51 protein-coding genes (2 of these 51 running past the window's edge) are annotated in these 56,886 nt (G+C 63.9%); 25 read left to right on the top strand and 26 right to left on the bottom strand.

Translation table 11 applies throughout. The features are described 5' to 3' along the window. The 13 genes from Q362_RS0107555 to Q362_RS0107495 form a co-directional block, all read right to left on the bottom strand. Positions 1-721: the 5' portion of an NADH:flavin oxidoreductase/NADH oxidase gene (locus Q362_RS0107555; protein ID WP_028318188.1), read on the bottom strand. 341 nt of this gene lie to the left of the window's left edge; 721 of the gene's 1,062 nt are visible here — the first part of the coding sequence; the start codon lies at positions 719-721; the stop codon falls past the left edge of the window. A 298-nt stretch (positions 722-1,019) separates the two neighbouring features. Next, positions 1,020-3,110, bottom strand: a complete 2,091-nt coding sequence (locus Q362_RS0107550) for an MtrB/PioB family outer membrane beta-barrel protein (RefSeq protein WP_028318187.1) — start codon at positions 3,108-3,110, stop codon at positions 1,020-1,022. A gap of 11 nt (positions 3,111-3,121) precedes the next feature. Continuing rightward, entirely contained in the window at positions 3,122-4,045 is a 924-nt protein-coding gene (locus tag Q362_RS19680; protein ID WP_051553874.1) for a DmsE family decaheme c-type cytochrome, read from the bottom strand. A 53-nt stretch (positions 4,046-4,098) separates the two neighbouring features. Next, entirely contained in the window at positions 4,099-4,929 is an 831-nt protein-coding gene (locus Q362_RS19675; protein ID WP_084312426.1) for a formylglycine-generating enzyme family protein, read from the bottom strand. Positions 4,930-5,617: 688 nt separating this feature from the next. Then, positions 5,618-6,385 (bottom strand): endonuclease/exonuclease/phosphatase family protein, encoded by a 768-nt coding sequence (locus Q362_RS19670; protein ID WP_211248459.1) that lies wholly within the window; start codon positions 6,383-6,385, stop codon positions 5,618-5,620. 28 nt (positions 6,386-6,413) lie between these two features. Next, on the bottom strand, positions 6,414-7,592 hold the full coding sequence (locus Q362_RS0107530) for a glycoside hydrolase family 5 protein (RefSeq protein ID WP_028318186.1): 1,179 nt from the start codon (positions 7,590-7,592) through the stop codon (positions 6,414-6,416). Positions 7,593-7,630: 38 nt separating this feature from the next. After that, positions 7,631-9,319 carry an ABC transporter ATP-binding protein/permease gene (locus tag Q362_RS0107525; RefSeq protein ID WP_028318185.1) on the bottom strand — a complete coding sequence of 563 codons (1,689 nt, stop codon included), beginning with the start codon at positions 9,317-9,319 and terminating at the stop codon, positions 7,631-7,633. 66 nt (positions 9,320-9,385) lie between these two features. Then, positions 9,386-10,699 carry a glycoside hydrolase family 1 protein gene (locus Q362_RS0107520; protein WP_028318184.1) on the bottom strand — a complete coding sequence of 438 codons (1,314 nt, stop codon included), beginning with the start codon at positions 10,697-10,699 and terminating at the stop codon, positions 9,386-9,388. Positions 10,700-10,965: 266 nt separating this feature from the next. After that, the gene (locus Q362_RS0107515; protein ID WP_028318183.1) at positions 10,966-11,640 is read right to left on the bottom strand and encodes a class I SAM-dependent methyltransferase; all 675 of its coding nucleotides are present in this window, start codon (positions 11,638-11,640) and stop codon (positions 10,966-10,968) included. Between the two features lie 36 nt (positions 11,641-11,676). After that, complete coding sequence (locus Q362_RS0107510; RefSeq protein ID WP_157469952.1) at positions 11,677-12,453, bottom strand: site-specific integrase; 777 nt, start codon at positions 12,451-12,453, stop codon at positions 11,677-11,679. 97 nt (positions 12,454-12,550) lie between these two features. Continuing rightward, positions 12,551-13,285, bottom strand: a complete 735-nt coding sequence (locus Q362_RS0107505) for a TIGR03943 family putative permease subunit (RefSeq protein WP_028318181.1) — start codon at positions 13,283-13,285, stop codon at positions 12,551-12,553. A gap of 7 nt (positions 13,286-13,292) precedes the next feature. Further along, positions 13,293-14,372 carry a permease gene (locus Q362_RS19665; protein ID WP_051553870.1) on the bottom strand — a complete coding sequence of 360 codons (1,080 nt, stop codon included), beginning with the start codon at positions 14,370-14,372 and terminating at the stop codon, positions 13,293-13,295. Beyond that, entirely contained in the window at positions 14,369-14,806 is a 438-nt protein-coding gene (locus Q362_RS0107495; protein WP_035215970.1) for a Fur family transcriptional regulator, read from the bottom strand. Before Q362_RS0107495 ends, Q362_RS19665 begins: the two co-directional genes overlap by 4 nt. A gap of 339 nt (positions 14,807-15,145) precedes the next feature. On the opposite strand from Q362_RS0107495, the gene Q362_RS0107490 reads away from it, so the two are divergent. From Q362_RS0107490 to Q362_RS0107480, 3 genes are read left to right on the top strand one after another with little or no spacing between them, the layout of a single operon-like run. Continuing rightward, positions 15,146-15,886 (top strand): metal ABC transporter ATP-binding protein, encoded by a 741-nt coding sequence (locus Q362_RS0107490; protein ID WP_028318179.1) that lies wholly within the window; start codon positions 15,146-15,148, stop codon positions 15,884-15,886. Next, complete coding sequence (locus tag Q362_RS0107485) at positions 15,883-16,758, top strand: metal ABC transporter permease (protein WP_028318178.1); 876 nt, start codon at positions 15,883-15,885, stop codon at positions 16,756-16,758. The genes Q362_RS0107490 and Q362_RS0107485 overlap by 4 nt, the downstream gene beginning before the upstream one ends. 26 nt (positions 16,759-16,784) lie before the next feature. Beyond that, a complete protein-coding gene (locus Q362_RS0107480) occupies positions 16,785-17,720 on the top strand; it encodes a metal ABC transporter substrate-binding protein (protein ID WP_035215967.1) in 936 nt (311 codons plus the stop codon). Between the two features lie 220 nt (positions 17,721-17,940). Here the strand turns inward: Q362_RS0107480 and Q362_RS0107475 are convergent, their stop codons facing one another. Then, on the bottom strand, positions 17,941-18,465 hold the full coding sequence (locus Q362_RS0107475) for an outer membrane beta-barrel protein (RefSeq protein WP_028318176.1): 525 nt from the start codon (positions 18,463-18,465) through the stop codon (positions 17,941-17,943). A gap of 389 nt (positions 18,466-18,854) precedes the next feature. Between Q362_RS0107475 and Q362_RS0107470 the strand changes: the two genes are divergently transcribed. Beyond that, entirely contained in the window at positions 18,855-20,708 is a 1,854-nt protein-coding gene (locus Q362_RS0107470; RefSeq protein ID WP_035215964.1) for a peptidase U32 family protein, read from the top strand. Positions 20,709-20,720: 12 nt separating this feature from the next. Here the strand turns inward: Q362_RS0107470 and Q362_RS19660 are convergent, their stop codons facing one another. Further along, positions 20,721-21,368, bottom strand: coding sequence for an XTP/dITP diphosphatase (locus Q362_RS19660; protein ID WP_035216016.1), 648 nt, complete (start codon positions 21,366-21,368; stop codon positions 20,721-20,723). Positions 21,369-21,550: 182 nt separating this feature from the next. Here Q362_RS19660 and Q362_RS0107460 point away from each other — a divergent pair, with 182 nt between their 5' ends. The 3 genes from Q362_RS0107460 (at position 21,551) to Q362_RS0107450 (ending at position 23,617) form a co-directional block, all read left to right on the top strand. Further along, positions 21,551-22,030, top strand: a complete 480-nt coding sequence (locus Q362_RS0107460; protein ID WP_028318174.1) for a hypothetical protein — start codon at positions 21,551-21,553, stop codon at positions 22,028-22,030. Positions 22,031-22,169: 139 nt separating this feature from the next. Continuing rightward, positions 22,170-22,625: a universal stress protein gene (locus tag Q362_RS0107455; protein WP_035215961.1), complete on the top strand. Its 456-nt coding sequence runs from the start codon at positions 22,170-22,172 to the stop codon at positions 22,623-22,625. Beyond that, entirely contained in the window at positions 22,625-23,617 is a 993-nt protein-coding gene (locus tag Q362_RS0107450) for a protein kinase family protein (protein ID WP_051553869.1), read from the top strand. The genes Q362_RS0107455 and Q362_RS0107450 overlap by 1 nt, the downstream gene beginning before the upstream one ends. Positions 23,618-23,668: 51 nt before the next feature. Here the strand turns inward: Q362_RS0107450 and Q362_RS24040 are convergent, their stop codons facing one another. From Q362_RS24040 to Q362_RS0107430, 4 genes are all read right to left on the bottom strand, one after another. Then, a complete protein-coding gene (locus Q362_RS24040; RefSeq protein ID WP_169737380.1) occupies positions 23,669-23,818 on the bottom strand; it encodes a hypothetical protein in 150 nt (49 codons plus the stop codon). A gap of 94 nt (positions 23,819-23,912) precedes the next feature. After that, on the bottom strand, positions 23,913-24,116 hold the full coding sequence (locus Q362_RS0107440) for a cold-shock protein (RefSeq protein ID WP_028318171.1): 204 nt from the start codon (positions 24,114-24,116) through the stop codon (positions 23,913-23,915). Between the two features lie 116 nt (positions 24,117-24,232). After that, entirely contained in the window at positions 24,233-25,513 is a 1,281-nt protein-coding gene (locus tag Q362_RS19655) for a DEAD/DEAH box helicase (RefSeq protein WP_084312420.1), read from the bottom strand. Between the two features lie 257 nt (positions 25,514-25,770). Continuing rightward, positions 25,771-26,037 carry an RNA recognition motif domain-containing protein gene (locus Q362_RS0107430; RefSeq protein WP_028318170.1) on the bottom strand — a complete coding sequence of 89 codons (267 nt, stop codon included), beginning with the start codon at positions 26,035-26,037 and terminating at the stop codon, positions 25,771-25,773. A 338-nt stretch (positions 26,038-26,375) separates the two neighbouring features. Here Q362_RS0107430 and pheA point away from each other — a divergent pair, with 338 nt between their 5' ends. Together pheA and Q362_RS0107420 are read left to right on the top strand one after the other, a co-directional pair. Beyond that, the gene (gene pheA / locus Q362_RS0107425) at positions 26,376-27,485 is read left to right on the top strand and encodes a prephenate dehydratase (RefSeq protein ID WP_028318169.1); all 1,110 of its coding nucleotides are present in this window, start codon (positions 26,376-26,378) and stop codon (positions 27,483-27,485) included. Between the two features lie 37 nt (positions 27,486-27,522). Then, the gene (locus tag Q362_RS0107420) at positions 27,523-29,367 is read left to right on the top strand and encodes an ABC-F family ATP-binding cassette domain-containing protein (protein WP_028318168.1); all 1,845 of its coding nucleotides are present in this window, start codon (positions 27,523-27,525) and stop codon (positions 29,365-29,367) included. A 24-nt stretch (positions 29,368-29,391) separates the two neighbouring features. Here the strand turns inward: Q362_RS0107420 and moaA are convergent, their stop codons facing one another. Continuing rightward, positions 29,392-30,438 carry a GTP 3',8-cyclase MoaA gene (moaA, locus tag Q362_RS0107415; RefSeq protein WP_028318167.1) on the bottom strand — a complete coding sequence of 349 codons (1,047 nt, stop codon included), beginning with the start codon at positions 30,436-30,438 and terminating at the stop codon, positions 29,392-29,394. A gap of 107 nt (positions 30,439-30,545) precedes the next feature. Between moaA and tsaD the strand changes: the two genes are divergently transcribed. From tsaD to Q362_RS22145, 7 genes are all read left to right on the top strand, one after another. Continuing rightward, positions 30,546-31,550, top strand: coding sequence for a tRNA (adenosine(37)-N6)-threonylcarbamoyltransferase complex transferase subunit TsaD (gene tsaD, locus Q362_RS0107410; protein ID WP_028318166.1), 1,005 nt, complete (start codon positions 30,546-30,548; stop codon positions 31,548-31,550). Positions 31,551-31,556: 6 nt separating this feature from the next. Continuing rightward, positions 31,557-32,444: a 16S rRNA (adenine(1518)-N(6)/adenine(1519)-N(6))-dimethyltransferase RsmA gene (rsmA, locus tag Q362_RS19650; RefSeq protein ID WP_035215956.1), complete on the top strand. Its 888-nt coding sequence runs from the start codon at positions 31,557-31,559 to the stop codon at positions 32,442-32,444. Beyond that, on the top strand, positions 32,441-32,692 hold the full coding sequence (locus Q362_RS0107400) for a hypothetical protein (RefSeq protein WP_028318165.1): 252 nt from the start codon (positions 32,441-32,443) through the stop codon (positions 32,690-32,692). Before rsmA ends, Q362_RS0107400 begins: the two co-directional genes overlap by 4 nt. A 26-nt stretch (positions 32,693-32,718) precedes the next feature. Continuing rightward, entirely contained in the window at positions 32,719-33,405 is a 687-nt protein-coding gene (locus Q362_RS0107395; protein WP_028318164.1) for a CPBP family glutamic-type intramembrane protease, read from the top strand. Positions 33,406-33,470: 65 nt separating this feature from the next. Further along, positions 33,471-34,637 (top strand): iron-containing alcohol dehydrogenase, encoded by a 1,167-nt coding sequence (locus Q362_RS0107390; RefSeq protein ID WP_028318163.1) that lies wholly within the window; start codon positions 33,471-33,473, stop codon positions 34,635-34,637. A gap of 160 nt (positions 34,638-34,797) precedes the next feature. Further along, positions 34,798-36,738 carry a 1,4-alpha-glucan branching protein GlgB gene (gene glgB, locus Q362_RS0107385; protein ID WP_028318162.1) on the top strand — a complete coding sequence of 647 codons (1,941 nt, stop codon included), beginning with the start codon at positions 34,798-34,800 and terminating at the stop codon, positions 36,736-36,738. Positions 36,739-36,779: 41 nt separating this feature from the next. Continuing rightward, complete coding sequence (locus Q362_RS22145) at positions 36,780-39,602, top strand: OmpA family protein (protein ID WP_051553867.1); 2,823 nt, start codon at positions 36,780-36,782, stop codon at positions 39,600-39,602. 103 nt (positions 39,603-39,705) lie between these two features. Here the strand turns inward: Q362_RS22145 and Q362_RS0107375 are convergent, their stop codons facing one another. Both Q362_RS0107375 and Q362_RS0107370 read right to left on the bottom strand, forming a co-directional pair. Next, the gene (locus Q362_RS0107375; RefSeq protein WP_028318161.1) at positions 39,706-41,310 is read right to left on the bottom strand and encodes a DUF445 family protein; all 1,605 of its coding nucleotides are present in this window, start codon (positions 41,308-41,310) and stop codon (positions 39,706-39,708) included. A gap of 24 nt (positions 41,311-41,334) precedes the next feature. Further along, positions 41,335-41,994 carry an HAD family hydrolase gene (locus tag Q362_RS0107370; RefSeq protein ID WP_028318160.1) on the bottom strand — a complete coding sequence of 220 codons (660 nt, stop codon included), beginning with the start codon at positions 41,992-41,994 and terminating at the stop codon, positions 41,335-41,337. A gap of 322 nt (positions 41,995-42,316) precedes the next feature. On the opposite strand from Q362_RS0107370, the gene ftsE reads away from it, so the two are divergent. The 4 genes from ftsE to Q362_RS0107350 all read left to right on the top strand — a co-directional run bounded on the left by ftsE (position 42,317) and on the right by Q362_RS0107350 (position 46,676). Continuing rightward, complete coding sequence (gene ftsE / locus Q362_RS19640; RefSeq protein WP_084312418.1) at positions 42,317-43,075, top strand: cell division ATP-binding protein FtsE; 759 nt, start codon at positions 42,317-42,319, stop codon at positions 43,073-43,075. Beyond that, on the top strand, positions 43,072-43,959 hold the full coding sequence (locus Q362_RS0107360) for a cell division protein FtsX (protein WP_028318159.1): 888 nt from the start codon (positions 43,072-43,074) through the stop codon (positions 43,957-43,959). The genes ftsE and Q362_RS0107360 overlap by 4 nt, the downstream gene beginning before the upstream one ends. Next, the gene (locus Q362_RS0107355) at positions 43,959-45,149 is read left to right on the top strand and encodes a murein hydrolase activator EnvC family protein (protein WP_028318158.1); all 1,191 of its coding nucleotides are present in this window, start codon (positions 43,959-43,961) and stop codon (positions 45,147-45,149) included. Before Q362_RS0107360 ends, Q362_RS0107355 begins: the two co-directional genes overlap by 1 nt. A gap of 195 nt (positions 45,150-45,344) precedes the next feature. Then, positions 45,345-46,676 (top strand): S41 family peptidase, encoded by a 1,332-nt coding sequence (locus Q362_RS0107350; protein ID WP_028318157.1) that lies wholly within the window; start codon positions 45,345-45,347, stop codon positions 46,674-46,676. A gap of 42 nt (positions 46,677-46,718) precedes the next feature. Here the strand turns inward: Q362_RS0107350 and era are convergent, their stop codons facing one another. After that, complete coding sequence (gene era / locus Q362_RS0107345; RefSeq protein WP_028318156.1) at positions 46,719-47,618, bottom strand: GTPase Era; 900 nt, start codon at positions 47,616-47,618, stop codon at positions 46,719-46,721. 120 nt (positions 47,619-47,738) lie between these two features. Here era and Q362_RS0107340 point away from each other — a divergent pair, with 120 nt between their 5' ends. The 5 genes from Q362_RS0107340 (at position 47,739) to hemB (ending at position 55,304) form a co-directional block, all read left to right on the top strand. After that, positions 47,739-49,742: a ribonuclease catalytic domain-containing protein gene (locus Q362_RS0107340; RefSeq protein ID WP_028318155.1), complete on the top strand. Its 2,004-nt coding sequence runs from the start codon at positions 47,739-47,741 to the stop codon at positions 49,740-49,742. Between the two features lie 194 nt (positions 49,743-49,936). Continuing rightward, complete coding sequence (locus tag Q362_RS24035; RefSeq protein ID WP_028318154.1) at positions 49,937-50,512, top strand: DUF4390 domain-containing protein; 576 nt, start codon at positions 49,937-49,939, stop codon at positions 50,510-50,512. A gap of 19 nt (positions 50,513-50,531) precedes the next feature. Beyond that, positions 50,532-52,754: a sensor histidine kinase gene (locus tag Q362_RS0107330; protein ID WP_028318153.1), complete on the top strand. Its 2,223-nt coding sequence runs from the start codon at positions 50,532-50,534 to the stop codon at positions 52,752-52,754. Between the two features lie 87 nt (positions 52,755-52,841). Further along, positions 52,842-54,206: a sigma-54-dependent transcriptional regulator gene (locus tag Q362_RS0107325; protein WP_028318152.1), complete on the top strand. Its 1,365-nt coding sequence runs from the start codon at positions 52,842-52,844 to the stop codon at positions 54,204-54,206. A gap of 117 nt (positions 54,207-54,323) precedes the next feature. Beyond that, positions 54,324-55,304 (top strand): porphobilinogen synthase, encoded by a 981-nt coding sequence (gene hemB, locus Q362_RS0107320; protein WP_028318151.1) that lies wholly within the window; start codon positions 54,324-54,326, stop codon positions 55,302-55,304. A gap of 81 nt (positions 55,305-55,385) precedes the next feature. Here hemB and Q362_RS19635 read toward each other — a convergent pair whose 3' ends face one another. The 3 genes in view from Q362_RS19635 to Q362_RS0107305 are tightly spaced (at most 9 nt apart) and all read right to left on the bottom strand, a layout consistent with a single transcriptional unit that may run on beyond the window. After that, on the bottom strand, positions 55,386-56,159 hold the full coding sequence (locus Q362_RS19635; protein WP_035215952.1) for an alpha/beta fold hydrolase: 774 nt from the start codon (positions 56,157-56,159) through the stop codon (positions 55,386-55,388). Further along, on the bottom strand, positions 56,137-56,559 hold the full coding sequence (locus tag Q362_RS19630; protein WP_051553860.1) for a VanZ family protein: 423 nt from the start codon (positions 56,557-56,559) through the stop codon (positions 56,137-56,139). The genes Q362_RS19635 and Q362_RS19630 overlap by 23 nt, the downstream gene beginning before the upstream one ends. Positions 56,560-56,568: 9 nt before the next feature. Then, positions 56,569-56,886, bottom strand: the 3' portion of a protein-coding gene (locus Q362_RS0107305; RefSeq protein WP_028318150.1) for an SEC-C metal-binding domain-containing protein. It continues 204 nt past the right edge of the window; only the last 318 of its 522 coding nucleotides appear in the window; its start codon lies beyond the right edge, outside the window — the gene reads right to left on this strand; the stop codon is at positions 56,569-56,571.

The following is a 56,886-nucleotide window of genomic DNA, read 5'->3' as shown; positions in this document are numbered from 1 at the left end:
CCCAGCCGTTCCCGACCCAGTCCGTCGCGGAAATCCTGACAAACAGGGGCAGGTCGTCCGGCCATTCCGCCCGGACCGCTCTGGCGATGCGCAGGGGAAAACGGAGCCTGTTCTCCAGGTTGCCGCCATATTCGTCTTCCCGCCGATTGGCAAGCGGCGAGAGAAACTCGTGGAGCAGGTAGCCGTGGGCCATGTGAATCTCCACCACCTTGAAGCCGGCAGCCAGGGCCCGGCGGGCGGCGGTCCGGAACTGCACCTCAAGGGCGTCGAGGTCGTCCGCGGTCAAAGCCTTGGGCACCGGGTCTCCCACGTCAAAGGGCACGGCGCTGGGGGCCAGGGTCTGCCAGCCGCCGGAACCGGCCGGGATCGGCTTGCCCCCCTGCCAGGGCACGGCGCACGACGCCTTTCGCCCCGCATGGGCCAGCTGTATGCCCGCCACGGCCCCCTGTTCGGCAAGAAAACGGGTGACGGGCAGGAAGGCGTCGACGTGGGCGTCGCCCCAGATGCCGGTATCCTGGGGACTGATGCGCCCTTCCGGGCTGACGGCCGTCGCCTCGACCATGACCAGGCCGGCGCCGCCGACCGCCCGGCTGCCCAGATGGACCAGGTGCCAGATGCCGACCAAGCCGTCCTGGCAGGAGTACTGGCACATCGGCGAAACGAAGATGCGGTTGCGCATGGCAACCGACCGCAGGGTGATGGGGGAAAACAGGATGCTCATGATGCCTCCAATGTGATGAACGAAAGTATCGGCACTCGTTCCGCCTCGGATCGGCGGAACCGTTGTTTTTTGGTTCAGCGCCACGGCGGAACGTTTCGGACCGCACGTCCATCGACAAAACTAATGCAGGGTCCGTGAAAAAAGAATGGCCGATCCTGCCATTTTCTTGCCTGATCCTGCCGTGCCGGCAACCGTGAATCAAGCGGGACGACAGAAACGAAAAGGGCGAAAGGCGGCTCGTCCCGGCCACCCCTCGCCCTCGTTCGGCGCTGTCGCTTTTTGAGAAAAGCGCAGCTGGCTAGAATTTGTAGGAGAGGATCACATAGCCGAGATTGGCAGTGTAGTTCTGGTCGTAATAGACACCGCTGTAATAGTCGCTGTTGTCGAGAATGTACTGATAATTGGCATAGGCGATATCGCTGAACTTGAATTTCTCATACAGATAGCCCACGGTCACCGACCAGTTGGCGTCAAAGGCGTAGATGGCCCTGGCCTCCAGCGTCTGCTTGGTGTAATCGTCCGAATCCTCGATGTTGACCAGGTCGGTCCCGGTGAGGCTGTTGTTGTATTCCACCGAGCCGTCCGATTTCTGATACTGCCAGGAAATCTTGAACGTCAGCTTGTCGACGATGTCGGGCAGGGTGAGCGCCAGTCCGTAGGTCCAGTAATCGTCGTCGACGTATTGGGCGTAGACCGGCGCGAGGTCATCCTCCAGGTTGGTGATCCTGTTGGCGTCGGTCTCGGTGTGCTCAAAGCCGACGAAGCCGCTGAGCGTGGCCTTCTTGAAAAATCGCCAGGCCACGTCGAAATAGATGTTTTTTCTTTCGTCGTCGGTACGCGATTCGCGGCTGTTGTCGTAATCGTTCATCTGGTAGGTGCAATCCACCCCGAAGTCGAGCCGGTCGAACGGGGAGAATTCAAACCCCAATTTCACCTCGTCCATGGTCTTGTTGGCGGCATCGAACCGGATCACGCCCACATTCTGGTACGGATCGTACACGAGGCCGCTGAAGTCCGAATCCCGCTTCAGGTGCTTGTATTTGATCGAGGCGCTCAGCCAGCCCAACCAGTTGTTCTTCAGCTTGGCGAAGAAGGTGTCGTTGGTCGTGGACTCCGGCTTGTCGTAGCGGTAGTAGGTTTCCGGCGCTTCGACAAAGGCGGGCAGCGGCGTGGAGCGGTCGATGTTCTCGTACTCGTAGCCGACGTTGGCCTTGGTCCGGTACGGCAGCCGGTAGCCCAGTTCGGCCCCAGCGGTGTTCTTGTCGTAACTCAGCAGTTCCCTGGCATTGTCGCCTTCGCCCGTGCTGTAGAAAATGCGGCTCGAATTGTTTTCCCGTTCCAGGTAGCGGTAGTAGAGCCTGGTATCCAGTTTCTCCACCGGCTCGGAAACCAGGACGGCCGAAAAATTGGTATAGTCGATGTCGCCGTCGAAATTCGTCCGGTTCAACCTGTCGAACTCAGCCATGGTGGCGCTGTTGACGTTGATCTCGTTGGCCGAGACGCTGTTGGACAGATTGGCGTAACTGGCGCTCATCGCCAGGGCCGATTTGAGCGGCAGCCCCCGCCAACTGAAATCGGCCGCCAGTTTGCTGAAATTGTTGTCCGGGTCCGTGACCGCATTCTGGGTCACGTTGGCCATGCTGTTGCCGGTCGGGCTGGGGTCGTCCCACAGCAGATATTTGTAGTCGTTGTCGAATGAGCTGATATATCCGGAGATCGAGGCGGAGAAGGTTTTGCCGAGATAACCGGCCTTCAGGTTCAGGTTGTCCGTGGTGTACGATATCGGCTGAGGCGCCTCGATATTCTCGCGGACGCTGTACGGCCGCATGCCGTCCTGTTCGCGCCGTTCCACCCCGAAGGTGATGTAGTACGGCGTGGCAAGAGAGACTTCCACCTCGCCGCCGTATTTCTTGTGCTGCACGGAGTAATCGAACACCGACCAGGTGTCCGTGCTCGTTTCGAAGGAATTGGGAGGATTGGCGGTGGGATCCGCCGGGACCACCAGGTGGTTGGTGCCGAGGCCCCGGTAGAAGGAGCGGGCGTTGAACGAGTAATTATGGGGCATCTCGTCGAAATACAGGTTGTACTTGAACTTGCCGTATCTGCCGCCGTGCACGTCGAGGCTCTGGTCGTCGAGTCCGGGATTGGCGGCATCCAACTGGAAGAAATAGGACCCTTTCAGCGCATCGAATTGCAGGCTTCCGATAAAGCCGTCGTCAAGATCCCGATATTCCTGGAACTTGGCGCTGTTGTTGCTGTCGACGTCAACGCCCTGCACACCGGCCTCAATCACTCCCCGGTACACAAAGGCTTCCTCCTCGGCTCCAGCGGAGACCGGGAGGGCGGCAAACGGCAGTAAAGACAAAGCGGTGCAGACCTTTTTTATCATGGCTCGCCTCCTTATCTACTGAAAGAGCGTCTGAAGTTCACCGAACCGTGCATGGTGTGATGACACTCAACACAGGCTCGCGCCACAAAACGGTTGCTCACGTTGGCGCCACCGAATCCCGACGTGGCGTCATAGGCCGCGCCGTGGTGGGAGGCGTCGTCGTGGCAATCCTGGCAGATCACGTGAATCCTGTCGGCAAAGAGGTTTTCATGACGGCTGCCGTGCGGGGTATGGCAGATGAGGCAGTTCTCTTCCGCCGGGGGATGGACCCAGACAAACGGGCCGCGTTTGTCGGCGTGGCAGGTATAGCACAGCAGATTGGGAGTCTCCGCCTTGATCATCGCCTTGGACAGGGTGCCGTGGACGTCGTGACAATCGCTGCATTTGACTTTTCCTTCCAGGATCGGGTGGCGGGACTGCTTGCTGACCTGCGCCTTGGTGTCGCGGTGGCACTGGAAACAGACCGCGAGCTGATCGACCTTGGTGCGCTGCTGCACATGGATGGTATGACACGAGGTGCACTGAACATCGTTCTTCTTGTGCTGGCCCATATCCCAAAAGGTCATCCTGGCCGTGGTGGCGTGACATTTGAGACAGACCGCGCTCATTTCCTCGGCCGTATGGCCGGAGTTCTTGTCGAAGGTGAAGATGTCGACGCCGCGGCCGCCGCCCTTCTCGACATGCGCTGCGCCCGGTCCATGGCAGGTTTCGCAGGCATCCTGCGACTGCGGTCCCTTGATGTACTTTTGGAAGTGGACCGATTTGGCGTAGGTTTCGTATTGGGTTTCGTGACAGTCCTTGCAGGTGATCGCCCCGATGAAACCTTTTTTGTCGTCCGCCACCTTGTCATCCGTGGCGTCGCCGGTCGACGGAGCGAAAAAGAGAAGGAGCAGGCTGAGCGGCAAAAGAAACAAACCAAGGCACTTGTTCTTCATTGTTCCTCCGGGTTTTCGTTTGGGATAATCGGCGGGTTCGGACATATCGTGCCTCACGGTCCGGTTTTGACCAGGCGGAACCCGAGGGCATGATGGCCGAAGTCGGGCGAGAGGCCGACCCGGTGCGAGCTGCGGATGCCCATGGGCCCGTTACTCCAGCCGCCGCCGCGCATGACGCGATATTCACCCGCGCCCTGGTAGACCGGACTGTTCTTCGGCAGCCTGGCGTAGGCCTCGCTGTTGTAGACATCCTCGCACCACTCCCAGACATTGCCCAGCATGTCCCTGATCCCGTAGCCATTCGGCGCGAAACTGCCCACCGGCGCCGACACGGCATAACCGTCGTCGCAGGCGAAGGTCGTCCATTTGGCCCATTGCTTCCTGGCCGTCATGTCCGCGACATTGGCATACGTGCAGGCCTCGTCGGGATTGTCGCCCCAAAAGCGGCTGTGGCTCGACCCGGCCCGGGCGGCATATTCCCACTCGGCTTCGGTCGGCAGGCGATAGGTCTGGCCGGTTTGCTGGGAGAGCCACTTGGCATAGGCCACGGCATCTTCCCAGGAAACGTTGACCACCGGCTGGTTGTCGCCGTCCAGGGAAGCTCCCTGGGCGGCGCCGCTGTTATGCTGCGGCCGGAATTTTCTATACTGGCCGTTGGTGACTTCTGTCTGGCCGATGGCAAAATCGGAGATGCAGACTTCATGCACCGGTCGTTCGTTCGGCTCGCCATCGCCGACCGAATCGCCCATTTGATAGCAGCCGCCCTTGACCGGGACAAACGCCATCCCGGCGGCCGGGTCGGCTGAGGGCGCCGCCGCCTGAGCGGCCGCGGCGGGGCCAAAGAGGAAAAGAAAACATACCGAGCCTAACTTCGCGCAAGCCATCCTGTACCTCCTCTGTTCAATTGGACCGCGTGGTTGCCAACATATAACAGACAGCGTGACCGGGATGCCGAGGCATCGCCGATGCTTACCGGTCGTTTTTTCTTTTGGCCGCCGACCGCTGGCAACGGTATTGCCGGTCGGTGACGGGACAACACGACAGGGTGACTCTGTGGGTGGTGAAGCAAGCGGTTCGGCTGCGGGCGCAGTCGAGACCGTCAGTTTTCGTGAGGGAGAGAGAACATGTCATTGTCAAGCGCATGGGCACTCCAGTGGCATGTCACAGGGGGCCACCAGCTACAATGTGGCGGCCGATGAGCAGTACGGCTTCAGATACGCCTATCCACGACCCTCGCCTGGCTGAACGGCAAGGAGTTGTTTCTTCTACTGTTTTTCGCTGATTTGATTGTAAGGGGGAGAGTGTTGCGCGGACACTGTTACAAAACAACAGACAATGTGCACGTGATGAAACAAAAAACACAGATTCGGCACATGCGCAATATTTTTGTGTGCGTCAGTCGCGAAGAGAATCGTTCCCGGAAAAGTGGGCAAGCGGTTTGGGATACTGCTGTCCGGCGTTGCAAAACCATGCCTTTCTTTCCTGCCTGTGCTGAGCAACGAAAAAACACCTCGGTCCGTTTGGCCGGGTGCTTTTTTTCATGAGACTGCGGAAACCGGGCCGGGAGCTTTTTCAGGTCTTCCAGTCGAGCACGGCGGTGATGGGGTAATGGTCCGAGGGGAAGAGAGCACCCTCGCGGGTGCGGTCGATCTGCGCTTCCAGCACGCGGAAATGATCGGAGGCCAGGATCCAGTCGATGGCAGCCCGCTCCTCTTCCCGGCCATAGGCGTGGTAGGTGGTTTCGTCCTGTCCGTGCGGATGGACCTGCCGGAAGGCGTCTATCAGGGCGTTGTCGCCGGTCAGCAGACGGTAGGCGGCCGAAGCCTTGTCGGCATTGAAGTCGCCGGTCACGATCAGCGGCGTGCCGCTGCCGACCTGATCGAGCCAGCGGCGCAGGCAGCGGGCGTTGCCGTCGATGGCTGCCGGTTCGTAGTCGAAATGGGTGTTCGCATAGGTGAGCACCGTACCTGTCGTCCGGCAGGCCAGCCTGGCCCAGCTCACCGTGCGCGGATAGGCGCTGTCCCAGCTCATGCTGCCGGGAATCTCCGGGGTTTCGCTCAGCCAGAAGCAGCCTGTGTCGAGCAGCGCGAACGCTGCCTTCCGGAACAGCAGGGGCGCCATTTCCAGGGCCGTGTCGCCGGGGCCCTGGCGATGGACCCCGAAGAAATGGTAGTCCGGCAGGCCCTGGCGGATGAATTCGGCCTGCTCGTCGTCGCGACACTCCTGGAGGCCGAGCAGGTCGGGGCCGAAGGCCCGGATTCTGGCCAGGGCGAGGCGCTTGCGGTGGTGCCAGTGATTCACTCCGTCGGCGGCCAGGCCGTACCGGATGTTGAAGCTCATCACCCTGATCATGGCCGCGATGCCCGTGTCATGGCACCTGCCCGGCCCGGTCCATGATGGTGCGGACGCCCGCCAGCTGCTCCGGCCGGCCCAAATCGGGGATGATGCCCTGATCCACGCAATCGCGGTAGCTCCACTCCGGAGTGGTTTCGGTGCGGTAGGTCCAGAAGAACCAGCCGGCGTATTTCTCGAAGGCCAGCAACTGGACCGAGGCGTAGCCGCGCAGGGCCGTTGCCATCTGAAACTCGTCCATTCCCTCCAGGGCATGGTTGTAGGGTCCCTCCGCCCAGAGCGACACCACCTTCAGGTCCAGCCCCAGGCTCCATTCGCCGCAGTAGACCTGATAGCCCGACTCGCGGACGATTTCGTCGGCCTCGTTGCGCAGATCGATGGCGCTCTTGCCGATGTGGCCGAAGATGTCCATGTCGAGGTCGCTACGGACGAAGCACTGGTAGCGGTGGATGTCGATGGCCACGTTGCGGAATTCCGGCTCCTGGAGAAAGCCGGCGTACTCGCGGAAGTCGCGGAAGCCGTCGTGGAACGCCACGGTCACCCGTTCGGGCGGGCAGTGGCGGCGGATGCGGTGATAGGCCTCGGCGGTGTAGCGCTTGAGCAGGTCGGTGGGGATGTCCCAGCTCGGCTCGTTGAGCACCTCGATGCCGTGCAGCGCCGGATGGCCGCCGTACCGCTGCGCCAGCCGCTCGAGCACGTCCAGGGCATGCCGGATGTATTCTTCCCTGGTGTGCCACTCGCACACGCCCAGGATGCCGCCGTTGTCGAAGCCGTTCTGGCAGCCCGGCGCGGCATGGAGATCGAGCAGCACCCGCAGGCCGAACTCGCCGGCCCACTGGAAGACCTTGTCGACGATTGCCGATCCGCCCTCCACGAAGGGATAGCGCGTCTCGCCGTAGGCGCGGTGATAAGGGTAGTCCTTGCCGAACAGCCAGTGGCCGACCGGCAGGCGCACGGTATTGATGCCGGCGCGGGCCAGCCAGGCGAAGTCGTCGCGGGTGATGAAGGTGTTCCAGTGATGGTGCAGGCGCCGGGTGGCCTCGGCCTCACCCAGTTCGGCGCAGTAGGTGGTTTCGTCGGTGGCCCGCAGGCCGGCGAACAGGCTGGGGGTAATCCATTTTTCCAGCACCAGCCAGCCGCCCAGATTGACGCCGCGCAGTCTGCCGCCGCTTTCGTGAACCGTTGCAGTCGCCATGGAGGATCTCCTCAACATTTGTCTGTTGCGTTGTTTGCTCAGAGCGCCAGCCGGCGCGTGTAAAAGGAACTCCCGTTGGGCGAATGGGAAATCGCCAACAGGGTGGTATCGGAGAGTTGCTCGCAGATCAGGAGCATCATCCGCTTCTCGTCCTCGGGCTCCAGGGCGTCGAAGGACTCCTGGAGGAAGACCCACTGGGGCCGGTTGAGGAGCAGGCGCACCATGCCCAGGCGTTGCTGCTCCTCCGGGGTGAGGATGTTGGCCCAGTGCTCCCGCTGATCGAGTTGATCGATCAGGCGTTCCAGGCCCACCAGGCGCAGGGCCTGCTCGATCTGCTCCTGGGTGAAGACCCGGCGGGAGGACGGATAGCCGATGGCGTAGCGCAGGGTGCCGGTGGGCAGATACGGCCGGGGCGGCATAAAGAAGAGGCGGCCCTGGCTGGGCAGTTCGATGATACCGCTGCCCCAGGGCCGGATGCCGGCGATGGCGCGGAACAATCGCGCCCCGGTGAAGGCGTTGCCGGAGATCAGCACGTGCTCGCCCTTGCCGATCTCCATGGTGATCTCAGGGGTCAGGATCGTGCCGTCATATTTGCCGATTCTGAGATCGCGGAACGCCAGCACCGGCCGATCGGAGCACACCACCTGAATGCGGTGGTCCGGTTTGGCCAGCTCTGCATCCACGTTCTCCAGCGATTTCAAAAGGCTGAGGATGCGTTCCACCGAAGCGCGCCACTCGGCGATCCCGCCCATGTTGTTGGCCGGCCAGGAAAGGGCCGCGGTCATGTGTTGGAAGGCCTGGGCGGATTGCACCAGGGCGCCCAGGGTGATTTTTTCCGTGATGTAGCGGGGCGCGGAAATCAGAATGGGGAAGGCCATGGAAAGGGTGGCGTAGCCCGTGCCGAACATCGTTATATTGCGCCAGGCCGCGGTTTGCGCGTCCCAGACCACCCGGATCTTGTCGAACAGCCCGCGAAACTGGCGCCGCTCGCAGGCCTCGGCATGGATCAGGGCGATGGCCTGGCTGTTTTCCTGCGCCTCCAGCAGACTGGCACGGAAGTTGGCCTCCGCCGACTGGCGGGCGTTGGTGGCGCCGGTGAGCGGCCGGCCCAGCAGCCAGCCGAACCAGGAGGCCAGCGCCGAGTAGACGATCGCGATCCAGACCAGATGCCCGTGAATGGGGATCTGGGCGAAACCCAGGTCGAGCGTCACCACCCCGGAGCGGGACCAGAGCACCTCGGTGAAGCCGACCAGCAGCAGGATGCTGTACAAAAGCGAATGCCCCAGGATAACCGCCGACTCGGTGGCGACGCGGCAATCCTCGGCGATGCGGCCGTCCGGGTTGTCGTGCTCGCCCGGCAGCGGGGTGATCAGATAATGGCGGCCGGCGTCCATCCAGCGGGAGAAGACATGCTCGGTCATCCAGTCGCGCCACGAAACCTGCAGATTGCGTTTGGTGACCAGGTGCGTTCCGGTCAGCACCAGGTCGGCGAGAAACAGGACGATCAGCAGGCCGACCTGGATGATGAGCCCGCGCATGGAGTGCTCCTCCAGGGCGTTGAACAGATCGGCGCTCCACTGGGTCATCAGTACCGCCATGACCATCTGCAGCACGGTGAGGGCGGCCAGGAGGAGGATGGTGCCCCGGATCTTCAGCTTGTGTTCCGAACACCAGAACTGCCTCGCCAGCCGAAGGAATTCAATGAAAAAATTGTTTGATGCAAGCATGTTGCCTCATGGATTGATGCATGGAGCGGGATTGACCGCGGGCCGGGGCGCGGACGCGCGCCGCAATCATGTGCTGTCCTGGGGCAGGGTGGGCAGGGCATCCAGATGGCGCCGCACCGTCTCGCCGCTGAAGCCGTTGTCCCGGATGACCTCCCGGTAGAACAAGGCGCTGGCCTTGAGCGTGCGCCGGAAGGTTTGGAAGTCCACGGCCACCAGGCCGAAACGGGGGATGAAGGTGGTCCACTCGTAGTTGTCCATGAGCGACCAGTACAGGTAGCCGCGCACGTCCACGCCGCGCTCCAGCGCCTCGTGCAGCGCGGAGAGATGCAGCGCCAGGTAGACGATGCGGAAGCGGTCGTCGTCGGCGCAGCAGCCGTTCTCGGTGATATAGACCGGATAGTCGCGCAGCCGCTCCAGGTTGGCGATCAGCCCCTCCGGATACATCTCCTCCAGATAGAAGCGCATCGGGATCATGCGCAGCTCCTTGTGGCGGAACCGGGGCCCTTCCAGGCCGGCCCGGCGGGCATCGATCATGTGGCGGGTGTAGTAGTTGACCGACCAGCAGTCGAGCGCGCCCTTCACGTCCGGGTCGTACTCGGCATCCACGCCCGGATAGACGAGCTCACCGGTGCGCAGGGCATGGAAGAAGAACTCGTTGGTGGCGAAGTCGGCGAATGCGGTCATGCGCCGGTCGAGGTCGTCGTGGAACCGGCGCGGAAACCAGTGGACAAAGGCGTGGGCGCTGCTCACCGGGGCCTGCGAATGCCGCTTGATCAGGTGGTAGCCCAGGGCGTGCGCCCGCAGCATGTTGAATTTGAGGGACGCGATCGCCGGTCCCGCGGTCAGGCCGCCCCACTGGTTGAACTCGTTGATCACGTTCCAGCCGCTGACCAAGGGACTGATCTTCGGCAGGAGGAAGGCGAGGTAACGTTCGAAAAAGCGGCGGTTGTCCGCCACGCCGAAGCCGCCCAGCCGTTCGAACCAGAGGGGATGGGTGAAGTGGTGGAGGGTGACGAAGATGTGGATGCCCTTGCCCGCCAGCCGCTCGAGCAGATCGAGGTAATGCGCCAGGGCCTCGTGATCCCAACGCCCCTCCGCCGGCTCGATCCGGCTCCACTCGATGGACATGCGGTAGGCCCGGTGGCCGAGCGAGGCGAGCAGTTCCACATCCTCGCGGTACAGCCGGTAGTGGTCGCAGGCCTTGCCGGAAGGAGCGCGGGTCGCGCGCTTCGGATCGTCCCGATAGAAATCCGGCTGCTGCTCGTTGTGCCACGCCTGGGAATGGATGTTGTCGCCCTCGATTTGATGGCCGGCAGTGGCGCTGCCCCACAGAAAACCCTCGGGAAAACGGATGGCAGGCAGGCTGAAGACGTCGTACATAAACAATCCCGGATAGTTTCAATAAGCCGAAGGCCAACAGCGGCACGGATAACCGGAGAAAGCAGCAGGGCTCCGGTCCGGTTTCGCCAGGATCATCGCGTCGTGGGGCGAAACAACATTCTCGCGGCTCCTGCCGCGAGAGCCGCCAGCCGTCTTCGCAGGCACCGCGAAATCAACACGCATCTTTTCGTTTCCTATAAAAAAACAGGCCCCTAGTCAATATGTTCCTGCTCGCGGAGAAAAAAGGAGACGCCGGCTGCACCACCTCATGCCTTGTCCCAGCGGACCGCGACAAAGGCGCCGGTGTCCAGGTTCTGGTCGCGGCCGCGCCGCTCGATTTCCGGGATGGCCTCCGGGGATTCGTCCCGGCGGAAATGGATGGCGGTCCTGGCCACGCAGGGACCGGGCGCTATGGCGCGCATCGCCGCCGGGGAGCGGAAATGAATGCGGGCGAAAAGATCGTGGCCGGCCCGGCCCTTGCGCCTGCGCTCTTCCGCCCACGGCCCGAGACTGTTGAGGGTGGTGACGACCACGCGGCCGCCCGGCCGGACGACCCGGTTCAGTTCGGCCATGGCCCGGCCGCCGTCGGCGATGAAATCGATGGCGGTCATGGAGAAGACCCGGTCGAAACTGTTGTCGGCAAAGGGCAAGGCGCAGATGTCGGCGCACAGGCCGGCGAAACCGGAGCCCCTGGTGCGGGCCATCGCCCCGGCCAGCATGGGGAGCGACAGGTCGATGCCGGTCACCAGAGCGCCCCGGGCGAGGACGTCCAGGGTGAAGATGCCGGTGCCGCAGCCGGCGTCGAGGAGCCGCTCGCCGGGCCGGGGATCGAGGAAGTCGAGCAGCAGATCGGCCTCGTAGTCCCTGACCAGCCGGCCGACCGGCGTGGCGAACCAGCTGTCGTACCGCTCCGTCCAGGTGTCAAAAATCGCGGGGTGCATAGGCGGGGCTGTCCAAAGAAGGCGATGGGCGAGAACTCATGCCATGAGTTCCCGATAGGGAAAGAGCGTCGGGAAGCAGGTCTCGATCTCGATCCGCGCCATTTCGGCAACGGCGCGGGCGCACCACTGCCGCTCCTCGTCGGCAAGAGTCTCCGTTCTGCCTTCCGTGTTCCGGATCGCCCGCGCCACGGTTTCGCTCACGCCAACGCGCCGGGCCTCGACGGCGAACAGCGCCCGTAGCGAGGGAAAATGGAAATCGTCGGCAAACAGGTGCCGCCGCTCCTCCGGCAGGCGGGCCGCGGTCGACCTGATCCACTGGACAAAGGCCCGGGAAAAGAGCAGGCCGGCGTGCTCCTGGCCCGCCTTGTATTCCGAAAAGAGCCGTTCCTGCGGATGGCGTTGCCGCCGCTCTTCGACAAAGTCGGGCAGGCCCAGCCGCATCAGGAGGGGATGCACCGGGACGAGGCGGACCGGGGCGGCCGGACCGCCGTGCCGGGAACCGGTGGCCCGGAGCCGGAAAAAATATGCGCCCTCAATGACCTGGATATCGTCCGGGGTGAGGAAAAAGATCTCGTCCCGCCGGGCGCCGGCACAGGCGGATATCAGGGGCGCCCAGTAGTGGGACGGGGCGCCGGGTTTCTGGAAGGCATGGAAATTCGAGCGTTCGAACAGCACGGCCAGGGCGGCGCGGGTGAAGGGCGGGGCTGCGGGCGATACGGGCATGGGCGATTGGGCGCGGGGTTCCTGGCGATCCACGGGGACGGTCGCCGACCGGCCGCCCCGCTGTCGCAACGCGGTTGAGGAGGGCAGCATACCCGGTCCGGCCGATCGTCCGCAAGGGTCTGTTCGGCCCGGCCGCATGCTTTCCTGCGGTCATGCCGCTGCGGCGTGTCCAACCAAAAACAATTCGTCAAAAGACGAACGGAAAGATGGGTTCCTTGCCGGGCGTGACGGTCGCCTCTTTGATCAGGCCAAACCGCATGCCCTCCATCTGGCGGATCGAGAGCGGCCCTTTCACCTTGACCCACGAGTCGTTGGCCGGCGCAGCCGCAGCCGCGCCCTTTTCGACAAGCAAAAAAACGGGCTGGGCGTCTGCGGCGCAGCAGGTGATTCTGAACCGGTAACAGATGAAGAGATTGTCGGGCAGGCGCTGGTCGTTCAGGGTCTGGCAGGCGACCTCCACCGTCTTGCCATCGTACTGCTGCGGGTTGAGGGCGATCCGGCCGAACGAGGCATCGTCCTCCTCCGCTTCCTCCTGCGACGGGAGCGCGGCATCGTCGGGCACGATCTCGCTGTCCTGTTCGCCGACCGGGGGCTCGAACGGGGCCTCGATCGAGGTCGACCGGCTGAGGAAGGTCTGGCTGTCGAACCGCGCCGTCTTCATCGGCACGAAATAGAGCAGCGGCACGAGCAGGATGACGAACGACGGCCATTGCCAGCGTAGCGGACCGGCGGAATGCGGCTCGGTCAGCCGGCTTGCGACGACGACGAAAAACAGCGCCAGGATGAACGCGCCGCACAGCACCAGCCACCACAGCCGCGGATGCAGCAGCCGCGCCAGTTCGTTCTGGCCGAAGGCGACCAGCCACAGGAAAAAAACGGCCCAGGCTGCCATGATGCCCGCCTGCAACAGTCTGGTGATCATGGGATGCTCAGAAATCAAGGGGAACGAGGGCGTGCACGGCCAGCATGACCACGAACACGGTCCCCAGGACGGCGGCGACCAGCGCGGCGATCGCCCGTTTGGTGAAGATGCCGAAATACATCAGCAGCAGCTTGAGATCGAACATCGGCCCCAGCACCATGAAGGCCAGTTGGGCGCTTGCCGGCAACAACCCCCTGAAGCTCGCCGCGATGAAGGCGTCCGCCTCGCTGCACAGATTCAGCACCACCGCCATGGCCATCATCAGCACGATGGCCAGCCACGGGGCCGCCAGGAAATGGGTGAAGAGGTCCATGGTCGCCACGCTGCGGACAAAAGCGGCGATGAAGGTGCCGATGATCAGATAGAAGCCCACGCTGAAAAAATCGTCGCTGGCATGGCCGAGCGCATGCCAGAGCCGTGCCGGCAGGCCCGGCCGGGACTCGGTATGGCCGCAGTGGTCGTGCCCGCAGCATGTGTTCAGCCGGGGCCGTGCCTCGCGGACCAGAGCGTTGTCGTTGGTGAACCAACGGCTCAACGCCAGACCGATGACTACGGCGATGCCGTAGCCGCAGCCCAGGCGCAGGGCCACCACGCTCCAGTCGAAGCTGTAGGCCACGGCGGTGGACGCGGCCACGAGGACATTGACGATGGGGCCGCCGAGCAGGAAGGCGATGGCCGCGCCAAAGGGAACGCCCTTGCCGAGCAGGCGGCGGATCACCGGCACCACCGCGCATTCGCACACCGGAAAGACCAGTCCCATGGCGCCGGCGACGAACACCGCGCCGAAACGGTGGCGCTGCACGACGCCCTCCACCCAGGCAACCGGCACGAACACCTCGATGAGCCCGCCCACCAGCGAACCGATCAGCATGAAGGGCATGGCCTCCACCACCATGGCCAGAAAATTGATGGCCACGCTGCCGACCAGATGTTTCCAGCCGGGCGTTTGCCCGAGCAGCAGGAGCAGGAAGGCCACGGCCAGGAAAAGGAGCCCGGCCAGCCACGACAACTCGAGGGTCAGGCCGGACCGCACCGGCGGCGCCTCGGGCCGATAGACCGGCAGAGGAGCGAGTTGATCTCCGTTCATGCGCAATCCGGGCAGAGGCCGTAGAATTCCAGGTGGTGCCCCTCCACCGCAAAGCCGGTCTTCTGGGCGATGAGCTTTTCCAGGACCGACAGGTCGCAATCCGTGCACTCCACGGCCTTTGCGCACGATCTGCACACGAGCAGGTGCGAATGTCCCGGCCGCGAGGCCACGAATCTGTGCTCGCCGAGCTGGTTGTGCACCCATTTCAGGCAGCCCAACTCCTGCAGGGCGCCCACCGTCCTGTACACCGTGGTCTGGCTGATGCCGCGCCCGGACAGTATGGCCGTGGCCTCGGCCACGGTCAACCCGTTCGGGTGCGCTTCAAAGAGCCGCCAGACCGCCTCCCGCTGCGGCGTGAACCGCAACCCCGTCCGGTTGAACAGGGCCTTGAGTTCTTCCTTCGACAGCAGGCTCCCCTCGTTCTTTATTGACATAATTTCTCGTTAACAGTACTGTAAAAATCGTTGCGCGCCAAGCAGCGTCATTTTTTATATCTATACAATATAACAATATATTTAAAGATAAAATTGCAGAACGACCGCTGAAAAATCACCGGATACAGGCTAACCACTTTCTCTTATAGAATAAAAAAATTTTCATTTACTTCTCATGACCCATCGACAGTACCCGCCTCAGGCTGAAAGGGCCCGCGCCCGACACCCCTTTTCGCCGCTGGCCTGCGGCGCGGCAGGTCGCCTGCTCGTCGCCGCCGGCGTCTCGCTCGTGCTGTGGACCGTCGTCCTCTGGGCCCTGGCCCCTCAATGAACCGGTCCATGCCCGCCATCACCCTGCACGACCTGACCCTCGGCTATGAGCGGCATCCCGCCGTCCACCACCTCTCCGGCGTCTTCGCATCCGGAACCATGACGGCCATCGTCGGGCCGAACGGCTCGGGCAAGACCACCCTGCTCAAGGGCATCACCGGCTTTCTGCGGCCACTGGCCGGCGCCATCGACCGGGGCGGCCTGAAACCGAAGGACATCGCCTACCTGCCGCAGCATCTCGAGGCGGACCGCAGCTTCCCGATCACCGTGCTCGACACCGTGCTCCTGGGGTTGTGGCAGGAAATCGGCATGTTCGCCGGCATGCAGCGTACCCACTGGGACAGGGTCACACAAGCGCTTTTCACCGTTGGCCTCGCGGGTTTTGAGACCAGGACCGTCAACGAGCTTTCGGGCGGCCAGTTCCAGCGGGTGATGTTCGCCCGGATGTCGCTGCAGAACGCGCCGGTGCTCGTCCTCGACGAGCCGTTCAACGGCATCGACCAGCAGACCACGGCCGACCTGCTGGAAGTGGTCCGGCGCTGGCACGCCGAGGGCCGTACGATCCTGGTCGTGGCGCACGACCTCGCCCTGGTCCGGGATTTCTTTCCGCAAACGCTGCTGCTGGCGCGCGAAATGATCGCCTGGGGGGAAACCCGGCAGGTCCTGACCGCAGCGCACCTCGACCGGGCGCGGACCATGTCCGAGGCCTGGGACCAGTCGGCCGCCATCTGCCGGCAGGAGGCGGCATGAGCGATCCGTTCGCCCTGTTCATCGCGCCGTTCGGGGAATTCCTCTTCATGCGGCACGCCCTGGCGGCCTGCCTGGCCCTGGCCCTGGGCTGCGGCCCCGTGGGGATGCTGCTCGTGCTCAGGCGCATGAGCCTGATGGGCGACGCCCTGTCCCACGCGGTGCTGCCCGGCGCCGCGGTGGGCTTTCTCCTCTCCGGCCTGTCCCTGTACGCCATGACCATCGGCGGCGCGGTCGCCGGCCTGCTGGTGGCCCTGATCGCCGGGGCGGTCTCGCGCTGCACCACCCTGCGCGAGGATGCGAGCTTCGCCGCCCTGTACCTGGTCGCCATCGCCGTCGGCGTGCTGATCATCTCCATGCGCGGCACCAGCATCGACCTGATCCATGTGCTGTTCGGCACCATCCTCGCCGTCGACGACCCGGCGCTTATCCTGGTCGCGGCCATCGCCACCCTTACCCTGTTCACCCTGGCCCTGATCTACCGGCCGCTGATCGTCGAATGTTTCGACCCCGACTTTCTGCGCTCCGTGGGCGGCCACGGCGGCGCCATGCACTCCATTTTCCTGGTGCTCGTCGTCCTGAACCTGGTCGCCGGATTCACCGCCCTGGGCACCCTGATGGCCGTGGGCATGCTGATGCTGCCGGCCGCGGCCGCCCATTTCTGGGGCAGGCATTTCTGGTCGGCCTCGCTGATCGCCGTGGTCATCGCGTTCTTCTCCGGTTATTCCGGCCTATTATTGTCGTTTCACTGCAATCTGCCGTCCGGCCCGGCCATCATTCTCGTCGCCGGATGCTGCTACGCGTTCTCGCTCCTTTTCGGCGCAAAGGGCAGCCTGCTGAGCCGGTATCGGTCAGGCCCCCATTTAACCGGCTAACCACAAGCAAACACAGGAGGAAAATTATGTCCATCGTCACTCGGATAGCAGCCATGCTGCTCGGTCTCTTTCTGCTCGACGGCACCGCCTCGGCCGCGACACCGCTCAAGGTGGTCGCCAGTTTCAGCATTCTCGGTGACATCGTCGCCCATATCGGCGGTGACAAGGTGCAGGTCGTCACCCTGGTGGGGCCGGACGGCGACGCCCATGTCTACGAACCGACCCCGGCCGACGCCAAAACCGTGGGCAACGCCGATCTGGTCGTGGTCAACGGCCTGGGCTTCGAGGGCTGGCTGGATCGCCTGATCAAGGCATCCGGCTACAAGGGAAAAATCATCGTGGCCAGTAACGGCGTCAAGCCGCGCACCATGGCCGAGGAAGACGAACACGAGCACGGCCATGATCACGGCCACGCCCACGGAGATTCGGACATCGATCCCCATGCCTGGCAGAACATCGACAACGGCAAGCTGTACGCCAAGAACATCGCCAAGGCGCTGATCGAGGCCGATCCGGTCAACGAGGCGGCGTACCGGCAGGCGGAGACGGCCTATCTGGCCGAACTGACCGCGCTGGCGACATGGGCAGGAGAGCAGTTCGCGGCCATCCCCGACCGGCAGCGGCGGATGATCACCTCCCATGACGCCTTCGGCTATCTGGGCGACGCCTACGGCATCCAGATTCTCTCGCCCGTGGGCGTCAGCACCGCCAGTGAACCGTCGGCAGGCGATGTGAAACAACTCATCCGCCAGATCAACAAGGAACACATCACCGCGGTCTTTGTCGAAAACATCAGCGACCGGCGGCTAATCGAGCAGATCGCCAGGGAAAGCAAGGTCGCCGTCGGCGGGGCCCTGTACTCCGACGCCCTCTCCGCCCAGGACGGCCCGGCGCCGACCTACATCGACATGTTCCGCGGCAATGTCGAAAAAATCGCCGGCGCCATGCGCCAGGGCCGCTGAGCCCACCGGGCGCCCGTCACGGGAGTCTGACGACGCACGGCGCGATCATTGCGTGTAGAGGAGGGTTTGTCCGGTAGCGGAAAAGGGAGGAAAGCAAGGGGAGACGGCGGCGTCTCCCCTCGCGGCATTGTCATGGGGACAAACAGGGGTGGGGCAGGAAGCGGCATCGTCGGGGAGCAGCGGGTCCACACTCCGTGCAGGCGACCGATGTTCGCCTTTTTTAAAAAAAGAACTTCACGCCCACATTGCCGGTCAGGCCGCTGACATCGATATCGCTGCCGCGGCGTCCGTCCAGTTCCTGGAAGCGGTAGATGCCTTCCCCGAACAGCCTGAGGAAGGGAATCGGCGCCCATTCGATGCCGCCGCCGAGATAGGCGCCGAAGCTCGAATCGACATCGCTGCGGTCGGCGTCGGCATAAATGTAGGACACGCCGGCCAGGCCGTAGGGGTTCAGGTCGGCGTGCGGCAGCAGGTGCAGTTGCAGGCCGAGATCGAAGGGGATCATGGTGAGGTCGTCGTCGCGGGACAGGGAACTCTTCTCGATGAAGTACGTCCGGCCGTCGAGCCTGAGATGTTCGGACAAGAGAGGCATGCCGAGCCCGATGCCGACGCCGGCCTTGCCGTCGGCATCGCCCTTGTCCCAATAACTGGCGAATCCGTAGAGATCGAGCGCCTGCGCCGGCGCACCGGCACCGGCGACCAGCCACCCCGCCGCCAGCAGCACCACCATCCGTTTCTTCTTCATTGTCGTTCTCCTTTTTCCGTACATCCTGCAACAACGGCCGCGGCCTGAAACGCGCCAGCCGGCCGTTATCTCCAAATCACTTGAATCATACCGCAGAGTTGCCTGATATTCCAGCGGAATTATCCATGTGGCCGTATCGGTTACCCTGGCCTGATGCCTGTGGACACACAGTCGGAACCGGCAATAAAATAAATGATAATATGTTGATTATATTGAACAAGAAAATTTCTATGGCGCCGTTTCAACCAATGAAAAAAACGAAAACGGCGCAAAGAGAGCGGCGAACCGAACCCGGCGGTTTTTTCCGGCACATGGATTGATTTTTCCGGGAAAGGGCGTATCAGTCTCATGACCGGCCGCCCCAACCTTGACCCATTGCCCTTTGTCCCATGCCCCCATCGCCCATCGAACTGCTGGCCCCGGCGAAAAATCTCGCCTGCGGCATCGCCGCCATCAACCACGGCGCCGACGCCGTCTACATCGGCGGCCCGCTCTTCGGCGCCCGGTCGGCGGCGGCCAACAGTCTGGCCGACATCGGGCAATTGGTGGCCTATGCCCACCAATTTCGGGCCAGGGTCTACGTGGCCCTCAACACCCTTCTCGAAGACGACGAGTTCGACCGGGCGGTGGCGCTGTGCCGCCAGTTGCACGAACTCGGCGCCGACGGGCTGATCGTCCAGGATGTCGGCCTGCTGGAGGCGGACCTGCCGCCGATTCCCCTGCACGCTTCCACCCAGATGAACAACCGTACCGCGGAGAAGGTCCGCTTTCTCGAACAGGCGGGATTCGCCCAGGTGGTGCTCGCCCGTGAGCTGAGCCTGGCCCAAATCCGGGCCATTCGCGCCGCCACCACGGTGCCGCTGGAGTTTTTCGTCCACGGCGCCCTGTGCGTCTGCTACAGCGGCCAGTGCTATTTCAGCGAGGTGGTGGCGGGCAGGAGCGCCAACCGGGGCCAGTGCGCCCAATTCTGCCGCCACCAATTCGACCTCCTGGACGAAAAAGGACGGACTCTGGTCAAGGGCCGCCACCTGCTCAGCCTGAAGGACCTGGATCTGTCCGCCCATCTGGGCGCGCTCGTCGATGCCGGCATTCGCTCGTTCAAGATCGAAGGCCGGCTGAAAGACGAGAATTACGTCAAGAATGTGACCGCGGCCTACCGGCTGGCCCTGGACGCCCTCATCGAGGCGCGGCCCGATCTGGCCCGCTCCTCCGCCGGGCGGTGCCGGTTCGATTTTATCCCGGACCCGGAACGGTCGTTCCATCGCGGGGCCACCGATTTGTTCCTCACCGGGCGGAGAAAGCGGGTCGCGGCGATCCGCACCCCCAAATCGATCGGCAAGAAGGTGGGATGCGTGACCGAAACGGGCGCGGCCTCGTTCACCCTCTCCGGAGAGGAAGCGGTGCACAACGGCGACGGCCTCTGTTTTTTCGATGGGGACGACACCCTGGTGGGCATCAAGGTGAACCGGGTGGCCGGTCGGACCGTGTATCCCAGGGACGGCGCCGCCCGGCTGCATTTGGCGGTGGGCACGGAAATTTTTCGGAATGACGACGCGGAATTCAACAGGATTCTGGCGCGAAGCGCCCTCTGCCGGACCATTGCGGTGCGGCTGCGGCTTGCGGAAACGGAGACGGGCCTGCGCCTGACCATCGAGGATGAGGACGGCATCGTGTCCGCGGTGGCGCTGCCGGTGCGCAAGGAACAGGCGCGCACCTCCGGCATGATCGAGTCCATGGCCGCCCGGCAGCTGGTGAAAAGCGGCGAGAGCATCTTCTCGGTGACCGAGGTGGCGGTCGATGTACGGCCGGATCTCTTCGTTCCGGTGGCCGTGTGCAACGAACTGCGGCGGCAGGGATTCGCCGCCTATCTGGCCGCGCGCCTCGCGACGTACACCTCGCCGACCAAGAAACGTGCGCCCAACGCGGCACCCTGGCCCGCCGCCGAGGTGGACTACCTGGACAACATCAGCAACAGCCATGCCGCCGCCTTCTATCGCCGCCACGGGGTACTGCGGCTGGACCGCCCGCCGCTGCGGGCCGCCGAGATGGCCGATGGCGCCCTCATGACCAGCAGATATTGCCTGCGGGCCGAACTGGGGCTGTGTCCGCGCCAAGGCGGAAATAAAGAGACGCCGGCCGTGCCCCTGATCCTTGCCGACAAGACGGGCCGCTACACCGTGGAGTTCGACTGCGCGGCCTGCGAAATGATCATCCGCCGGCAGATGAAGCGAAAAGAGCGGTGAGCCGGCCGCGCTCTAAGGCACCGTTCCCTCGCGCCGGGAGGCCGGACCCGCCGGCTGCTGCCGCAGCCATTTTTGTATTTGGTCGAATTCGTCGATGAATTGCGCCAGGGCCCTGCCCCGGTGGCTGAACGCCCCCTTTGCCTCCAGCGGGATCTCGGCCAGGGTTTTGTCCAGCTCCGGGATGAGGAACAGGGGATCGTAGCCGAATCCGTGCTCCCCCCGCCGTTCGGCAATGATTTCGCCTTCGCACCGGCCCTCCCAGGACAGGCTGGCGCCGTTCGGGGTCGCCAGGGTGAGCACGCAGACAAAACGGGCGGTCCGCTTGCCGACCCCGGCCATTTCCCGGAGCAGGAGGTCGCAGTTGGCCCGGTCCGTGGCGTCCGGTCCGGCATATCTGGCCGAATGGACCCCCGGCCGGCCGGCCAGCGCATCGACCACCAGGCCGGAATCGTCGGCCAGACAGGGCAGACCGAACAGGCGGGCGTAATGCACCGCCTTTTTGCAGGCATTCTCGGCAAAGGTGGCGCCATCCTCGATCGCCTCGGGCGCGGGCGCGAAATCGACCAGGCCTCGGAACTCGATTGGAATGCCACCGAGTACCTCTTTCAATTCCGCGAACTTGTGCCGGTTGCCGGTTGCCAGTACGATCGTGTCCGCCATGGTCATCATCCCTGTGATTGGTTGCCGGTCGGTCCGCCCTCCGGCCATATGTTTCCGCCTCGCCTTCATTTCGGCCGCGACGGATTTCTTTACTTTGCCTTGGCCGCTTCTCTTTTTATAATAGGAACAATTCCTTCATTCAGGGCATGACCGCATCATTCTCCGGTCCCCGGAACAACACAATGGCACCCTTCCCCGACAACGACTTTTCCCTCTCCGCCGAACCGCCGATCAGGCGGCTGCTGCGGGAGATGCGGCGGCAATGGCGGCGCTCCGTCGGCTCGCTTCTCACCCGGACGGGTCGGACGGCCGACACCGCCCAGTCCACCGCTGCGGTCCCGGTGGAGAAACGCCGCCATCGCCGCATCCCCCTCAAGAACACTCTCGTCCGGGTCACCGATGGCTGCCTGTGCGCCACAGCCGAAATCGGCGACATCTCCCCCTGCGGCATCTGCCTGCGCAATCTGCCCGAACAACTCTACCACAGTGCCGGCCGCCTGACCGTGTTTTCCAGCGACGATCCCGGCCTGCCGGTCCTCCATATCGAACCGCGCTGGCAACGGACCGGCTGGAGAGGCAAGACCATCGGCGCGGCGATCGTCGACGTTCCCGAGGCCTGGCACCTCTTTTTCGTCCGTGCCGCCGGCGGGATCGGGGCATGAAACCGAAAAACGGCCCCAACGCACCTCAGCGGTCCGTGACACCGGCGAAAAACTTGCCTCGTGCCGCCAACCACCTTATGGTAAAAAAAAGCATCCCACAGCCGGGACCGCGTTCCCCGTATCCGTGAGGAGGTGCCCCATGAGTGACTGGAAACGGATCATCATCGCCATCGACGATTCTCCTCGCTCCCTCAACGCAGTCGACTATGTCGGCAGCATCGCCGGCCACCTGCGCGACATCCGTCTCTGCCTGCTCCATATCTATCCCGAGCCGCCGCCCGGCTTCTACCAATCCGGCGCCACCCTGGACGACTACAAACGGGAGCAGGAAGAACGGGCCACGGCTTTGTTCGAAAAAGCCGGCGCCATCCTCCAGTCCCACGGCGTGTCGCCGCAGGCCATCGCCACCCGCTGCCGGATCGCCGGTCAGCAATCGATCAGCGCCGCCATCCTCGAACTCCAGACCCAGAAGGGATACGGCACCATCGTGGTGGGCAAGCGGGGCATCTCCAAGGCCGAGGAATTCCTGTTCGGCTCGATCTCCAACGCCCTCATCCACAACGGCCGCGACATCGCGGTCTGGGTGATCGGCTGATGATTCCCTACCAGAGTATCGCCGCCCTGCCGGACGAGGCGGCCCATGCCCTTCGGGAGCACAGGGTCACCCGCAGCCTGCGGCGGCCGTCCCGGGTCTACACCGACACCACCGACTTCACCTCCATCGACTACGGCGACGTCATCGCCGTGGAGGGCCGGTATTTTCTGATCACCTCCTACACCAAGGAGGGCCGGTTCGGGGTGGACGAGCAGATCAAGCCATGGGTCCCCAAGGTGGTGGACCTGGTCACGATGGACCACTATATCCTCAAGCTGGAATTCAGGGAAACGTTCGACATGCGGCTGGGGCGGTTCGCGGTCACCTGCTACCGCAGCCCCGAGAAGGAGGCCAGGATCCTGGAGTTGGTGCAGGGCCGCCCCAACTTCATGCAGGGCGAAACCCTGGTGGACGCGGCCGGCAATCTGGTGCGGGTCCTGGTACCGGTGGCCGGCAACCGGCTGGACAAGGTCATCCATACCGGCAGCACGCACCGGGAGTATTTTTTCAATGAACTACCGGATATTCTCACCCGGTTTCTCGGCTGCCTGGAGGGGATCGCCTTCCTGCACCGCCACGGCTTCCGCCACGGCGATATCCGGCGGGACCATGTCTTCGCCCACCGCGACACCGGTCTACTGTACTGGATCGACTTCGACTACGATTTCTATCTGCCGGAAAAGCCGTTTGCCCTCGATCTGTTCGAGCTGGGCAACCTCCTGCTCTACCTGATCGGCCGGGGCGACTATCATCTCCGCGAGATTCTGGCCGATCCCGCCTTGGGGGCGTCGGTGGCCGATGCGCTCGCGCCCGGCGATTTCTCCCTCCTGGTGCCCAACAGGGTGGTCAACCTGAAGAAGCTCTTCCCCTACATTCCCGAGGCGCTCAACAATATCCTGCTCCATTTTTCGGCGGGCGCCGAAGTTTTTTACGAAACCGCGGAAGAAATCCGCGCCGATCTCGCCACCGCGGTGGCGCAACTCTCTCCCTGAACAACGGGAAAAAACGAAGGACAAGAACAAGCGGGACGCAAGAAGAACCGGTCAGACCGGTTCCTCCTGATAATCCACGTTCTCCTCGCCCGTCTGCGGCACCTTATCGCGCTGCATCTTCTTTTCTTTCTTGGCTTCCTTCTTTTTCTGCTTTTCCAGCTCCTTGAGCCTTTTTTCCTGCTTGTAGTTCGTGCGCTTCATCACACTGCTCCCCAACGCGGTGGTTGACAGATTGTGCCGCTGTTCCACACCCCGCCCCGGAGGACGGGGGTTCTCATCAGGTGGCAGGGCACGCTTATCGTTTTTTCACGACGTTGGCGGCGGCGGGCCCCTTGGCGCCGTCGACCACATTGAAGCTCACGCGTTCCCCCTCCTGGAGCGACTTGAATCCGTCGGCCTGAATGGCGGAATGGTGGACAAACACATCCTTGCCGCCATCCTGCTCGATAAAGCCGAACCCCTTAGAATCGTTAAACCATTTTACAGTTCCTTCAGCCATTGTTCCTTCTCCTCTTCTGTGGTGCGCGCTGCGCACGGTTTGCGGTCGGCCCCCCCTTGGGGCCTGGTGTTCTCCCGTCCCGTTATGGCGGGACGGCATTTCGATGGTTCCTGCAATCATTCCGAACGCCTGCTCAACCCGAAAACGTTCAGGCCGGTGCCGGACTTGCGCTGTGGACGTCCGTTTTCGGCACCGCCCTTTCTCCCCTGACGGGGGGATCGAGCCGCTGCAGGCCGTTTTTTCTCCTCACCGGTTTCCTGCAGCCGCGGCCGGGTTGCGGCCGCAGGCAGAGCGGGAAGACCGTGCCGGCACATTCTGTTGTCGAGCACCCCCTCGATGGCCCGGATCATCCGCCCATCCTCGCCGGTGGCAAAAGTCAGGGCATCGCCGGTGCGCGAGGCACGGCCGGTCCGGCCGGTCCGATGGATATATGCCTCGGCGGTATCCGGCACATCGTAGTTGATGACGTGGGAGATCCCGGAGACATCGATGCCGCGCGCGGCGATGTCGGTGGCCACCAGGACATTGAACGTTCCGCTTTTGAAGCCGTCGAGGGCCTGCCGCCGTTTGTTCTGCGACAGGTTGCCCTGCAGCGAGGTGGCCTTGACTCCCGACCGGGTCAACTGCAGCGCCAGATTCTTGGCCCTGTGCTTGGTGCGGGTGAAGACCAGGGTGCTGGTCATCGTCTCTTCCTGCAGCAGGGACATGAGCAGCGACGTCTTCTGTCCCTGTTCGACCGCATAGAGATGATGGGTGATACCGTCCACCGAACGGGTGGGATTGATCTGTACGGTGACCGGGTCATGGAGCATATCCTCGGCGAGATGCCGGATCTCGGCCGGCATCGTCGCGGAAAAAACCAGGGATTGGCGCTGTTTGGGCAATTGGCGCAGAATCCGGCGGATATCGGGCAGGAACCCCTTGTCGAACATGTGGTCGGCCTCATCGAGAACCAGGATTTCCACCTGGCCGAGGTCGAGCACCTTGTCGTTGAGCAGGTCGAGAAGACGGCCCGGACAGGCCACCACGATATCGGCTCCGTTGCGGAGGCCGCCGATCTGCTTCTGTTTGCTGACCCCGCCGTACACGGCGATGCAGCGCAGCCCGGTTTTGTCAATGATCGTGCGGATAAAGTCGTTGATCTGCTCGGCCAGTTCCCTGGTCGGGGCAAGGATCAGCGCCCTCACCCCCTTGGCGGGAGTCTGCAGGAGATGGTGGATCATCGGCACGGCGAAGGCCGCTGTCTTGCCGGTGCCGGTCTGCGCCAGACCGAGGAGATCGCGCCGCCCGAGAATCGGGGGAATGGCTTGCTCCTGGATTGGGGTTGGTGCGGTGTAGCCGCATTGATGCATTGCCTGAAGAATGTGTGGATGCAAAGAAAAACGGTTAAAACTCATGAGCGCTCCGGTAATCGGCGGCAATTGCAACAGCCGGCCGCAGAAGCCCCCTTCCCCCATGGGACAGGGTCGGCGGCCGGCAGCAGGGGCCGATTACTGAAAATGTTGATGAAAAGCTGCGATCGAAAGCCGCAGCTCCTGGATTGTGGCGTTGATGGACAGTCGGAACCGGATGGGTTGGGTTGGGAGTGCCGCATCGAACCGTTGTCCGATGCGCACGTGGGTCGGCTGTGGGGAAAATTGTCTGCGAAAATAATCTACCGGCGCCTCTGGCCTTTCTTGGCCGGCGGTTTCGCTTCGTTACAGACCAGCTTGCGATGGTTGTATTCCTTGCCGTTCAGGCCGTCCATCACCTTGTGTCCTTCGGACCTGTTGGCCATTTCGACGAAGGCGAATCCCTTGGGCCGCCCCGTAAACTGATCGACGATCAGCTTCACGCTGACCACCGTGCCAAAGGCACCGCACAGGTCGGACAATTCCGCTTCGGTGATAGTGTAAGGAAGACTGCCGACAAAAAGTTTCATGCCTCTCCTTCCCGCAAGGGGGGTAGTTAGCAGGAACTTTTCGGATATCGAAGGATTCGGGATGAAAACGTGGGATAGCAGAAAAGGAACATGCCAGGAAATGTGGATATGACTCTGTACCCGATCCTCGCCGTCAACGCAAGCGAATAATTCTTAAAAACAATGAAGAAACCTTCCGTCGCCCCTTGCGGGCGCCGCAGTCGAAACAAACCGGACCATCCTTAAAGGTTCCCATAACCCACGAACAATGCTATAGTGGCGGCCTTAATCAGGCAGGGGGTGGGAGCGTTTTCCGCCCGACCCCAGTCCAGCCGAGCTTTTTTCAACCACGCCGAATCATGGATCAAGAACCGAAACCGAGCATTCCCCAGGTGCGCCAGCGCATCGACCAGATCGACGACACCATTCTGGAACTCCTCAAGGAGCGCCTCGAATGCGCCAAGACCATCGGCCTGCTCAAAAGCGAAACCAGCCGGGCCAAATGGGACCCACAGCGCGAACTGGAGATCTACGAGCGGCTGCGGGAAAGCAACAACGACGTCTTTCCCTACAAGGCGCTCCGCTCGATCTTCCACGAAATCATCACCACCTGTCGCCTGTCGCAGCGCAAGGCCTCGGTGGCCTATCTCGGCCCGGAAGCCACCTTTTCCCATCTGGCTGGAGTCAAGTATTTCGGCCAGACCGCCGAGTACCTGCCCATGGAATCCATTGCCGAGGTGTTCGAGGAGGTGGAGAAGGAGCGGGTCCAGTACGGCATCATCCCGGTGGAGAATTCCATCGAAGGCGCGGTCACCTATTCGCTCGACGCCTTCCTCAAGTACAAGGTCAAGATCTGCGGCGAGATCCAGTTGGCCATCACCCACAACCTGGTCAACCGTTCGGGCAACATCGAGGACATCCAGACCGTGGCCTCCCACTCCCAGCCGCTGGCCCAATGCCGCAACTGGCTGCGGAAAAATCTGCCCAAGATCCCCACACTGGATGTCTTTTCCACCGGCACCGCCGCCCAGATGGCCGCCAACAACCCCAATGTCGCCGCCATCGCCAGTTCGCTGGCCATCAACACCTACGGGCTCCAGGTGGTGGTGCCGGGCATCGAGGACTATCAGGGCAACACCACCCGCTTTCTGGTCATCGGCCGCAAGTCGCCCAAGAAGAGCGGCCGCGACAAGACCTCGATCCTCATCGGCCTGATCAACCGCCCCGGCGCGCTCAACGAGATCCTGACCATTCTGTCCGCCAAAAACATCGACCTCGCCAAGATCGAATCCCGGCCGACCAAGGACAAGCAGTGGAGCTACCTCTTCTTCCTCGACATGATCGGCCACATCGAGGACCCGGTCATCCACGAGGCCTGCAACATCCTTCGCCAGATCTGCGCCTATTTCGAGCTGCTCGGCTCCTATCCGCGGGCCGACGACATCAACTTGAACGGCAGCCTCGACTAAAAACGCGATCAAGGCTGCCGATTCTCCCGCCACCGTCATGTGCGCCCTTCTCAGCGGCCAGGGACTGGCCAAGGCCTTCGGCGCCCAGGAACTGTTTTCCGGGGTCACCCTGGTCATCAACGCCGGCGACACCGTTGGCCTGATCGGCCCCAACGGTTCGGGCAAATCGACCCTGCTCAAGATCCTCTGCGGCCTGGAACAACCCGACAGCGGCACCGTCTTTGTCCAGAAGCTGCTCCGCATCGGCTACCTGCCCCAGGAAGACGTGTTCGCCGAGGAGGCCAACTGCGCCGACAACCTCTATGCCGCCTGCCAGGGGCTGGGACTCGACGAGGCCGAGCAGTACAACCGGGTGCACGCCCTGCTCAGCCGCGCCCGTTTCCCCGACCCACAGCAACCGGTCCGCCTGCTTTCCGGCGGCTGGCGCAAGCGGCTGGCCGTCTGCCGGGCCCTGGTCGGCCGGCCCGATGTCCTGGTTATGGACGAACCCACCAACCACCTGGACATCGAGGGCATTCTCTGGCTCGAACGCCTGCTCGGCGCCACCCTGCCCGAAAGCCCGGCTGCGGTGCTCATGGTCAGCCATGACCGGCGCTTCCTCGAAAACACGGTCAACCGGGTGATCGAACTGGCCCCGGTCTACCCCGAAGGTTCATTCCAGGTGCGCGGCGGCTACGCCGATTTCCTCGAAAAGAAGGCCGACTATCTGCTTCAGCGGCAGGACCTGGAAGAACGGCTGGCCAACAAGGTGCGCCGCGAGACCGAATGGCTGCGTCGCGGCCCCAAGGCCCGCACCACCAAGGCCCGTTACCGGATCGAGGAGGCGGGCCGTCTCCAGGACGAACTGGGCGAGATCCGCAGCCGGAACCGCTCGTTGGGCCAGGTGGGCATCGCCTTCGACGCCACCGGCCGCAAAACCAAAAAACTGCTCACCGCCACCGGCCTGGAAAAAGGCTTCAGCGGCCGGACGCTGTTCTCGGGCCTCGACCTCAGCCTGACGCCGGGCCTGCGCCTCGGCCTGCTGGGCCGCAACGGCAGCGGCAAGTCGACCCTGATGCGCATCCTCGCCTCCGCCGAAGGCCACAGCGGCCTCAAGCCGGATGCCGGCACCATCGTCCTTGCCGACGGCCTGCGCATCGTCAGCTTCGACCAGCGCCGCCAGGCGCTCGATCCCGACGCCACCCTGCGCCGCGCCCTTGCCCCGGAGGGCGACAGCGTCCTCTACCAGGGCCAGTCTCTGCACGTGGTCACCTGGGCCAAGCGCTTCCTCTTCCGGACCGACCAACTGGAAACCCCGGTCTACCGGCTCTCCGGCGGCGAACAGGCCCGCATTCTCATCGCCCGGCTGATGCTCCGGCCGGCGGACGTCCTCCTGCTGGACGAACCGACCAACGACCTCGACATCCCCTCGCTCGATGTCCTGGAGGAGAGCTTGTGCGAGTTTCCCGGCGCCCTGGTGCTGGTCACCCACGACCGCTTCCTCCTCGACCGGGTCTGCAACCTGGTGCTCGGCTTCGACGGCGCCGGCCGGGCCGAGTATTTCGCCGACTACGACCAGTGGCTGGCCATGCTCCAGGAACGGGACCGCGAAGAAGAGGCGAGCTCACCGGCCCCGGTCAGGGAAAAACCGGCGGCGAAACCCAGGCCGGGCAAGCTCTCCTACATGGATCAGCGCGAATACGACCGGATGGAGGAGAACATCCTGGCTGCCGAGGCCCGGCTGGCTGAACTCGAAGCCCTGATGGCCGATCCGGAAGTGGCGGCCGATCCGGGCCGATTGCAGCGCTACTGGCAGGAACAGCAGGAAGTGCAGACGCGCACCGAGCAGCTCTACGAGCGCTGGGACGAACTGGAGCGGCTCCGGCAGGGAAAGACGGAATAACAGGAAGCGGGGATATAAACAGTCTCAGCCGCCGATGCGCGACATCCGTCCATGGCAGTCGCCGCCGGAGCGGCGCAGCCGTTCCTCGAGGTGATGCCCCTCGGGCTTGTTGCGGATGGCGGCCAGCAGGGCCTCGCGAACGGCCTCGTCGCCCGAGCCGTTGCGCAGCACCGTCCGGAGATCGACCTCGTCGTCGTGGAGCAGGCAGGAGCGGAGCGCGCCGGCCGAGGTCAGGCGCAGCCGGTTGCAGCGGTTGCAGAAATGGTGGCTGAGCGGACTGATGAAACCAAGCGTCCCCACCGAATCCGCCCCGAGGCGGAACACCCTGGCCGGGCCGTCGTTCCTCCCCTTTTCCAGGGGAATCAGCTCGCCGAGGGCGGCAATGCGGGCCATGATCTCGTCGGTACTGATGTAGGTGTCGGCGTTCCAGCGGCTCGATTCGCCGATGGGCATGAACTCGATGAACCGCACCTGCACCGGCAGCCGCCGTGACAACCGGGCGAAATCGACGATCTCGTCGTCGTTGATGTGGCGCATGGCCACCATGTTGAGCTTCACCGGGGCAAAGCCGAGCGTCAGCACCGTTTCTATCCCGCGCCAGACCGCGTCGAAACAGTTGACCCCGGTGATGGCCGCCACCCGTTCGGGCTTGAGCGAATCGAGGCTGATGTTCACCTTGGTCACGCCGGCCTCATACAGTTCCCGGCCGTAGCGTTCGAGCAGCACGCCGTTGGTGGTGATGCGGACGTCGTCCAGTCCCTCGATCCCGGTCAGTTCGCGGATGAACCGCATCACGTTGCGGCGCACCAGGGGCTCGCCGCCGGTGAGCCGGACCTTGGTGATGCCCATGGCCACCGCCACCCGCACCACCCGCAGCAACTCCTCGTATGACAGCAACTCGTTATGCGTGAGCTTGGTCAGGACACCGTCGGATTCCTCTTCGGTGACGCAGTACAGGCAGCGGAGATTGCAGCGGTCGGTGAGGCTCAGGCGCAGATACGAGATGGAGCGGGCGAAGAGATCGACAAGTCCGTTTGTTCGAGGGGCAATTGTGGTATTTTTTTGTGTCATTGTGTATGGTGCCCGGGAGAAAAGAGTGCCTCGTCCCAGGGCGTGTGGACAACCTGTGACTGCATTGTACTGATAACACCGATACGGAGCGATTGCAACCGGCCGCCATGCTTATCCTCGCCATTGAAAGCTCCTGCGACGACACGGCGGCGGCTGTGCTCGAACCGGAAAACCGGGTCCGTTCCTCGGTGGTCAGCAGCCAGAACGAGATCCACGCCCGCTTCGGCGGCATCGTGCCCGAACTGGCCTCGCGCCGCCACATCGAGATGATCCGGCCCGTGGTCGACGAGGCCCTGGCGCAGGCCGGAGTCGGCCTGGACGACATCGACCTGATCGCCGCCACCCGGGGACCGGGGTTGGTCGGCTCGCTCCTGGTCGGCTTCACCTTTGCCAAGGCTCTGGCGCTGGTGCGCGGCCTGCCCTGCGTCGGGGTCGACCACATGGCCGGCCACCTGCTCTCCTGCCTGCTCGAAAACCCGCAGCCCGCCTTTCCCTACACCGCCCTGATCGTCTCCGGCGGCAACACCTCGCTGTTCGCGGTCGACGATCCGCTCACCTTCACCCGCCTGGGCCGCACCCGCGACGATGCCGCCGGCGAGGCCTTCGACAAGGTAGCCAAGCTGCTGGGTTTGGGTTACCCCGGCGGACCGGCGATCAGCCACCTGGCCGCCGACGGCGATCCGGCCGCCATCGCCTTTCCCCGCGCCCGGCTGGGTGAGGACAGCCTCGATTTCAGCTTCAGCGGCCTCAAGACCTCGGTGGCGGCCCATGTCGACGGCCAGCGCCGGAGCGGCGCGCCCCTGGCGGTGGCCGATATCTGCGCCTCGTTTCAAGAAGCGGTGGTCGATGTTTTGGCGGACAAGACCCTGGCCGCGGCCGAGCGGACCGGCCACCGGCGGGTGGTGCTCGGCGGCGGGGTGGCGGCCAACCCGCGCCTGCGGGCGGTTTTGGCCGAACGGTGCGCGGCGCGGGGATTCAAATTGTTCCTGCCGGCGCCGGCCCTGTGCACCGACAACGCCGCCATGATCGGACTGGCCGGCTACTACCGCTTCCTCGCCGGGCAGTTGGCTGCGGCCGACACCGACGCCTACTCGCGCTCGCCGCTCAACTGAGGCGCCATGGCCCCTGTGCACGCAAAACAGCTTCTCAGGCGGCAGGGTCTGGCCCCGCACAAAAAGCTGGGCCAGAATTTCCTGGTGCACGAACGCACGCCGAAACGGATCGTTGATCTGGCCGGGCTGCATCCGGACGACCGGGTGATCGAGGTCGGGGTCGGCCTGGGCGCCCTCACCCGGCCGCTGGCCGCGGCCTGCGCCCATGTGGTCGGTCTGGAGGCCGATGCCGGCATCATCCGCCTGCACCAAGAGCAGCAGGACCTGCCCGCCAACGTCGAACTGGTCCACGCCGATGTGCTCAAAGTCGACTTCGCCGCCTTGGCCGCACCGGGCCAGCGATTGAAAATCGTCGCCAACCTGCCCTACTCCATCTCCAGCCCCTTTCTTTTCCGCCTGATCGATCACGCCGAGCTGATGGATTTCGCCGTGGTCATGCTGCAAAAAGAGATGGCTCTGCGGCTGATGGCCCGGCCCGGCACCAAGGAGTACGGCGCGCCCACGGTGCTGCTCGCCGCCTGCGCCGAGGTGCGGCCGCTGCTGGCGGTCGACCCGGCGGAATTCCACCCCCGGCCCAAGGTCGACTCCCTGGTGATCCGCATCGCCTTCCAGCCGCAACCGGCGCGGGTCCAGGCCCTGGGCGCATTCGACCGCGCCCTGCTGGCCCGAATCGTTCACGCCGCCTTCGGCCAGCGGCGCAAAACCCTGCAAAACGGCCTGGCCGCGGCCGTGCTGGCGCCGGACAAGGCGAGCTTGGTCCGCTGCATCGAAGCCTGCGGCCTAACCCCTTCGGTCCGGGCCGAAACCTTGCAACTGGAAGACTTCGTCCGTTTGTGCCACGCACTCAGCCGGGTCGTCCCCACTCCTCCCTTCACCCCTCCTCTGCCATCATGACGGAACGAAAAACACCCGCCCCGCCCCAGATCAGCCCCTACATCTTTCCCGCCCTCCTGGCCGGATTCGGCCTCTGGTGCGTCTACGACGGCTGGTTCACCACCGATCCGGAGATGCTGAAGCACCAGTTGTTCAACCGGATCGCCGGCGGCGTGCTCCTGGTGTGGGCAATCATCGATTTCATCCGCACCCGCAAACGGGAGAAGGCGGAGCAGGTGGCCAAGGACACGGAACCGCCGGCCAACTGATCGCCCCATCCAGCACCCGGAAAATCGTGATCACCAACCGTCAGCTCATTCTCCCCTACGCCGCGCCCTACCTGGCCTACGTGGGGATCGCCTCGGTGCCGCCCTCTGTACTGCCGCCGCACCTCAGCTATCTGTGCCGGCTCGTTGTCGTCCCCCTGTTGATGGTCTGGGCCTGGCGCTGGTACTGTTCCCTCACCGGTCCCAGGCCCCTGGTCGGGTCCATCGTTACCGGCACCCTCGCCGGACTGGCCGGGCTGGTGCTGTGGCTCGGACTGCTGGCCCCCTTTGTCCATGCCGACGACGCCACCCCCTGGACCGTGCCGGGATTTATCCTGCGCCTGCTCAGCGCCGGGCTGGTGGTGCCCCTGTTCGAGGAGTTGATGATGCGGGGATTTATCTTCCGCCTGGTCCTGCAATGGGACCAGGGACGGCGGGACAGTCAGGCGGAGCCGTTGCTCACCGCCCTGGATCAGCGCTCGATCAACGAGATCGCCCCCGGCGCATGGTCGTGGCCGGCGGTCATCATCTCGACCCTGGCCTTTGCCTCGGGCCATGCCGTGGCCGAATGGCCGGCCGCAGTGGCCTACGGCCTCCTCATGGCCTGGCTGTGGGTCCGCCGGCAGGATCTGATCGCCTGCATCACGGCGCACGCGGTCACCAACATCGCCCTGGCCCTGTTTGTCTATCTGACCGGCTTCTGGCAGTTCTGGTGAGCGGCATCCCTTTCCGCTCCTCCCTCGCCAGGTAACCGCTTTTCTCTGCCCCGCCGACCAGCGCCATGCACAACTTCGTCTTCCACAATCCGGCCAAGATCCTGTTCGGCCAGGGCACCATCGAGGCCATCGGCCCGGAAACCAGGGCCTGGGGCCGGCGGGCGCTGCTGGTCTACGGCCGGTCCAGCCTCAAGGAGAGCGGCCTTTACGACCGGATTCTCGCCTCGCTGCATGCGGCGGGACTTGAGGTGGTCGAGCACGGCGGCGTGCGCGCCAATCCCCTGCTTTCCCATGCCCGCCAGGGCATCCGCCTGGCCAGGGCCCGGCAAGCCGAGGTGATCGTGGCCGCGGGCGGCGGCTCGGTCATCGACACCGCCAAGGCCATTGCCGCCGGTACACCGGTCGAGCACGACGTGTGGAAATTCTTCACCGGCAAAAAAAGCATCAAAACCGCCCTGCCTGTGACCACAGTGCTCACCCTGGCCGCCTCCGGCTCGGAAATGAACTCGGGCATGGTGCTCACCAACGACGACACCAGGGAGAAGTTCGGGTTCGGCCATCGCCTACTCCACCCCAGGACCTCGATCCTCGATCCCCAGGCCACCTGCACCGTGCCGCCGGACCAGACCGTGTTCGGCGCGGTCGACGCCATCAGCCATGTGCTGGAATTCTACCTCACCGCCAGCGACACCGACACCCCGGTGCAGGACCGGCTGATGGAGGGCCTGATCGAAAACGCCATGGTCGCCTGCGAACGCTGCCTGCGCGATCCCTGCGATTACCACGGCCGCGCCAACCTGATGTGGACCGCCACCTTGGCCCTCAACGGCCTGACCGCCGCCGGTCTCGGCCGGGTCGGCTTTCCCATGCATCTGATCGAGCATTCCTTAAGCGCCCTCTACGATGTTCCCCACGGCGCCGGCATGGCCGTGATCCTGCCCGGCTGGCTGCGCGCCTACCGCACGACCCTGGCCCACCGGATCGCCGGCCTCGGCGGGCGGCTCTTCCGGCTCGCCGAATCGGAACCGCTGGCCGCGGCGGATCAGACCATCGCCCGGTTCGCGAAGTGGCTCGCGGACGTCAAGGCGCCATTGACCCTGGACGATCTCGGCATCCCGGCCGCGGCAATCCCCGCCATCGCCGCCAATACCCGGGGGCTGGCCCGGACCTGGCGGCTGGCCGACTGCACCCCGGAGCGGGTCGCCGCCATTCTTCGCCATTGCCTGGACTGATGGAGCGGTCGAAAACAGACCGGGACACCACGCCAAAAGGTGGCACCCTGCCGCACCATTGTGGCGAGAAAAGCGACATTTCCCCATGACATTCATCGGTTGATGCGGTAAGTTGGACGCGTTTTGCAACCTTGGAACCAAGGCGAGGCACACGCGAAAAATGGAGCACGACATCCCGGCCGGAAAGGCCGTGCCGGCGGAATGGCTCAGCCATTTCGACCGCTACCTGATCAGCGAAGGCACGCACGAACGGGCCTACGAAAAACTGGGCGCCCATCTGGTGCGCTTTGCCGATGCCGAAGGGGTCGTTTTTGCGGTGTGGGCGCCCAACGCCCGCCAGGTCGCGGTGATCGGCGATTTCAACGGCTGGGACCCGGACCGGCATCCCATGCATTCGTCCGATAGCGGCATCTGGACCCTGTTCATCCCGGATCTGCGCGAATACTCGGTCTACAAATACCGAATCACCACCCAGGCGGGCGACCAGGTCGACAAGGCCGATCCCTTCGGTTTCGCCATGGAGGAACGGCCGCGCACCGGCTCGGTGGTCGCGGACCTCGACCGCTACCCCTGGCGGGATAGGGAATGGGTCGACGGCCGCGCCCGGCACCAGCCCCTGGACGGCCCGATCTCGATCTACGAGGTCCACCTCGGCTCCTGGCGGCGGCAAGCGGATGCGCACTGGGGCCAGCGCTATCTCACCTACCGCGAGTTGGCCGCCGAACTGATTCCGTACGTCAAGGAGATGGGCTACACCCACATCGAGCTGCTGCCCATCGCCGAGCATCCCTTCGACGGCTCCTGGGGCTATCAGGTGCTCGGTTTCTACGCCCCCACCTCCCGCTTCGGCGCCCCCGAAGATTTCATGTTCTTTGTCGACGAGTGCCATGCGGCCGGCATCGGCGTGCTGCTGGACTGGGTACCGGCCCATTTTCCCAAGGACGGCGCCGGCCTGAACAACTTCGACGGCACCCAGTTGTACGCCCATGCCAATCCCATGCAGGGCGAGCATCAGGACTGGGGCACCCTGATCTTCAACTACAGCCGGAACGAGGTCCGCGCCTTTCTCATTTCCAACGCCCTGTTCTGGATCGACAAATACCATATCGACGGCCTCCGGGTCGACGCGGTGGCCTCCATGCTCTACCTCGATTATTCACGGGAGGAGGGGCAGTGGATCGCCAACGAATACGGCGGCAGGGAGAACCTGGCCGCCATCAGCTTCCTGCGCAAGGTCAACGAGGTCCTGCACGGCATCTTTCCCGGCGTGCTGACCGTTGCCGAGGAATCGACCTCCTGGCCCATGGTCAGCCGGCCCACCTATGTCGGCGGGCTCGGCTTCAGCCTCAAATGGAACATGGGCTGGATGCACGACACCCTGAGCTACATGGCCAAGGATGCCCTGTTCCGGCGGTTCCATCACAACCAGATGACCTTCGGCATGCTCTACGCCTTCCACGAAAATTTCGTCCTGCCGCTCAGCCATGACGAGGTGGTCCACGGCAAGGGCGCACTGCTCAACAAGATGAGCGGCGACGAATGGCAGAAATTCGCCAATCTGCGCGCCTATTTCGGTTTCATGTGGGGCTATTCCGGCAAGAAGCTGCTGTTCATGGGCGGCGAATTCGGCCAGTGGCAGGAGTGGAACCACGACAGCGGCCTGGAATGGCTGGCCCTGGAGGCCCCGCGCCACCGGGGTGTCCAGCGGCTGGTCCGCGATCTCAACCTGGTCTACCGGTTCGAACCGGCCCTGCACCAGGTCGATTTCGACTGGAACGGCTTCCGCTGGATCGACGCCAACGATTCCGACAACTCGGTCTTCTCCTTTCTCCGTTATGGCAAAAATGCCGAAGACTTCATCGTCGTGGTCTGCAATTTCACCCCAGTGGTGCGCGAACGGTACCGCATCGGCGTGCCCAGGGCCGGGGCGTACCGGGAGCTGATCAACTCCGACCTGGAGATCTACGGCGGCAGTGGTCTCGGCAACGGACCGGCGCTCGCCACCCTGCCCGAATCCTGCCATACCTTCGACCAATGCCTGTCGCTGACCCTGCCGCCGTTAGCCACGTTGTGGCTCAAACCCGTGCAGAATGACGTCTAGCCCCTTTTCCATGTGACCTCAACCCTACGACCACACACACCATGAAAATCCGTCTGATTCTCCTGTCCATCGCCGGTCTCGCGGCCTATGTCGTGCTCGCCAATTTCAACAGCAAGATCATCAGGGAAACCGAGATTCCCAAGGAGAGGGCTCAGGTTTCGTCGCCCCAGGCCCGTGCCGACAGGAAGCCTGCGGCCGACAAGCCGGCACCCGCGCCCGTAGCGCAGGAGGAGGCGGCCGCACCCGCTCCGGCGCAACCGGCGGTCCCCCAGGAGCGGCCGCAAGCGGAACCGTCCGCGCCGCAGCCGGCCGTCCAGGCCCAGGTGCAGACACCGGCCGAACCCCAAGCCGAAGGGGAACTCCGGCAACTGCGCGACGAACTGGCACGGAAGGAGCAACAGATCAAGCAACTGCTCGACGCCCAGGAAACCATCATCGCCAGGGAACGCTCCGTGCAGGCCGAGACGGCCGGAACCGCCGAATCCTCGGACAGGCTGCTCCAGGAACAAAGCGGGCAGATCGAGGCGCTCACCGCCGAGAAAAACCGGCTGGCCACTGAATTGAACACCGCCAAGGCACAGGTCGAGCAACTGCGTCAGGAATCCAGCCGGCAGCAGGCCCTGGCGACCGAAACCACCGACAGGAAACTCAAGGAGCAGGCCGACCGGATTGCAGCGCTGACCGCCGATCGGGAGCAAAAAGAGACCGAGGTCAAGCAGGCCAGGGCCGAGTTGGCGCAGATGCAGCAACGCCTCGCCCAAATGCAGGCCGCCGGCGCGCAAACCGAAAAATCCGTCAAGGAACAGGAGGCGCTCCTCGCCGCCGCGCGGCAGCAGCTTCAAGAGCAGACCGGCACCGTAGACCGGATCAAGAGCCAACTCGCCGAAACCGCGGACCAACTGGCCGCCACCAAAAAAGATCTGGAACAAACCGGACAGAAGGCGGAGGCGCTCATCCGCCTGAGTGCCGAAAAAGAACAGCAGGCCAACGCCCTGGTCGGGCAAAAGGCGGCGGTGGCACAGGCACTCGCCGAAAAAAGCGAGGCCCTGGACAAGGCCATGCTGACCATCCAGTCGCTCAGGCAGGAGGTCGCGGCGCAACCGCAGGCCGTGGCCACGGTGCAGCGCCTGCTCGATGAACGCACCCAGGAATATGACCGGATGAACCAGGAGGCCACCGCCAAGATCGAGCAGTTGAGCAAACAGGTGGTCGCCCTCAACAAGAACAACATCCAGGCCGCCAAGGAAGTGGAACGGGGCGCAGCCGAAGCCGAAGCCGCCCGCAAGGAGGGCGCGGAACGCGAAACGGCCCGCGCCACGCTCCAGGCCGCCCTGACGGAGGCCGAGCAGAAACTGGCCGCGGCCCTGGCCGGCAGGGAGGCCCTTGAGGCCCAACTTGCGGCGAAGGAGACCGCGCTGGGCGGCGTTCAGGCCCGGATTGGCGAATTGACCGCCGCCGCGACCTCGCTTCGCAACGAAAAACTCGGACTTGCCAGCCAATTGGAGGCCCTGCAGGCCGACAACAACAGCCTGATCGCCATGAAGAATTCGTTCGAGGACCAGGCCGCAGCCCTGGCCAGGGCCGAGGGCAAACTCTCGGAGATGGCCGCGCTCCAGACACGCATCGAGGAAATGAACAAGACCCTGGCGGAGAAGAACACGGCCCTGGAGAACGCCGCCAAGCAGGCAGAGGAACTGGCCGCGTTGCAGGCGCAAATCGGCGAGGCGGCCACGCAGGCCGAGGCCACCGCCGCCGCCGTCAAGCAATTGGAGTTGGAGAAATCGGATCTGGCCGGCCAGTTGGCGGCCGTCCAGGCCCAGGTGCAGGATGTCGGCGGCCTGAAACAGACCATCGACGAAAAAAGCAACGCTCTGGCGCTGGCCGAGGTCAAGGTCAGGGAACTGACCGGTATCAAGGAGCAGGTCGCCGCTCTCGAAGCCAAGGCAACTGCGGCCGAAGCAGCCCGGCAGACAGCGGAGAAAAAGACGGCCGACGCCGAGGCCGCGATGCAACGGTGCAACGAATCGCTGGCCATGAGCAACGGCAAGTTGAAAACGCTGGAAGGGGAACTGATCGCTTCCCGGACCCGGATCAAGGAACTGACCGACAAGAACCTGCTGCAGGCGCAACAGGACCTCGTTCCCACCCTCAACCAGCAGATCGCCACCCTGCGCAATCAGGTCATTCAACTGGAAACCGCTTCTGCCCTGGCGAAGAAAGAGATGGCCGAAGCGACGGCGACGGCGCAGGCCAAGAGCGACGAGGCCAAAAGCGCCGCCCAGAAAGCGCAGATCCTGCAAACGGAGCGAGACGGTTTGCAGCAGGCGCTCAACGATCTGCGCAAACAGTTGGAAGCCGTCAAGGCACAACCCCCGTCGACGTCCGGAGCCTCTGCGGCGGCGTCCACCGACCGGCAGGCCGCCGGAACCGACGCCGACGGGGATGGCGTTGCCGACGCCGCCGACCTCTGTCCCGACTCCCCGGCCGGCGTACCGGTCAATGCGCTGGGTTGCCAGCAGCACAAAGGGATTGTCCTCGAAGGCGTTGGGTTCACCTCGGGAACCGCGGTCCTGACTGCGGAATCCCGGAAGAAACTCGACCGGACCGCCGCAACGCTCGCGCTGGTCCCCCAGGCCAGGATCGAGGTGGCGGGCTACACCGACAGCGTCGGCGATGCCAAGCGCAACCTGACCCTGAGCGCCCAGCGGGCCCAGGCGGTGGTCGCCTACCTGACCGGCAAGGGCGTGCCTGCCGCCCGCCTGAGCGCCAAGGGCTACGGGGCGGAGAACCCGGTCGGCGACAACGCCACCGCCGCAGGGCGCCAGAAAAACCGGCGGATCGAACTGCACGCGATCGCACCGTGACCGTCGTTTCCGTCACGTGAACATCAAAAAGCCCTGCCGTCTGGCAGGGCTTTTTTTGTGCCGCTGTTCTCCTGGGCCGGCGCGGCCGGGGCCGATTGCCGGCTCACAGCAACCGGGCCAGGGCCAGATTGACCAAGCCGATGAGAAAACCGAGCAACGCCCCGAACAAATTGATGTATTTGAACTGCTCCTCCATGATCGACAGCAGCAGCCGTTCGAGTTGGAGCAGGTCGAGCGAATCGACCTTGTCGGTCACGATCCTCTTGAGGTTCAGGGATTCGACCACCCCCGGCACTTCCTGGAGCAGTATCCGATTGGTGGTGAGCACCGTGTATTCGATCAGGCCCTGGCGGACCCCGTGGGGCACGATATCGTACAGCCGGCCGAGCGGTTTGGCGAGCAGGGCGTCGATCATGGCGCCCACCATGGCATGGACCAGCCGTTCGCTGGCACCGGACCGCAACAGGGCCAGACACTCCCGCACAATCGTCTCCCGCAGTTGGCCGCCGCCCGCGCCGGGAAAAAATTGACCGGCAAGATCGGCCAGGGTCCGCCGGCCCCCATCGAGCAGATGCTCCAGACCGAAATGGAGCAGCGCCCGCAGGCCGGTGTGGGTCGCCTCGCTTCTGCACGCGGCCAGCAACTGGCCGGCGCATTCCCGGCAGAGTCCGGCCAGCCGTTCCTCCTCCACCTTGGCGAGGAGTACGTCGAGCCGTTTGCGCATCAGGGTGTCGATGACCTCCTCCAGCACTGCCACCATCCGCGCCCGCACCTCGGGGTTGGCGAGCCAGGCCGCCAGATCCTCCTCCTTTGCCTCCAGATAGGTGCCGATTTTCTCCTCGAAGGTGTCCCTCTCCAGAAACCCTTTGGCCATGGCCCCTACCGCTCCAAGGGTTTCGAGGAAATGATCGACGCCGTCCAGGATACCCTTGATCACCTGGGCGCGCAGCACCGGATCGGCCAGTTGCGCTCCCATGCGCTGGAGAAGGGGGCCGGCATGCTCCCGCAGCGCGTCCTTCGCCAGATCGGTCAACCGGGCCGGGACGAGATCGCCGATGACGGCCCCGCGGGCGGCGGCCTGGCGCAGACTGCCGGCCAGGTGTCCGGCCAGCCAGGTTTCGGTCTGCTCGCTGCACAGAATCGTCCGGATGAGGTCATCGATGCCCAGATAGATTTCCCGCCGGGTTTCCGCGGCGAACAGGGCATCGATTTCCCGGCCGGCGAGCGTGTCCAGCCGGCCGGCAATGGCCGCGATGCATTGTTCCTCGAAGCCGCTGCCGGCCAGGTAAGCATTGATCCCCTCGGCCACCCGGTATTTCAGGGTCTTGACGCCCACCTGAAAATAGGAGCGGAAACGGAGGGGAACGAGATCCGGCAGCGGTCCCAGGTCACGGGTGAAGAGTTCCCGGATCTTGCGGTCGGCCAGCAGGGCCAGATGCTCCTGGAACGGTTCATCGGAAATGGCGGCGCCGATATCCCGGCTGGTCAGGAGGTGGCGCCCCACCATCTCGCCGATGTTGGCGGCCAGGGCGCGCCGTTTGGAAGGGATGACACCGGGGGTCATCGGCACGCGGATGCCGAAGACATGCCAGGGACGCAGCGGCCGGAACAGCATGCCGATGGCGACCTTGTTGGTGAGGTAGCCGATAAAGGCCCCGACACAGGGGTGGGCCAGAGAGCCGAGCAGGGCGGGATCGATGGTGAACACAGCGTTTTCTTTGCAGGAGGGAGGTTACGAGGACAAGACCAGTGGCAGGAGTTCCTCGGGCCGGGCGACGAGGTGCTGCGCGCCGGTGCGGGTCAGTTCGGCCTCGTCGCGGAATCCCCAGAGGACGCCGGCCGCGACCATGCCGGCGGCGCGCGCGGTCCGCATGTCGACGCCGCTGTCGCCCACGTAGAGGATCTGCGCCGGGTCCAGATGGAGCAGCCGGGCAATTTCCAGGGCAGCGGTCGGATCGGGTTTCTTCGGCACGCCGTCCCGTTGCCCCAGCAGGGGGTCGAAATGCCAGCGGGGCAGCAGCCGCTGCACGCAGAGACGGGTGAAGGCGTCGGGCTTGTTGGACAGGATGCTCAGCCGCACGCCTTCGGCAGTCAGCCGGTCGAGCAGGTCGGCGATGCCGGGATAGGGTGCGGACCGGTCGTGCCAGGTCCGGGCATACGCCTCCTGAAAGGCGGCCACGGCACCGCCCACCATCGCGGCGTCGCGCCGGTCGGCCGGGAGCATGCGCTCCACCAGCACGCGGAGACCGTCGCCGACAAAATGCCGGTAGGCGTCGACCGGATGCCGGGGCAGCCCCTGGTCGGCCAGCACCCGATTGGCCGCCGCCGCCAGATCCTCCAAGGTGTCGAGCAGGGTTCCGTCCAGATCGAACAGGACAGCATGATACCGCATGGCAGACATTCTCCTCGCTTCGATTTTCTCATGCATCGCCGTGGCCCGTCGCCCGTGGCAGGACCGCGAACGTGCGACCGCGCCCACTATAACCGGGCGCCTCTCCGGGCGTAAATGTTTTTTCCCGTGTTGCGTCCGCGCTCCCTTTGGAGCGGTCTGTCGCCGCACTTTTCTGTTGTCTCAAACAGTCAAAAAGCTATAGAATTGAAAAGATGAATATTTTACGATATACAGCGGACAGGCGGGGTACGGGACCGGATGTCCCGGTGTCTGCCCCGGTCTGCCCCGCTTTCCCTTTTCCTTTGCTGCGGTCACCCCATCGATGAACCCGAAATCCTCACCTCCCGTCACCATGATCGACCTGATCAAGGTGAGCAAGGCCTATCCCCCCGATGTCCAGGCCATTGCCGATGTTTCCCTGACCGTGACCCGGGGGGAGATCGTGTTTCTCACCGGCATGAGCGGTGCCGGCAAGACCACCCTGCTCCGCCTGATCAGCCGGATGGAAAAACCGACCAAGGGCATGGTCGATGTCGCCGGCATGGATGTGATCAAACTGCCGCAAAGCAGCATCCACCTGCTGCGGCGCAAGGTCGGCATGGCCTACCAGGATTTCAAACTGCTGCCCGAGCGGACCGTGGCCGACAACATCGCCATTGCCATGGAGGTGGTGTACCGTCCCCGGTCCTTCATCGAGAAACGGACCAGGGAACTCCTGGAACAGCTTGACCTGACGAGAAAATACAACACCCGTGCCGGCGAGCTCTCGCGGGGCGAACAGCAACGGGTCTCCATTGCCCGTGCCGTGGCCAACGGTCCGGAGATCGTGCTGGCCGACGAGCCGACCGGCAATCTCGACGCGGAAACCACCGCCCGGGTCATGGCCCTTTTCGAACAGTTGCACCGCAAGGGTGCCACTCTGATCATCGCCACCCATGACCGGTCGCTCTTCGAGGACACGCCGCACCGGGTCATCGAACTCCGTTTCGGTCGGGTCCTGTCCCGAAGCGAGGCGGGAAAGGACGACGGCCCCGCCCCTTTCGAGGCCCCGCCCGCCCTGTTCGAGGAGACCGGCGCATGAGATTCTGGATCGTCGTTCTCCGCCATACCTGCCGCAACATGCTGCACACCTGGAAATCGCAGGGCATGACCCTGTTCACCGTTTCGCTGTCGGTGCTCATCTTCTCGTTTTTCTACCTCGTGTACGTCAACGCCCTGCATGTCGGGGAAAGACTGGGCGACGATCTCCGCCTGGTGGTGTATCTCGACGAGGAACCCGCGCCGCCGCTCCAGGAGGAATACCGGCACAAAATCCTCAAATTCGATCAGGTCGACCGCATCGAGTTCATTGGCCGGGAGCAGGCCTACAAACGGTTCGAACGGATTCTCGGCGAAAACAGCGACGTGCTCACCGGCGTGCCCACCGATTTCCTGCCGGCCTCGATCGAGGTGTATCCGGTCCGGACCCTGGACAGCCTTTCCCGGATCAAGCGGTTTTCCGACTACCTGCAAACCCTGCCCGGCGTGCTCAAGGTGCAATACGGCAAGGAATGGATCGAACGCTTCTACGCCTTCATCCAGTTGATGCGGGTGATCATCCTCCTTTCAGGATCGCTGCTCATCATGACCACCACCTTCATGGTCGCCCATACCATCCGGCTCACCCTCTTCGCCCGGCAGCAGGAGCTGGAACTGCTCCGCCTGGTCGGGGCCACCGACAACTACATCCGCATGCCCTTCCTGCTCGAGGGCGCGCTCCAGGGGGGCATCGGCGCCTGTTGCGGCCTGGGGGCACTGCTGCTGCTCTATAATTGGATCACGCTTCAGTTCGCGGGACCGGCCGCCATCCCGCTGCCGGCCTTTGCCTTTTTCCAATGGCCGGTGATCGCCGCCATCATCGGCCTGGCCACCCTGCTCTGCGTTGCCGGCAGTTTTTCGGCGATCAGACGGTTCCTGCATTTCTGATGCCGCCCGCCATGCCGCTCCGTTGCGCCGTTCTTCTCCTCCTGCTCGTCAGCCTGCCGGTCCAGGGCCTGCTGGCCGCCGAATCGAGGAAAGGTTCGCAGGAAGCGGACCCGCAGACGCAGATCATCTCCATCGGCAAGCTCCGCGAGGAAATCTCCAGGCATCAGGACAAGATCGAGCAAGCCGGCAGTGAAGAGCATTCCCTGCTGGAGGAGTTGGAGGGGCTGGATACCAAGATCGGCGGGCAAAAGGCCAGAATCGAGGAGTTGCAGGCGCGGCTCGGGGAACAGGAGCGGATCATCGCCGCCAAGGAACGGGAACTGGCGGCAGTGACCCGGAAAACCGACTCCCTGCGCCGGCATTTGATCAAGCGGCTGCGGTCGTTCTACCTCAACGGGACGACCGGGTTTCTCGACATCGTCTTCTCCAGCGGCACCCTCCCGGACCTGATGGTGGCCAACGATGCCTATCATTCGCTGGTCACCTACGACCAGGAGCTGTTTTCCGAGTACCGCACCAGCGTCGTCGAGATCGACCGGGCCAAACGGGCCCACGAGCTGGAGCAATCGGTCCAGGAACACTTCCTCGCCGAAGCCGCCGCGGAAAAGGAGGGACTGCAACGCACCGCCGACGAAAAAAACAGGGTTCTGCACCGGATCCGGACCGAAAAGGGGTTGTACGAACAGGCCCTGCGGGAGATGAAGAAGGCGGAGAGCACCCTCCTCGCCACCCTGGAGAAACACAGCCAGTCCCCCGAAAACGCCCCCTTCGGTTTCGGCGCGCAGAGGAACAAGCTGCCGCCGCCGGTCTGGGGCAAGGTGGTCCGCCGGTTTCAGGAATCCCCCCCGGACGACGACGATACCACCTTCGCCCAAGGCATCACCATCCTGCCGCCGGCCCAGGCGGAGGTATTTGCCGTCTATGGCGGCCTGGTTCTTTTTTCCGGATACATGAGCGGCTACGGTAGGGTCGTCATCATCGAGCACGATCAGGAATACTACACCGTCACCGCCCGGCTCGACGATCTCCGGGTTCAGGAAGGCGATGTGGTCCGGCGGGGGCAGATCATCGGCACCAGCAGCGAGGAACTCACGCCCTTCGGCCAGGGCGCCTATTTTGAAATCCGTCACGGCACCCAACCGGAGAATCCCCTCGACTGGATCCGGCCCGGGGCTCTGCCCACCCGCTGAACGGTCGGCCGCGGCCATCGTTTTTCCGGGATGTACCACAATAACCGTTGCCACCCCCGGTATTTCCCGTTAAGCTGAATAATTATAGGGATTCCCGGCAGCTCCCCGCCCGGTGCGGACACGCTGCCGCCCATATTGGTTCCGCTTGCCGAGGTTTGCTCCCCCATTTCCGCCATTCGGTCTCGCCGCTGCCCCATGAAACGCCTTCTTTCCCTCCTGCTCCTCGGTTTATGCTGCCTCTGGACTTCCGCCCATGCCGACGAAAACACGCAGGAGCGCGACATCTACCGCGATCTGGAAACCTTTGCCAATGTCCTGACCCTGATCCAGCAGTACTATGTGGACGAGATCAACTCCAGCAAGGTGATCAACGGTGCGATCAACGGCATGCTCGGCTCGCTCGATCCCCATTCGGCTTACATGACCCCCGAGGATTTCAAGGATCTGGAAGAGGAGACCTCGGGCAGCTTCACCGGCATCGGTATCGAGATTTCCATTCGTGACGGCGTGCTCACCGCCGTGGCCCCCATCGAGGGAACGCCGGCCGACCGCCAGGGCATCAAGTCCGGCGACCAGATCGTCCGCATCAACGGTGAACTGACCAAGACCATGACCCTGATGGAGGCGGTCAAAAAGCTGCGCGGCACCAAGGGCACACCGGTCACCATCACCGTCCACCGGCAGGAGTGGAAGGAGCCCAAGGATTTCACCATGATCCGGGAGGCCATTCCCCTGGTGTCGGTCAAGTACACCGAACTGGAACCCGGCTTTGCCTATGTCCGGGTGTCCAACTTTCAGGCCACCACCACCAGGGATTTGCGCAACGCCCTGAAAAACGTCAAGAAAAAACACCGCATTCAGGGGGTTGTCCTTGATCTGCGCAACAACCCCGGCGGGCTGCTCGACCAGGCGGTCAAGGTGACCGACGTTTTCCTCGACAAGGGGGTCATCGTTTCCACCAAGGGCCGCAACAAGGAAGAGCAGATGGTGTTCGAGGCGCATCCGGACGACGGCTACACCGATTTTCCCATGGTGGTGCTGGTCAACGGCGGTTCGGCCAGCGGTTCGGAAATCGTGGCCGGGGCGCTCCAGGATCATCGGCGGGCCGTGATCATGGGCACCACCACCTTCGGCAAGGGCTCGGTCCAGACCATCCTGCCCCTGCCCGAGGGCGCCGGTCTCCGCCTGACCACTGCCAAATATTACACTCCCAGCGGCGATTCGATCCAGGCCACCGGCATCAAGCCCGACATAGTGGTGCCGCTGACCACGACACCCGCCCCGGAGGCCGTCTCCGCCCCGCCGGCCAAGACCATCAGGGAAAAAGACCTGCCCGGCCATCTGGAAAACGACAAGAGCGGCCCCAAGCGTTCCGGGGGTGAGGCGATCGAGGACGGCGACCAGCAGGAAGAATTGCAGCAAATGGAAGATATCCGCCAGATCACCAAGCGGATGGAGCAGGACAACCAGTTGCGGGCCGCCTTCGCCACCCTCAAAAGTTTGGGCCGCCCCTCGAGCCAGCGGTAGCAAGAACACCGACCGGCGCCGGCACGCCCGGTCCCGGATCGGTCAGGCCAGCCCCAACTCGCGGAGCACGTTGACGTTGGCCGTCCAGTTCCTGCTCACCTTGACCCACAGGTGCAACCGCACCCGGCAGCCGAGCAGCTGTTCGATATCGGCGACGGCGCTCTTGCGGATGGCCGCCAGCATGGCCCCCTTTTGCCCCACCAGGATACCCTTCTGTGAATCCCGCTCCACCAGGATCGTCGCCCGGATGACCACCTGCTCGCCTTCCTCGAAGGTGTCGATGACCACGGCCGTCGAATAGGGGATCTCGTCTCGGGTGCGCAGGAAGATTTTTTCCCGGATGATCTCGGCGGCGATGAACCGCTCGCTGGCGTCGGTGGGGATATCGTCCGGATAATACTGCGGCCCCTCGGGCATGAGCCCCACCAGCTCCGCCAGCAGGGTGTCGATCCCCGCACCCGTGAGGGCCGAGACGGGAACGACCGCGGCAAAGGCGTGCAGCCCGCGGTACCAATCGATCACCGGCAGCAGCCGCTCCGGAGGCAGCAGGTCCATTTTGTTCAGGGCCAAGACCACCGGGCAGCCGATCCGGTCCAGGTATCCCCGGAACTCCTCGGCCCGCCGCTCCAGCTTGGTCGCCGGCATGTCGGCACTGTCCGCCAGAAACAGGACCGCATCCGCCTCGGCCAGGCTCTCCAGCGCCACCCGCACCATCTGCCGGTTCATCTCCTCCCTTGCCGCATGCAGGCCGGGCGTGTCCAGCAGGATCATCTGATACCCGGCTCCGGTGACGATGCCCATGATCCGGTTACGGGTGGTTTGCGGCTTGGGAGTGACGATGGCGATCTTCTGCCGGAGCAGTTGGTTGAGCAAGGTCGACTTGCCGGCATTGGGGGGACCGATGATGGCCACCACCCCCGAGCGGTGGAGTGTACTGTTCAAGGGCGCTCCTTTGTTGACGGCCGCAGCCGTATCGAAAAAGAAAAGCATGACAAAGAAAGGGAATCCTGCTATCCACTGTAAGCTTACCATGAGCCCCCAACTTCGCAACGTGTTAAACCGATGATCGCCCCCGGCAGCCTCATAGAATTCATCGACGGCGGCAGGTTTCTCTGCGGTCTGGTTTCCGGCGTGGCCGAGAAGAAAATCCAACTGCTCAGCCAGAACGGCCGCGAGATCAATCTGCCGGAGGCCAGGGTCCTGAGCGTGTCGCGCCAGCTCTATCCCTGCAACGCCGGCCGGGAGGCGACCACCGCCCTGCTGCGGGAACACAACGACGGCCGTTTCGCCCTGGCCGGAACCATCGATCTGGAGCCGCTGTGGGAAATCGTCTGCGAGGAGACCGACAGCGAGTTCTCTCCCGACTTCCTCACCGAACTGCATTTCGGCGGCGTGGTGGACGACGACCAGCGGGCCGCCTTTCTGCGGGCGGTGTTTGCCGACCCGCTCTTCTTCAAATACAAAAACGGCCAGATCGTTGCGCACACGCCGGAACAGGTCGCCCACCTGCGGCAGCAGCGGCAGCGGGAACAGGAAAAGGCGCTACTGCTGGAACGAGCGGCGCAGGAGCTGCAGGCGATCGTGCGGGGCGAGCCGGCGGCCCCGGCCGACTGGCCGGACCGGGAGCGATGCCTGCACTGGCTGGCCCAATCGATCCTGTTCGGCAGCGAGGCCCCGGAAGACGAATTCATCCGCCAGGTCCTGAAAAAGGCGGGACTGACCGCCCCCCATGCCGGCCATGAACTGCTGGTGAAAGCAGGGGTTTGGGATCAGGACGAAAACCTGGCCCTGCTCCGCTCCGACCAGCCGGTCGAGTTTCCCGAGGCCTGCCTGCACATCACCGAAACCCTGCACGAGGCCACGGCCGAGGAGCTGCTCGGCGATCCCAAGCGGAAGGATCTGCGCGGGCTGCCCATCCTGACCATCGACGGCACGTCCACCCGCGATTTTGACGACGCCGTCCACATCGCCTGCAAGGAAAACGGCCAGATCGAACTCGGCATCCACATCACCGACGTCAGCTACTACGTGCCGGTCAAGAGCCCGCTCTTCGCCGAGGCCAAGGAACGATCGACCTCAATCTACTTCCCCGAGGGGCACATCCCCATGCTGCCCAAGCAGTTGTCGCTCGATCTGTGCAGCCTGATCCAGGGCAGAATCCGCCCGACCATCAGCTTTCTCGTCACCCTGAACCCGGACGGCAGCCTCATCCATTCCACCATCGTGCCGGCGGTCATCGAGGTCAAGCGCCAGCTGAGCTACCGCGAGGCGGACAACCTGATCGACCGGGACCCCGAACTGGCGGCCCTCAACGTGGTCCGGCAGCAGTTGCGGCAACAGCGGGTCGACCGGGGTGCGCTCCTGCTCTCCCTGCCGGACGTCAACATCGACATTCGCGACCGCGAGCATATCCAGGTCTACCTCTCGCCGGTGGATACGCCGGCCCGCAACCTGATTTCCGAATGCATGATCCTGGCCAACGGCCTTGCCGCCGCCTACCTGGCGGCACGAGAGGCGCCCGGCCTGTTCCGCTCGCAGCCGCCGCCGCGCAAGCGCATCATCGCCGGCGTCCAGAACAGCCTGGCCGACATCGCCCACCAGCGGCGCTATCTCGCCCGGGGCGAGCTGACCTCGCACCCCAAGCCGCACAGCGGCCTCGGCCTGAACAGCTACACCACCATCACCTCGCCGATTCGCCGTTTTCTCGACCTGGCCATGCAGCACCAACTGAGCCACATGCTCCACGGCCACGGCATCCTTTTTTCCAGCGAGGAATGCAAGGCCTTCACCGGGATCATCCAACAGAAGCTGGCCCGGGCCAACGCCATCCGACAGCAGCGGCACCGCTACTGGATCTTGCGCTATCTGGCGCCCAAGGAGGGCCAGAGGGCCAACGCCCTGGTGGTCGGCGTCGGCCCAAAGCGGGTCAACCTGCTCCTCTGCGACTGCCTGTTCGACGTCGACCTGCCGCCCAATCCGTCCTTTCCGGTCGATCCCGGCGACATCGTCCGTATCCGGCTCGCCCGGGTGCGTCCCCTGGACAACCTCCTCCGGATCGAGTGGTAATCGTGTTCCCCGCACTGTCATCGGCAGGCGGTCCGGTCGCTGCCCGGATGGGACGAGGCGCGGACAGCCCTCACTTCTCCCCCGGCGGGCCGGTCCTTGTCGTGGACAAATATCTGTCAATCAGGTATATGCTCTGGGTATATTTGCAGTTGATTCCTTACCGAGCACAGGCGTTGCGGCCTTTACCCCATAGAATGAAATTTTTCGACATCCGACTGCTTTTTCTCTGCGCCTACCTGCTGGCGTTCCATCCCTGCCTGCCGTCGGCCCTGGCAGAAGAATCACCTGAAGTCAAAGACATCATCGTCACCACCTCGGACACCGATCTCCTGCTCTTCGCCACGGTGAAAGACGGTTTCACCAAGGGAATGCTCGACGATATCCACAACGGCGTCCCCGTTGTGTTCACCTACCACATGGAACTGATCAAGACCGACGGCAAATGGTTCAACACCACCCTGGTCGAATCCGCCGTCACGCACACCCTTTCCTTTGACACGGCCACCAAGGCGTACACGGTCGTTCTTTCCGACCAGGCCAACAAAAGTGTGACCACCGCCGACCTGGACCAGGCCAAGCAACTGATGGCCGAACTGAACGGCGTCAAGGTGATCGCCCTCGCCCGGTTGGTGCCCGATGCACCCTATGCCATTCATTTCAAGGTGACCCTGAAGAAGGGCTCGTTGCCATTCGGCATGCACCGCCTGCTTCCCTTTGCCGCGTTGTGGGATTTCGAAACCGACTGGCGAACCATCGAATTCAGGTACTGACCCCCGGTTCCGGCCACCGATGCTCACCGCGGAACAGAGAAAAAAGAAGCAGCGGCTGGTTCGCATCGTCATCGTCTTCTGCCTCCTGCTCATCCCGGTTCTGGGCTACGTCCAGCGCGGCCTGCTCAGCGGCGATTTCAACCTGCCCATTTCCAGCACCATCCTGATCTTCGCCCTGATCAACGTCAACGGGCTGCTGCTGCTGCTCATGCTCTACCTGGTGCTGCGCAACCTGGTGGAGCTGATCTTCGAACGCAATCAGAAAATCCTCGGCTCCCGTCTGCGCACCCGGCTGGTGATCTGCTTCGTCTCGCTTTCCCTGATCCCCACGGCCATCCTCTTCTTCGTGGCCCTGCGCTTCGTCTCCACCTCCATGGACTACTGGTTCAACGCCCAGGTGGAGGATTCGCTCCAGTCCTCGCTCAAGCTGGCGCAGGCGACCCTCCACGACAGCGGCGAGCAGGCCGAGTACACCGGCCGCCAACTCGCCTCGATCCTGGAAAGCGGCACCCTGGATCTGACCGATGCAAATGCCCTGGAGCAATTCTTCTCCAAGACGCTCGAAATCGATCTGCCGGGCGCCCCGGACTCCATCCTCCTGCTCGACAACGAACGGAAACCGCTCGTCTCGGTGACCGGTCCCCGTCTCCAGGCCATGACGCCGCCCTCTCCGCCCTCGGAGGCCCTGCGCCTGACCGCCACCTTCGACCGCACCGAGGTGGTCACCCAGAAAACCGCCCTGGGCGAATTGATCGAGGCGATCGTCCCGGTGGAGGTCAGGTTGGAAACCCCGCAAACCTGGTTCCTGATCACCACCGTTCTGGTCCCCGCCGCCCGGCTCGAAGCCATGCAGTCCATTTCCGGGGGCATCACCGGCTACCAGCAACTGGTCATGCTCAAGGCGCCGATCAAATTCAGCCTCATCATCATGCTCCTGATCATCACCCTGCTGGTGCTGTTCGGGGCGATCTGGTTCGGCTTCTACATCGCCCGCGGCCTCACCGGACCGATCAAGAAGCTGGCCGAGGCCACCAGGAGGGTGGCCGACGGCGATATGGATTTCATCGTCGAGAAGGAGGCGGACGACGAGATGGGCATGCTGGTCGACTCCTTCAACTCCATGACCGCGGAGATCCTGGCGTCGAACCGGCAACTGGCCCGGACCCACCAGGCGCTGCAGGACAGCACCGAGGTGTCGGAACAGCGCCGCCGCTACCTCGAAACCATCCTGGAAAACGTGGCCGCCGGCGTCATCGCCCTGGACGAGAACAACCGGATCACCACCATCAACCGCTTCGCCGAGGAATTGCTGGCCATCAGGCCCGCCGCCTTCCTGGGCAGGGATTTCCATGTCGCCCTGCCCAAACAGCACGTGCTCATCGTCGAGAGTTTCTTGAAGGAACTGCTGGCCAGCGGCAGGCAGACGATCGAGCGGCATCTGCGGGTGACCATCCGCCGGGGCGAAACTTTGTCCCTCCAGGTCAACGTCACCCGCATGGTGGACGATTGGCAGCAGCCCATCGGCTTCGTCATCGTCTTCGACAACCTGACCAACCTGGAAAAGGCGCAACGGCTCGCCGCCTGGCAGGAAGTGGCCCGCCGCATCGCCCATGAGATCAAGAACCCGCTGACGCCCATCCAGCTCTCGGCCCAGCGGCTGCGCAAACGCTACCTGGACAGCATCGACGACAACCGGGAGATCTTCGACCAGTGCACCGCCACCATCGTCAACCAGGTCGACGAGATCAAGAAACTGGTGAGCGAGTTCTCCGACTTCGCCCGCATGCCCAAACTGCGCAAGGAGCGGAAAAACCTGGGAAACCTGATCTGGGAAATGGCAATCCTCTATCAGGAGGCACACAAGCACCTGACCATCGTCTGCCGGATCGACCCGGCGGTGCCCGAATTTCTCTTCGACGGCGTCCAGCTCAAACGGGTGCTGATCAACCTGCTCGACAACGCCGTCTCTGTTCTGGGCGACGGCGGCACCATCACGGTCTCCCTCGGATTCGGCGACAGGGCCGGCCAGGTCCGCATGGCGGTGGCCGACGATGGCCCGGGCATTGCCGACGAGGTCAAGGTGCGGATCTTCGAGCCCTATTTTTCCACCCGCAAATCGGGCACCGGCCTCGGCCTGGCCATCGCCCACACCATCGTCAGCGAGCACGGCGGCACCATCCGGGTCCACGACAACACCCCCGCCGGCACGGTCTTTGCGGTTGAGCTGCCGCTGGATACCTGATATGATGGCGCCATCGTTCAGCTGAACGATCGCCCGCGAACAGCCGCTCCGCGCACCGCAACCGCTCTTTTTTTTCGCCACCTGCCCATGCCCGACACCATTCTCATTATCGACGACGAGGCCGCCATCCGCGACAGCCTCGCGGGCATCCTGGCCGACGAGGGGTTTGCGCCCCTGACCGCGGCGAGCGCCGAGGAGGGGATGCAGATGCTGGACGAAAAGGATGTGCACCTGGTCCTGCTCGACATCTGGATGCCGGGCATGGACGGTCTGGAGGCCCTGAAACTGATCAGGCAGCGCTTTTCCCTGCCGGTGATCATGATCTCGGGCCACGGCACCATCGAAACCGCGGTGCAGGCCACCCGTAGCGGTGCCTTCGATTTCATCGAAAAACCGCTCTCCTACGACAAAACCATTCTCTCGATCAAAAAGGGATTGCAGCTGGCGCACCTGGAGCGGGAAAACCAGCTGCTGCGGGAGAGCGGCCCGGCCCCGGTCAACATCACCGGCACCAGCCCGCTGGTGGTGCAGCTGCGGCAGCAGATCGAACGGGTGGCGCCCACTGACGCCTGGGTGCTGATCCGGGGCGGCCACGGCACCGGCAAGGAGTTGGTGGCCCAGACCATCCACCGCCTGTCCCGCCGGGCACGGCAGCCGATGGTGGCGGTCAATTGCGCGGCCATTCCCGAGGAATTGATCGAGTCCGAGCTGTTCGGCCATGTCAAGGGCGCCTTCACCGGGGCGACGGAGAACAAGAAGGGCAAGTTCGACCAGGCCAGCGGCTCCACCCTCTTCCTCGACGAAATCGGCGACATGAGCTTGAAGAGCCAGGCCAAGGTGCTCCGCATTCTGCAGGAACAGAAATTCGAGCGGGTCGGCGGCTCGCGCACCATCGAGGTCGATGTGCGGGTGCTGGCGGCCACCAACAAGAATCTGGAAGAGGAAATCGAGAGGGGCGCCTTCCGGGCCGATCTCTTCTACCGGCTCAACGTGGTGCCCATCATGGTGCCCGACCTGGTGGACCGGCGCGAGGACATTCCCCTGCTGGTGGCCGACTTCATCAACCAGTTCCGCCGCAAGGGCATCGGCCGCAAACAGTTCTCCGCCGCGGCCCTGCATCTGCTCCAGCGGCACGCCTGGCCGGGCAATGTGCGCGAACTGCGCAACCTGGTGGAACGGCTGGTGATCATGACGCCGGCCGACGAAATCGAGGCCGAGGATGTGGCCCTGTTCCTCGGCAACGCCCCCCTGCTGGAGCCGCCGGCCCGGCCTGTGGACCAGGCCTACCGGCATCTCGATTACAAGGAGGCCCGCCGCCGCTTCGAGACCGAGTATCTGCAGGCCAGGCTTGCGGAAAACGACGGCAACATCTCAAAAACCGCCGAGCAGATCGGCATGGAGCGCAGCCACCTGCACAAGAAAGTGAAGGCCCTGGGCATCGCGGTAAAATAGCGTCATCGCCGGCGGATGTCCGAGGACGCCGCTGGCCCCGGCATCGGCCCCAACAGGCACCGCCCCGCTCTTCCGAACACGACCACTGAACCAACCCATTTTCGATTGAGGCATCCCATGGTTTTTCCTGAATACCGCCCGCGCCGAATGCGCCGAACCGAAACCTTCCGCGCCATGATCCGCGAAACCCGGCTGGCGCCGGAGCAGATGATCTATCCCCTGTTCGTTCTTCCCGGCAAGGGCGTCCGCGAGGAGGTGTCTTCCATGCCGGGCGTCTTCCGGCTGTCGGTCGACCAACTGGCCAGGGAAGCGAAAGAATGCCTCTCCCTCGGGGTCCGCTCGGTCATCCTGTTCGGCCTGCCGGAGAAGAAAGACGGCCTCGGTTCCGGCGCCTACGCCAACAACGGCATTGTCCAGCGGGCGATCCGCGAGCTGAAGAACAAGGCGCCGGAGATGACCGTGGTGACCGATGTCTGCCTCTGCGAGTACACCGACCACGGCCACTGCGGCTGCCTGGCCGGCAACGAGGTCGACAACGACGCCACCCTCGAACTGCTGGCCAGGACCGCCCTGTCCCATGCCCAGGCCGGGGCCGACATGGTGGCGCCCTCGGACATGATGGACGGCCGGGTGAGCGAGATCCGTACCGCGCTCGACGAGAATTCGTACCACATGGTGCCGATCATGTCCTATGCGGTCAAGTACGCCTCGGCCTTCTACGGCCCGTTCCGCGACGCCGCCGAGTGCGCGCCGCAATTCGGCGACCGCCGCAGCTACCAGATGGACCCGGCCAACAGCAGGGAGGCCTTGCGCGAGGCTACCCTCGATGTCGACGAGGGTGCCGATATCCTCATGGTCAAACCGGCCCTGGCCTACCTCGACATCATCAGCCGGCTGCGCGACGAGTTCGACCTGCCGGTGGCCGCCTACCAGGTCAGCGGCGAATACGCCATGATCAAGGCCGCCGCCGAAAAGGGCTGGATCGACGGCGAGCGGGTGATGGCCGAATCCCTGATCGCCATCCGCCGCGCCGGCGCCGACCTCATCCTCACCTACTTCGCCAAGGACATGGCCCGGCTGCTGGCAAACGGGCAGTAATCCCGCTCACGGGGCCACCATTCTCCAAACGAAAGCCTGCCAGCGGACACTTCTCCGCCGCCAGGCTTTCGTTTTTTCGTCTCAGCGGGCGATCCGGTTGACGAAGCAGGCCATCAGGTCCAGGGTCAATGCCGGGAAGTCGAGGTGGGGAGAATGGCCGCACTCCTCCAGGAGCAGCGGGGTGGCGGAGCCGCCGGACCGGCTGACGATGGCTTCCACCTGGGCCGGGGTGCCGTACTGATCGTTCCGGCCCTGGAGCACCAGTAGGGGCACCTCGATGGATGGCAGCAGATCTTCGATGGACCAGGAGCGGAATGGGGCACTGGTCCAGGTTTCGGCCCAGGCCCGGAACAGGGTCTCGCTTTTTTCGCCGTGGGAGCGGGCCAGCCCCTTCCTGAGCTTGCCCTGCGCCCACGCCGCCTGCGCCTGCCGCACGCCGTCGACCGTCACCTGCTCGACCATGACATGGGCGGCTTCTGTGATAATACCCACCAGGCCCGCAGGCTTTTCCGCGCCGAAAATCAGACTGATGCTGCCGCCGTCGGAATGACCGACGAGCACAAAGCGCTGGCCGGGAATCAGGGCCGCGAGCACCCTGGGCAACTCGTCCAGGGCATATTCATGGAGATAGCGGTTGGTGCGGGGCCGGATGAGCCCGGTAGAACGGCCGTGACCGAGCCGGTCGTAGGCCAGGCCCGGACAGCGGGTCCGGCGGCACAGATCGCGGGGAAAGTCCCCCCACTGGGCCACGCTGCCCAAACCTTCGTGCAGGAACACCAGCCAGGGGCGGCCGGCCTCGCCCGCCAGGCGCTCATAAAAGAGCTGATGCCGTTCATCCAGAACAAGACGGCTCATGGGGAAGTCCTCGGCTCTTCATGATCGTTCGCCATCGCCGCCATCCCCAGCAGCCGACCACCGCCAGCAGGCCGCCGGCAACATCGGCCGCCAGATCGTCGATGCCAGCATGCCGGCCGGGAATGAAGGCCTGATGCACCTCATCGGAAATCCCGTACAGCAGGCAGAACAGCACCGTCACCCATCCAGCCAGCCACGGCCGCTGCCGTCGCCATTGCGGCGGCAGGGCAAAAAGAAAGGCAAGCGCCAGCACCGCATAAACCAGGGAATGGAGCAATTTGTCGACATGGTCGATCTCCGGCAGGGAAAAACTGTTTCCCGGCTGGTGCGACTGGTAAAAAATCGCCCCCATGGCCAGGAGCACGGGGAGCAGGCGGCATCTCGCCTTCGGCCGGTCCATGCCGGGTCCCTAGGCCTCGGCCTCGCCGCCACTCGGGTCCACATGCATGCGCGCGAGCATCTCCTTGGGATAGCGTTTGAAAAGACGACGGATGGCGGCGTGGATCTGCTGGACGGGCGCCCGGTCGAGCCGGGTTTCGGCCCTGTCGGCATAGGCGGTGAGGAACAGCTGCCGGTCGCGAATGGCAAAGGTGTGGCTGAAGTTGATCTCGATGGTCTCGGGATTCTCGTCGATGGGCACCTTCAGGGGCTGTCCGTCCCGGGCGAGCTGCACCGCATCGGACTCGGTGGCCTCCAACAGCCAGGCATCCCCTTCGTGGTCGCTGAA

The organism is Desulfobulbus elongatus DSM 2908, from assembly GCF_000621145.1.
Classification (GTDB): Bacteria; Desulfobacterota; Desulfobulbia; order Desulfobulbales; family Desulfobulbaceae; genus Desulfobulbus; species Desulfobulbus elongatus.
Note: the sequence above shows the minus strand (reverse complement) of the source record. Positions and strands in the feature narration are given on the sequence as shown.

What these genes read in the sequence shown, in the direction of transcription:
- Q362_RS0107325 (WP_028318152.1), top strand. Translation starts at nt 52,842, where the DNA reads ATGCCCGACACCATTCTCATTATCGACGACGAGGCCGCCATCCGCGAC.
- ftsE (WP_084312418.1), top strand. Translation starts at nt 42,317, where the DNA reads ATGAACCCGAAATCCTCACCTCCCGTCACCATGATCGACCTGATCAAG.
- Q362_RS0107485 (WP_028318178.1), top strand. Translation starts at nt 15,883, where the DNA reads ATGAGCGATCCGTTCGCCCTGTTCATCGCGCCGTTCGGGGAATTCCTC.
- Q362_RS0107355 (WP_028318158.1), top strand. Translation starts at nt 43,959, where the DNA reads ATGCCGCCCGCCATGCCGCTCCGTTGCGCCGTTCTTCTCCTCCTGCTC.
- Q362_RS24035 (WP_028318154.1), top strand. Translation starts at nt 49,937, where the DNA reads ATGAAATTTTTCGACATCCGACTGCTTTTTCTCTGCGCCTACCTGCTG.
- Q362_RS0107370 (WP_028318160.1), bottom strand. Translation starts at nt 41,994, where the DNA reads ATGCGGTATCATGCTGTCCTGTTCGATCTGGACGGAACCCTGCTCGAC.
- pheA (WP_028318169.1), top strand. Translation starts at nt 26,376, where the DNA reads ATGGATCAAGAACCGAAACCGAGCATTCCCCAGGTGCGCCAGCGCATC.
- Q362_RS0107515 (WP_028318183.1), bottom strand. Translation starts at nt 11,640, where the DNA reads ATGCACCCCGCGATTTTTGACACCTGGACGGAGCGGTACGACAGCTGG.
- Q362_RS19655 (WP_084312420.1), bottom strand. Translation starts at nt 25,513, where the DNA reads ATGAGTTTTAACCGTTTTTCTTTGCATCCACACATTCTTCAGGCAATG.
- Q362_RS0107470 (WP_035215964.1), top strand. Translation starts at nt 18,855, where the DNA reads ATGCCCCCATCGCCCATCGAACTGCTGGCCCCGGCGAAAAATCTCGCC.
- Q362_RS0107530 (WP_028318186.1), bottom strand. Translation starts at nt 7,592, where the DNA reads ATGGCGACTGCAACGGTTCACGAAAGCGGCGGCAGACTGCGCGGCGTC.
- Q362_RS19665 (WP_051553870.1), bottom strand. Translation starts at nt 14,372, where the DNA reads ATGAACGGAGATCAACTCGCTCCTCTGCCGGTCTATCGGCCCGAGGCG.
- Q362_RS19670 (WP_211248459.1), bottom strand. Translation starts at nt 6,385, where the DNA reads ATGAGCTTCAACATCCGGTACGGCCTGGCCGCCGACGGAGTGAATCAC.
- Q362_RS19635 (WP_035215952.1), bottom strand. Translation starts at nt 56,159, where the DNA reads ATGAGCCGTCTTGTTCTGGATGAACGGCATCAGCTCTTTTATGAGCGC.
- Q362_RS0107450 (WP_051553869.1), top strand. Translation starts at nt 22,625, where the DNA reads ATGATTCCCTACCAGAGTATCGCCGCCCTGCCGGACGAGGCGGCCCAT.
- Q362_RS0107455 (WP_035215961.1), top strand. Translation starts at nt 22,170, where the DNA reads ATGAGTGACTGGAAACGGATCATCATCGCCATCGACGATTCTCCTCGC.
- moaA (WP_028318167.1), bottom strand. Translation starts at nt 30,438, where the DNA reads ATGACACAAAAAAATACCACAATTGCCCCTCGAACAAACGGACTTGTC.
- Q362_RS24040 (WP_169737380.1), bottom strand. Translation starts at nt 23,818, where the DNA reads ATGAAGCGCACGAACTACAAGCAGGAAAAAAGGCTCAAGGAGCTGGAA.
- Q362_RS19680 (WP_051553874.1), bottom strand. Translation starts at nt 4,045, where the DNA reads ATGAAGAACAAGTGCCTTGGTTTGTTTCTTTTGCCGCTCAGCCTGCTC.
- Q362_RS0107460 (WP_028318174.1), top strand. Translation starts at nt 21,551, where the DNA reads ATGGCACCCTTCCCCGACAACGACTTTTCCCTCTCCGCCGAACCGCCG.
- Q362_RS0107350 (WP_028318157.1), top strand. Translation starts at nt 45,345, where the DNA reads ATGAAACGCCTTCTTTCCCTCCTGCTCCTCGGTTTATGCTGCCTCTGG.
- Q362_RS0107520 (WP_028318184.1), bottom strand. Translation starts at nt 10,699, where the DNA reads ATGTACGACGTCTTCAGCCTGCCTGCCATCCGTTTTCCCGAGGGTTTT.
- rsmA (WP_035215956.1), top strand. Translation starts at nt 31,557, where the DNA reads ATGGCCCCTGTGCACGCAAAACAGCTTCTCAGGCGGCAGGGTCTGGCC.
- tsaD (WP_028318166.1), top strand. Translation starts at nt 30,546, where the DNA reads ATGCTTATCCTCGCCATTGAAAGCTCCTGCGACGACACGGCGGCGGCT.
- Q362_RS0107400 (WP_028318165.1), top strand. Translation starts at nt 32,441, where the DNA reads ATGACGGAACGAAAAACACCCGCCCCGCCCCAGATCAGCCCCTACATC.
- Q362_RS0107330 (WP_028318153.1), top strand. Translation starts at nt 50,532, where the DNA reads ATGCTCACCGCGGAACAGAGAAAAAAGAAGCAGCGGCTGGTTCGCATC.
- Q362_RS0107340 (WP_028318155.1), top strand. Translation starts at nt 47,739, where the DNA reads ATGATCGCCCCCGGCAGCCTCATAGAATTCATCGACGGCGGCAGGTTT.
- Q362_RS0107475 (WP_028318176.1), bottom strand. Translation starts at nt 18,465, where the DNA reads ATGAAGAAGAAACGGATGGTGGTGCTGCTGGCGGCGGGGTGGCTGGTC.
- glgB (WP_028318162.1), top strand. Translation starts at nt 34,798, where the DNA reads ATGGAGCACGACATCCCGGCCGGAAAGGCCGTGCCGGCGGAATGGCTC.
- Q362_RS19630 (WP_051553860.1), bottom strand. Translation starts at nt 56,559, where the DNA reads ATGGACCGGCCGAAGGCGAGATGCCGCCTGCTCCCCGTGCTCCTGGCC.
- Q362_RS0107550 (WP_028318187.1), bottom strand. Translation starts at nt 3,110, where the DNA reads ATGATAAAAAAGGTCTGCACCGCTTTGTCTTTACTGCCGTTTGCCGCC.
- Q362_RS0107510 (WP_157469952.1), bottom strand. Translation starts at nt 12,453, where the DNA reads ATGCTGCCCTCCTCAACCGCGTTGCGACAGCGGGGCGGCCGGTCGGCG.
- Q362_RS0107525 (WP_028318185.1), bottom strand. Translation starts at nt 9,319, where the DNA reads ATGCTTGCATCAAACAATTTTTTCATTGAATTCCTTCGGCTGGCGAGG.
- Q362_RS0107490 (WP_028318179.1), top strand. Translation starts at nt 15,146, where the DNA reads ATGCCCGCCATCACCCTGCACGACCTGACCCTCGGCTATGAGCGGCAT.
- Q362_RS0107480 (WP_035215967.1), top strand. Translation starts at nt 16,785, where the DNA reads ATGTCCATCGTCACTCGGATAGCAGCCATGCTGCTCGGTCTCTTTCTG.
- Q362_RS0107360 (WP_028318159.1), top strand. Translation starts at nt 43,072, where the DNA reads ATGAGATTCTGGATCGTCGTTCTCCGCCATACCTGCCGCAACATGCTG.
- Q362_RS0107390 (WP_028318163.1), top strand. Translation starts at nt 33,471, where the DNA reads ATGCACAACTTCGTCTTCCACAATCCGGCCAAGATCCTGTTCGGCCAG.
- hemB (WP_028318151.1), top strand. Translation starts at nt 54,324, where the DNA reads ATGGTTTTTCCTGAATACCGCCCGCGCCGAATGCGCCGAACCGAAACC.
- Q362_RS19675 (WP_084312426.1), bottom strand. Translation starts at nt 4,929, where the DNA reads ATGGCTTGCGCGAAGTTAGGCTCGGTATGTTTTCTTTTCCTCTTTGGC.
- Q362_RS22145 (WP_051553867.1), top strand. Translation starts at nt 36,780, where the DNA reads ATGAAAATCCGTCTGATTCTCCTGTCCATCGCCGGTCTCGCGGCCTAT.
- Q362_RS0107505 (WP_028318181.1), bottom strand. Translation starts at nt 13,285, where the DNA reads ATGATCACCAGACTGTTGCAGGCGGGCATCATGGCAGCCTGGGCCGTT.
- Q362_RS0107495 (WP_035215970.1), bottom strand. Translation starts at nt 14,806, where the DNA reads ATGTCAATAAAGAACGAGGGGAGCCTGCTGTCGAAGGAAGAACTCAAG.
- Q362_RS0107420 (WP_028318168.1), top strand. Translation starts at nt 27,523, where the DNA reads ATGTGCGCCCTTCTCAGCGGCCAGGGACTGGCCAAGGCCTTCGGCGCC.
- Q362_RS0107430 (WP_028318170.1), bottom strand. Translation starts at nt 26,037, where the DNA reads ATGAAACTTTTTGTCGGCAGTCTTCCTTACACTATCACCGAAGCGGAA.
- Q362_RS0107440 (WP_028318171.1), bottom strand. Translation starts at nt 24,116, where the DNA reads ATGGCTGAAGGAACTGTAAAATGGTTTAACGATTCTAAGGGGTTCGGC.
- Q362_RS19660 (WP_035216016.1), bottom strand. Translation starts at nt 21,368, where the DNA reads ATGGCGGACACGATCGTACTGGCAACCGGCAACCGGCACAAGTTCGCG.